The sequence below is a fragment of the Streptomyces sp. NPDC058279 genome, assembly GCF_042881255.1.
GTDB lineage: Bacteria > Actinomycetota > Actinomycetes > Streptomycetales > Streptomycetaceae > Streptomyces.
On record NZ_JBHVYA010000010.1, the window covers coordinates 107888 to 161892 of the forward strand.

General features: G+C 73.0%; 56 protein-coding genes, 1 pseudogene and 1 riboswitch (2 of these 58 running past the window's edge). Of the genes and pseudogenes, 29 read left to right on the forward strand and 28 right to left on the reverse strand.

The features are described from left to right. Window positions 1-820, reverse strand: the 5' portion of a protein-coding gene (locus tag ACFVXJ_RS20455; protein WP_389663439.1) for a sensor histidine kinase. The gene continues 461 nt to the left of window position 1, outside the view; 820 of the gene's 1281 nt are visible here — the first part of the coding sequence; its start codon is at window positions 818-820; its stop codon lies beyond the left edge, outside the window. Between the two features lie 194 nt (window positions 821-1014). Between ACFVXJ_RS20455 and ACFVXJ_RS20460 the strand changes: the two genes are divergently transcribed. Further along, window positions 1015-1578, forward strand: a complete 564-nt coding sequence (locus tag ACFVXJ_RS20460; RefSeq protein ID WP_389663441.1) for a heme-binding protein — start codon at window positions 1015-1017, stop codon at window positions 1576-1578. Window positions 1579-1690: 112 nt separating this feature from the next. Continuing rightward, window positions 1691-3103, forward strand: a complete 1413-nt coding sequence (locus ACFVXJ_RS20465) for a M1 family metallopeptidase (protein WP_389663442.1) — start codon at window positions 1691-1693, stop codon at window positions 3101-3103. 70 nt (window positions 3104-3173) lie between these two features. On the opposite strand, the gene ACFVXJ_RS20470 is transcribed toward ACFVXJ_RS20465, so the two are convergent. Continuing rightward, complete coding sequence (locus ACFVXJ_RS20470; protein WP_389663444.1) at window positions 3174-3749, reverse strand: TerD family protein; 576 nt, start codon at window positions 3747-3749, stop codon at window positions 3174-3176. A gap of 179 nt (window positions 3750-3928) precedes the next feature. Here ACFVXJ_RS20470 and arfB point away from each other — a divergent pair, with 179 nt between their 5' ends. Next, window positions 3929-4354, forward strand: coding sequence for an alternative ribosome rescue aminoacyl-tRNA hydrolase ArfB (arfB, locus tag ACFVXJ_RS20475; protein ID WP_361138197.1), 426 nt, complete (start codon window positions 3929-3931; stop codon window positions 4352-4354). Between the two features lie 152 nt (window positions 4355-4506). On the opposite strand, the gene ACFVXJ_RS20480 is transcribed toward arfB, so the two are convergent. Next, entirely contained in the window at window positions 4507-5112 is a 606-nt protein-coding gene (locus ACFVXJ_RS20480) for a flavin reductase family protein (protein ID WP_389663447.1), read from the reverse strand. A gap of 276 nt (window positions 5113-5388) precedes the next feature. Here ACFVXJ_RS20480 and cdgB point away from each other — a divergent pair, with 276 nt between their 5' ends. Next, window positions 5389-7110 (forward strand): diguanylate cyclase CdgB, encoded by a 1722-nt coding sequence (gene cdgB / locus ACFVXJ_RS20485; RefSeq protein ID WP_389663449.1) that lies wholly within the window; start codon window positions 5389-5391, stop codon window positions 7108-7110. A 68-nt stretch (window positions 7111-7178) separates the two neighbouring features. After that, window positions 7179-8216, forward strand: coding sequence for a CBM35 domain-containing protein (locus ACFVXJ_RS20490; RefSeq protein ID WP_389663450.1), 1038 nt, complete (start codon window positions 7179-7181; stop codon window positions 8214-8216). A 7-nt stretch (window positions 8217-8223) separates the two neighbouring features. Here the strand turns inward: ACFVXJ_RS20490 and ACFVXJ_RS20495 are convergent, their stop codons facing one another. From ACFVXJ_RS20495 to ACFVXJ_RS20505, 3 genes are all read right to left on the reverse strand, one after another. Next, entirely contained in the window at window positions 8224-9147 is a 924-nt protein-coding gene (locus tag ACFVXJ_RS20495; RefSeq protein WP_389663452.1) for a 1-phosphofructokinase family hexose kinase, read from the reverse strand. 101 nt (window positions 9148-9248) lie between these two features. Then, window positions 9249-10412: an N-acetylglucosamine-6-phosphate deacetylase gene (gene nagA / locus ACFVXJ_RS20500; RefSeq protein ID WP_389663453.1), complete on the reverse strand. Its 1164-nt coding sequence runs from the start codon at window positions 10410-10412 to the stop codon at window positions 9249-9251. Next, window positions 10412-11344, reverse strand: coding sequence for an ROK family protein (locus ACFVXJ_RS20505; RefSeq protein WP_389663611.1), 933 nt, complete (start codon window positions 11342-11344; stop codon window positions 10412-10414). Before ACFVXJ_RS20505 ends, nagA begins: the two co-directional genes overlap by 1 nt. Before the next feature lie 173 nt (window positions 11345-11517). Between ACFVXJ_RS20505 and ACFVXJ_RS20510 the strand changes: the two genes are divergently transcribed. From ACFVXJ_RS20510 to otsB, 3 genes are all read left to right on the forward strand, one after another. Further along, complete coding sequence (locus ACFVXJ_RS20510; RefSeq protein ID WP_389663455.1) at window positions 11518-12864, forward strand: extracellular solute-binding protein; 1347 nt, start codon at window positions 11518-11520, stop codon at window positions 12862-12864. Between the two features lie 70 nt (window positions 12865-12934). After that, entirely contained in the window at window positions 12935-13171 is a 237-nt protein-coding gene (locus tag ACFVXJ_RS20515) for a DUF3263 domain-containing protein (protein WP_389663457.1), read from the forward strand. Between the two features lie 33 nt (window positions 13172-13204). Continuing rightward, window positions 13205-14056, forward strand: a complete 852-nt coding sequence (otsB, locus tag ACFVXJ_RS20520) for a trehalose-phosphatase (protein WP_389663459.1) — start codon at window positions 13205-13207, stop codon at window positions 14054-14056. A 418-nt stretch (window positions 14057-14474) separates the two neighbouring features. Here otsB and ACFVXJ_RS20525 read toward each other — a convergent pair whose 3' ends face one another. Continuing rightward, window positions 14475-15911, reverse strand: a complete 1437-nt coding sequence (locus tag ACFVXJ_RS20525; protein WP_389663461.1) for a trehalose-6-phosphate synthase — start codon at window positions 15909-15911, stop codon at window positions 14475-14477. A 118-nt stretch (window positions 15912-16029) separates the two neighbouring features. Next, window positions 16030-16980, reverse strand: coding sequence for a glucosyl-3-phosphoglycerate synthase (locus tag ACFVXJ_RS20530; protein WP_389663463.1), 951 nt, complete (start codon window positions 16978-16980; stop codon window positions 16030-16032). Between the two features lie 218 nt (window positions 16981-17198). Then, a riboswitch (SAM riboswitch) is annotated at window positions 17199-17357 on the forward strand. Between the two features lie 17 nt (window positions 17358-17374). On the opposite strand from ACFVXJ_RS20530, the gene thrC reads away from it, so the two are divergent. The 4 genes from thrC to groL all read left to right on the forward strand — a co-directional run bounded on the left by thrC (window position 17375) and on the right by groL (window position 21542). Then, window positions 17375-18670 (forward strand): threonine synthase, encoded by a 1296-nt coding sequence (thrC, locus tag ACFVXJ_RS20535; protein WP_389663465.1) that lies wholly within the window; start codon window positions 17375-17377, stop codon window positions 18668-18670. 41 nt (window positions 18671-18711) lie between these two features. Then, window positions 18712-18990 carry a MoaD/ThiS family protein gene (locus ACFVXJ_RS20540; RefSeq protein ID WP_389663467.1) on the forward strand — a complete coding sequence of 93 codons (279 nt, stop codon included), beginning with the start codon at window positions 18712-18714 and terminating at the stop codon, window positions 18988-18990. A gap of 398 nt (window positions 18991-19388) precedes the next feature. Further along, a complete protein-coding gene (locus ACFVXJ_RS20545; protein ID WP_030009783.1) occupies window positions 19389-19595 on the forward strand; it encodes a cold-shock protein in 207 nt (68 codons plus the stop codon). Window positions 19596-19919: 324 nt separating this feature from the next. After that, complete coding sequence (gene groL / locus ACFVXJ_RS20550) at window positions 19920-21542, forward strand: chaperonin GroEL (RefSeq protein ID WP_389663469.1); 1623 nt, start codon at window positions 19920-19922, stop codon at window positions 21540-21542. A 95-nt stretch (window positions 21543-21637) separates the two neighbouring features. Here groL and ACFVXJ_RS20555 read toward each other — a convergent pair whose 3' ends face one another. After that, entirely contained in the window at window positions 21638-21973 is a 336-nt protein-coding gene (locus ACFVXJ_RS20555) for a helix-turn-helix domain-containing protein (RefSeq protein WP_389663471.1), read from the reverse strand. After that, window positions 21970-22278 (reverse strand): annotated as a pseudogene (locus ACFVXJ_RS20560) (type II toxin-antitoxin system RelE/ParE family toxin); the annotation flags it as partial. The pseudogene ACFVXJ_RS20560 and the gene ACFVXJ_RS20555, both read right to left, overlap by 4 nt. 113 nt (window positions 22279-22391) lie before the next feature. Between ACFVXJ_RS20560 and ACFVXJ_RS20565 the strand changes: the two are divergent. From ACFVXJ_RS20565 to ACFVXJ_RS20580, 4 genes are all read left to right on the forward strand, one after another. After that, complete coding sequence (locus ACFVXJ_RS20565; RefSeq protein ID WP_389663472.1) at window positions 22392-23027, forward strand: phosphoribosylanthranilate isomerase; 636 nt, start codon at window positions 22392-22394, stop codon at window positions 23025-23027. Between the two features lie 70 nt (window positions 23028-23097). Next, complete coding sequence (locus tag ACFVXJ_RS20570; protein ID WP_389663474.1) at window positions 23098-23841, forward strand: beta-glucanase; 744 nt, start codon at window positions 23098-23100, stop codon at window positions 23839-23841. Between the two features lie 182 nt (window positions 23842-24023). After that, window positions 24024-25598, forward strand: coding sequence for an alpha/beta hydrolase (locus ACFVXJ_RS20575; RefSeq protein ID WP_389663475.1), 1575 nt, complete (start codon window positions 24024-24026; stop codon window positions 25596-25598). Between the two features lie 12 nt (window positions 25599-25610). Continuing rightward, the gene (locus tag ACFVXJ_RS20580; RefSeq protein WP_389663477.1) at window positions 25611-27200 is read left to right on the forward strand and encodes an alpha/beta fold hydrolase; all 1590 of its coding nucleotides are present in this window, start codon (window positions 25611-25613) and stop codon (window positions 27198-27200) included. Window positions 27201-27219: 19 nt separating this feature from the next. On the opposite strand, the gene ACFVXJ_RS20585 is transcribed toward ACFVXJ_RS20580, so the two are convergent. Continuing rightward, window positions 27220-27690 carry a hypothetical protein gene (locus ACFVXJ_RS20585; RefSeq protein ID WP_389663478.1) on the reverse strand — a complete coding sequence of 157 codons (471 nt, stop codon included), beginning with the start codon at window positions 27688-27690 and terminating at the stop codon, window positions 27220-27222. 117 nt (window positions 27691-27807) lie between these two features. Between ACFVXJ_RS20585 and ACFVXJ_RS20590 the strand changes: the two genes are divergently transcribed. Then, window positions 27808-28218 carry a nuclear transport factor 2 family protein gene (locus ACFVXJ_RS20590; protein WP_389663479.1) on the forward strand — a complete coding sequence of 137 codons (411 nt, stop codon included), beginning with the start codon at window positions 27808-27810 and terminating at the stop codon, window positions 28216-28218. A gap of 31 nt (window positions 28219-28249) precedes the next feature. On the opposite strand, the gene ACFVXJ_RS20595 is transcribed toward ACFVXJ_RS20590, so the two are convergent. Continuing rightward, window positions 28250-28639, reverse strand: coding sequence for a protease inhibitor I9 family protein (locus ACFVXJ_RS20595; RefSeq protein WP_389663481.1), 390 nt, complete (start codon window positions 28637-28639; stop codon window positions 28250-28252). Window positions 28640-29021: 382 nt separating this feature from the next. Here ACFVXJ_RS20595 and ACFVXJ_RS20600 point away from each other — a divergent pair, with 382 nt between their 5' ends. Beyond that, entirely contained in the window at window positions 29022-30212 is a 1191-nt protein-coding gene (locus tag ACFVXJ_RS20600; protein ID WP_389663483.1) for a S8 family peptidase, read from the forward strand. Here ACFVXJ_RS20600 and ACFVXJ_RS20605 read toward each other — a convergent pair. Both ACFVXJ_RS20605 and ACFVXJ_RS20610 read right to left on the reverse strand, forming a co-directional pair. Continuing rightward, entirely contained in the window at window positions 30196-30468 is a 273-nt protein-coding gene (locus ACFVXJ_RS20605; RefSeq protein ID WP_389663485.1) for a DUF397 domain-containing protein, read from the reverse strand. The genes ACFVXJ_RS20600 and ACFVXJ_RS20605 overlap by 17 nt on opposite strands. Next, window positions 30452-31291 carry a helix-turn-helix domain-containing protein gene (locus ACFVXJ_RS20610; protein ID WP_389663487.1) on the reverse strand — a complete coding sequence of 280 codons (840 nt, stop codon included), beginning with the start codon at window positions 31289-31291 and terminating at the stop codon, window positions 30452-30454. Before ACFVXJ_RS20610 ends, ACFVXJ_RS20605 begins: the two co-directional genes overlap by 17 nt. 113 nt (window positions 31292-31404) lie before the next feature. Here ACFVXJ_RS20610 and ACFVXJ_RS20615 point away from each other — a divergent pair, with 113 nt between their 5' ends. After that, entirely contained in the window at window positions 31405-31623 is a 219-nt protein-coding gene (locus tag ACFVXJ_RS20615) for a hypothetical protein (protein WP_389663488.1), read from the forward strand. Window positions 31624-31655: 32 nt separating this feature from the next. Beyond that, window positions 31656-32330, forward strand: a complete 675-nt coding sequence (locus ACFVXJ_RS20620) for a hypothetical protein (RefSeq protein ID WP_389663490.1) — start codon at window positions 31656-31658, stop codon at window positions 32328-32330. Here ACFVXJ_RS20620 and ACFVXJ_RS20625 read toward each other — a convergent pair whose 3' ends face one another. The 5 genes from ACFVXJ_RS20625 to murQ all read right to left on the reverse strand — a co-directional run bounded on the left by ACFVXJ_RS20625 (window position 32331) and on the right by murQ (window position 36214). Continuing rightward, window positions 32331-32828, reverse strand: a complete 498-nt coding sequence (locus tag ACFVXJ_RS20625) for a GNAT family N-acetyltransferase (protein WP_389663491.1) — start codon at window positions 32826-32828, stop codon at window positions 32331-32333. A gap of 33 nt (window positions 32829-32861) precedes the next feature. Then, window positions 32862-33275 carry a DNA-binding protein gene (locus ACFVXJ_RS20630; RefSeq protein WP_389663493.1) on the reverse strand — a complete coding sequence of 138 codons (414 nt, stop codon included), beginning with the start codon at window positions 33273-33275 and terminating at the stop codon, window positions 32862-32864. After that, window positions 33272-33544, reverse strand: a complete 273-nt coding sequence (locus ACFVXJ_RS20635; protein ID WP_389663495.1) for a CopG family transcriptional regulator — start codon at window positions 33542-33544, stop codon at window positions 33272-33274. The genes ACFVXJ_RS20630 and ACFVXJ_RS20635 overlap by 4 nt, the downstream gene beginning before the upstream one ends. A 168-nt stretch (window positions 33545-33712) precedes the next feature. Continuing rightward, window positions 33713-35221 (reverse strand): PTS transporter subunit EIIC, encoded by a 1509-nt coding sequence (locus ACFVXJ_RS20640; RefSeq protein ID WP_389663496.1) that lies wholly within the window; start codon window positions 35219-35221, stop codon window positions 33713-33715. A 63-nt stretch (window positions 35222-35284) separates the two neighbouring features. After that, on the reverse strand, window positions 35285-36214 hold the full coding sequence (murQ, locus tag ACFVXJ_RS20645) for an N-acetylmuramic acid 6-phosphate etherase (protein WP_389663498.1): 930 nt from the start codon (window positions 36212-36214) through the stop codon (window positions 35285-35287). A gap of 216 nt (window positions 36215-36430) precedes the next feature. Between murQ and ACFVXJ_RS20650 the strand changes: the two genes are divergently transcribed. Together ACFVXJ_RS20650 and ACFVXJ_RS20655 are read left to right on the forward strand one after the other, a co-directional pair. Then, the gene (locus ACFVXJ_RS20650; RefSeq protein WP_361314680.1) at window positions 36431-36805 is read left to right on the forward strand and encodes a hypothetical protein; all 375 of its coding nucleotides are present in this window, start codon (window positions 36431-36433) and stop codon (window positions 36803-36805) included. A gap of 7 nt (window positions 36806-36812) precedes the next feature. Beyond that, complete coding sequence (locus tag ACFVXJ_RS20655) at window positions 36813-37079, forward strand: DUF4031 domain-containing protein (RefSeq protein WP_389663500.1); 267 nt, start codon at window positions 36813-36815, stop codon at window positions 37077-37079. Between the two features lie 779 nt (window positions 37080-37858). Here the strand turns inward: ACFVXJ_RS20655 and ACFVXJ_RS20660 are convergent. Continuing rightward, complete coding sequence (locus ACFVXJ_RS20660; RefSeq protein ID WP_389663613.1) at window positions 37859-39079, reverse strand: Cmx/CmrA family chloramphenicol efflux MFS transporter; 1221 nt, start codon at window positions 39077-39079, stop codon at window positions 37859-37861. A 96-nt stretch (window positions 39080-39175) separates the two neighbouring features. Beyond that, on the reverse strand, window positions 39176-39853 hold the full coding sequence (locus ACFVXJ_RS20665) for a hypothetical protein (protein ID WP_389663502.1): 678 nt from the start codon (window positions 39851-39853) through the stop codon (window positions 39176-39178). Window positions 39854-39959: 106 nt separating this feature from the next. On the opposite strand from ACFVXJ_RS20665, the gene ACFVXJ_RS20670 reads away from it, so the two are divergent. Beyond that, window positions 39960-40646: a copper homeostasis protein CutC gene (locus ACFVXJ_RS20670; protein WP_389663504.1), complete on the forward strand. Its 687-nt coding sequence runs from the start codon at window positions 39960-39962 to the stop codon at window positions 40644-40646. Window positions 40647-40742: 96 nt separating this feature from the next. On the opposite strand, the gene ACFVXJ_RS20675 is transcribed toward ACFVXJ_RS20670, so the two are convergent. Continuing rightward, window positions 40743-41258: a hypothetical protein gene (locus tag ACFVXJ_RS20675; RefSeq protein ID WP_389663506.1), complete on the reverse strand. Its 516-nt coding sequence runs from the start codon at window positions 41256-41258 to the stop codon at window positions 40743-40745. Between the two features lie 332 nt (window positions 41259-41590). Beyond that, complete coding sequence (locus ACFVXJ_RS20680; protein WP_389663507.1) at window positions 41591-43819, reverse strand: HelD family protein; 2229 nt, start codon at window positions 43817-43819, stop codon at window positions 41591-41593. Between the two features lie 326 nt (window positions 43820-44145). Here ACFVXJ_RS20680 and ACFVXJ_RS20685 point away from each other — a divergent pair, with 326 nt between their 5' ends. Together ACFVXJ_RS20685 and ACFVXJ_RS20690 are read left to right on the forward strand one after the other, a co-directional pair. After that, window positions 44146-44331: a hypothetical protein gene (locus ACFVXJ_RS20685; RefSeq protein WP_389663509.1), complete on the forward strand. Its 186-nt coding sequence runs from the start codon at window positions 44146-44148 to the stop codon at window positions 44329-44331. A gap of 140 nt (window positions 44332-44471) precedes the next feature. Then, window positions 44472-45317, forward strand: coding sequence for a glycosyltransferase family 87 protein (locus tag ACFVXJ_RS20690; protein ID WP_389663510.1), 846 nt, complete (start codon window positions 44472-44474; stop codon window positions 45315-45317). Here the strand turns inward: ACFVXJ_RS20690 and ACFVXJ_RS20695 are convergent. Then, complete coding sequence (locus tag ACFVXJ_RS20695; protein ID WP_361314698.1) at window positions 45283-46926, reverse strand: DNA repair helicase XPB; 1644 nt, start codon at window positions 46924-46926, stop codon at window positions 45283-45285. The genes ACFVXJ_RS20690 and ACFVXJ_RS20695 overlap by 35 nt on opposite strands. Window positions 46927-47037: 111 nt before the next feature. Next, window positions 47038-47628: a DUF4291 domain-containing protein gene (locus ACFVXJ_RS20700; RefSeq protein ID WP_389663513.1), complete on the reverse strand. Its 591-nt coding sequence runs from the start codon at window positions 47626-47628 to the stop codon at window positions 47038-47040. On the opposite strand from ACFVXJ_RS20700, the gene ACFVXJ_RS20705 reads away from it, so the two are divergent. Then, window positions 47582-48019, forward strand: coding sequence for a DUF6193 family natural product biosynthesis protein (locus tag ACFVXJ_RS20705; protein WP_389663515.1), 438 nt, complete (start codon window positions 47582-47584; stop codon window positions 48017-48019). The two genes, ACFVXJ_RS20700 and ACFVXJ_RS20705, sit on opposite strands and share 47 nt — an antisense overlap. Here the strand turns inward: ACFVXJ_RS20705 and ACFVXJ_RS20710 are convergent. Beyond that, window positions 47982-50459 (reverse strand): helicase C-terminal domain-containing protein, encoded by a 2478-nt coding sequence (locus ACFVXJ_RS20710; protein ID WP_389663517.1) that lies wholly within the window; start codon window positions 50457-50459, stop codon window positions 47982-47984. The two genes, ACFVXJ_RS20705 and ACFVXJ_RS20710, sit on opposite strands and share 38 nt — an antisense overlap. A 142-nt stretch (window positions 50460-50601) precedes the next feature. On the opposite strand from ACFVXJ_RS20710, the gene ACFVXJ_RS20715 reads away from it, so the two are divergent. Continuing rightward, window positions 50602-51642, forward strand: a complete 1041-nt coding sequence (locus tag ACFVXJ_RS20715; protein WP_389663519.1) for a hypothetical protein — start codon at window positions 50602-50604, stop codon at window positions 51640-51642. Between the two features lie 435 nt (window positions 51643-52077). Next, a complete protein-coding gene (locus ACFVXJ_RS20720; protein ID WP_389663521.1) occupies window positions 52078-52740 on the forward strand; it encodes an HAD family hydrolase in 663 nt (220 codons plus the stop codon). A gap of 2 nt (window positions 52741-52742) precedes the next feature. Here the strand turns inward: ACFVXJ_RS20720 and ACFVXJ_RS20725 are convergent, their stop codons facing one another. Further along, complete coding sequence (locus tag ACFVXJ_RS20725) at window positions 52743-53015, reverse strand: hypothetical protein (protein ID WP_389663522.1); 273 nt, start codon at window positions 53013-53015, stop codon at window positions 52743-52745. A gap of 175 nt (window positions 53016-53190) precedes the next feature. Between ACFVXJ_RS20725 and ACFVXJ_RS20730 the strand changes: the two genes are divergently transcribed. Then, the gene (locus ACFVXJ_RS20730) at window positions 53191-53574 is read left to right on the forward strand and encodes a cold-shock protein (RefSeq protein WP_030961842.1); all 384 of its coding nucleotides are present in this window, start codon (window positions 53191-53193) and stop codon (window positions 53572-53574) included. Window positions 53575-53663: 89 nt separating this feature from the next. Here ACFVXJ_RS20730 and ACFVXJ_RS20735 read toward each other — a convergent pair whose 3' ends face one another. Beyond that, window positions 53664-54005 carry the final stretch of a 1,4-dihydroxy-6-naphthoate synthase gene (locus ACFVXJ_RS20735; RefSeq protein ID WP_389663524.1) on the reverse strand. 558 nt of this gene lie beyond the right edge of the window, so the window shows 342 of its 900 coding nt (coding positions 559-900); the start codon falls outside the window, past its right edge; the stop codon is at window positions 53664-53666.

The following is a 54005-nucleotide window of genomic DNA, read 5'->3' on the forward strand; positions in this document are numbered from 1 at the left end:
GGGCTTCGGCGAGGCCGCGCGCGGCGATGTCGGTGGCGGTGCGGACGTGCGCGCGGGCGGTGGCGGGGTCGCTGTCCCAGGTGCGGTCGGCGGCCTGGAGCAGCATCTGCTGGCTGGACAGGTGCTGCGCCAGCGTGTCGTGGATCTCCATGGAGAGCCGTTGGCGTTCGGCGAGGGTGCCTTCGCGGCGCTCGGTGGCGGCCAGTTCCCGGCGGGTGCGGATGAGGTCGTCGATCAGGGTCCGCTGGGCCCGGGCCTGGCGCTCCATGTGGACGAAGACGGCGGTGGCGAGCGCGGCGACGGCGGGCGGGGCGAGGAGCAGGTTCGGGTCGAAGGAGGGGGAGAGCTTGAGTTGGGCGGCGACGACGAGGGCGGTGAGCAGGGCGACCAGGACGACCGCCGCGCGCGGGGGCAGGGTGCGCAGCGCGGTGTAGAAGAGCGGGACGGCGCACCAGGCGAAGCTGGGTGCGAGGAGGACGAGGACGACGTACGTGGTGACGACGACGCCGAGCCAGAGCAGTCGGCGCAGGGTGGGCGCGGCGCCGAGGGCGGGGCCGAGGACGTAGAGCAGGGCGAGGGCGGTGCCGAGGGCGACGACCCAGGGCGTTCGGGGGTCGCCGGGGTGGTGGAGCAGGAAGCGGGCCATGGAGGCGCCGAGGAGGAGGAAGAACGCCGTGTGGGTGACGGCGGCCAGCGTCCGTGTGCCGGTGTGGGTGTCGGCGGGCCCCGGCGGTGGTGCCTGGCTGCTCACGGGGTGCTCCTGGGGTGGGTGGTGCGTACGTCCATCCTGAGCCAAGCCCTCGACCCGCCGGGTCCGCATCGACCGATCGGATGACCCCGCCGTCATCCGGTGCGCTCGCCGTCGCGAGCCGGTACGGGGACGGCCGGCCCGGGGGTGCGGCGCGAGGCTGGTGCTGTGACCGGAAAGGTCCACAGCACCAAGAGCAGCGGCGGCCGTGGCAGCCGCCCGGGCCGCACGGGCCCTCCGCCCCGACGACCTCAGGAGCAGCAGGCATGAACATCCGCACCCGCGTCCTCACCGGTACCGCCCTCGCCGTCGCGCTCGGCGCCGGGGCCTTCGGCGCCGTCGGCGCGAGCGCCGCGCAGACCGAGTCCGCCCCGGCGGCCGTCGCCGTGCAGAGCGACACCCGGCAGGGCGGCGACGACAAGAACTTCACCACGACGACCCACCTGACCGTCGACGCCGCCACCCGCGCCGCGCAGGCCGCGCTCCAGGCCGCCGAGAAGGAGGGCCAGAAGGTGACGGTCGCCGTGGTGGACCGCAACGGCAACACCGTCGTCACGCTGCGCGGCGACGGCGCGGGCCCGCAGTCCTACGAGTCGGCGCAGCGCAAGGCGTTCACCGCCGTGTCCTGGAACGCCCCGACCTCGGTGCTCGCCGGCCGGCTCGCCCAGACCCCGAACCTGAAGGACATCCCCGGCACCCTCTTCCTGGCCGGCGGCACCCCGGTGCAGGCCAAGGGTGCTCCGGTCGCGGGCATCGGCGTGGCCGGCGCCCCGAGCGGTGACCTGGACGAGAAGTTCGCCAAGGCCGGGGTCGACGCGCTGGACAAGTAGGGTCGACGCCTCGACACGTAGCCCCCCTCGACACGTAAGGGCCGATGCCCCGGACGGCCGGGGCGGACCGCGGAACGGGCCGCCTTCCGCCCGCCCGCTTAGGATCGAACGCGTGGATCACCGCACGCTCGTCCGCCTCGCCGCCCCCGCGGTCGCCGTCCTCCTCGCCCTCACCGCGGGTTGTACGGGGACGACCGTGCAGGGGCGGCCGGGCGCGTCGGGGCTGCGGGACCCGTACTTCCCCAAGGCGGGCAACGGCGGTTACCAGGTCGACCACTACGCCCTGGACCTGGGCTACCGGCCCCCCGGCGGCCGGCTGACCGGCCGGGCCGTCATCACCGCCCGCGCGGAACAGACGTTGAGCGCCTTCAACCTCGACTTCAGCGGGCTGCGCGTCGACGCGGTCACCGTCGAGGGCGAGCCGGCCCGGTACAACCGGACGGGCCGGGAGCTGACCGTGCGCCCGCGCGAGGACGTCGCCAAGGGCGCGGTCTTCCGTACGGAGGTCCGCTACAGCGGCACGCCCCAGCCCCTCACCGACGCGGACGGTTCCCCGGAGGGCTGGATCACGACGGCGGACGGGGCCGTGGCGGTCGGCGAGCCGGTCGGGTCGATGACCTGGTTCCCCGGCAACCACCACCCGAGCGACAAGGCGTCCTACGACATCACCCTCACCGTCCCGCGGGGCTACGAGGCGGTCTCCAACGGCGAGTTGGGTTCCCGCAGGGACACCGGCGACGGGCGGACCGCCTTCGCCTGGCACAGCGCAGAGCCGATGGCGAGCTACCTGGCCACGGTGGCCATCGGGAAGTTCAAGGTGGCCACGGGCCGCACGGCGTCGGGCATCGGCGTCTACGACGCGGTCGCACCCGGGGAAGCGGCCGGGAGCGCGGCGGCGCTGCGGCGGTTGCCGGAGGTGGTGGAGTGGGGCGCGGGACGGTTCGGGCCGTACCCCTTCGCCACGGTGGGCACGATCGTGATGCCGGACGGGACGCTGCCCTACGCGTTGGAGACGCAGACCAAACCCGTCTACTCGGGGGCGCCTTCGGTGGAGCTCGTCGTGCACGAGCTCGCGCACCAGTGGTTCGGCGACTCGGTGTCGCCGAAGTCCTGGAAGGACATGTGGCTCAACGAGGGGTTCGCGACGTACGCGGAGTGGCTGTGGTCGGAGGACCACGGCGGGCCGAGCGCGCAGAAACGGTTCGACGCGCTGCTCGCCGGTGATACGTCCCTCGAAGGGACGCTCGCTTCCGGCTGGGACGCGTTCCCGCCCGCGGCCCCGCCCGGGCCCGCGGACATCTCGGAGGGGCCGGTGTACTACCGGGGCGCGATGGTGCTGCACCGCATCCGGCAGGAGGTCGGCGACGAGCGGTTCTTCGCCCTGCTGCGGGGCTGGGCCGCGGATCACCGGCACGGGAACGCGAGTACGGCCGACTTCACCGCCTACGCGGAGCAGAAGACGGGCCACGACCTGAAGAAGGTCTGGGACGTGTGGCTCTACGGCGCGGACAGCCCGAAGCCGTAGCGCCGATGCGCTGCGACGGGGCCCCTCCCGGATGGCGGGAGGGGGCCGCGTCGGCGGCTGTGCCGGGAGGTCAGACGTTGACGCCGAAGTCCTGGGCGATGCCGGTCAGGCCGGAGGCGTAGCCCTGGCCGACGGCGCGGAACTTCCACTCGGCGCCGTTGCGGTAGAGCTCGCCGAAGACCATGGCGGTCTCGGTCGCCGCGTCCTCGGAGAGGTCGTAGCGGGCGATCTCGGCGCCGCCGGCCTGGTTCACGACGCGGATGTACGCGTTGCGGACCTGGCCGAAGTTCTGGCCGCGGGACTCGGCGTCGTAGATGGACACCGGGAAGACGATCTTGTCGACATCGGCCGGGAGGCCGGCGAGGTTGACCTTGATGGACTCGTCGTCGCCGGAGCCCTCGCCGGTGCGGTTGTCACCGGTGTGGACGATGGTCTGGTCCGGGGTGGACTTGTTGTTGAAGAAGACGAAGTGACCGTCGGAGACGACCTTGCCCGTCGCGTTGACCGCGATGGCGGAGGCGTCGAGGTCGAAGTCGACACCGGTGGTGGTGCGGACGTCCCAGCCGAGGCCGACCGTGACGGCGCTGAGGCCGGGGGCCTCCTTGCTAAGCGAGACGTTGCCGCCCTTGGACAGGCTTACTGCCATTTTGACTGGTGTCCCTTCCTCAATCACATGACCGCCGAACGTGGTCAAGGTACCGCTGCCCTCCATAACGCGGGGAGGGGGTCGGTAGGTTCCACGGGGTCCGTCCGACGGGCGTACGGGGTCGGCCGGGGCGGGGAAATAGGGTGACGGGGCGCGGTGGCGGGGCGGATCATAGGGGCATGCCTGGTCCCTATGTCATCCGTGGTTCCGTCGTGCTGCCCGAGGGGGAGCTCGGCTGGCGGTTCTCGCGTTCCTCCGGGCCGGGGGGCCAGCACGTGAACACCTCCGACTCGCGGGTGGAGCTGCTGTTCGACCTCGGGGCGACGAAGGCGCTGCCGGAGGTGTGGAAGGAGCGGGCGCTGGAACGGCTCGCGTCCCGGCTGGTCGGCGGGGTGCTGACGGTCCGGGCGTCCGAGCACCGCTCGCAGCTTCGCAACCGGGAGATGGCGTTGGTGCGGTTGGCTTCGCTGCTGGCGGAGGCGACGGCGCCGCCGCCGAAGCAGCGGCGGGCGACGAAGATCCCGCGCGGGATCAACGAGCGGCGGCTGCGGGAGAAGAAGGCGCGGGCGGAGACGAAGCGGGGGCGGACGGGGCGGGACTGGTAGCGGGACGCTCCGCGGGTTGCTCCGGCGGGGCGGTGCTGGCCGGGTGCGGCGCCGCTGCGCTGCGCGGCCCCGGCTGCGCCGGGTTTTCGGGGCTCCGCCCCGGACCCCGCGCCTCAAACGCCGGCGGGGCTGGATCTGGCCGGGATGGCGGTTTAGCCGGACAAGTGGCGGTAGCGGCCGCGGAAGTAGGTGAGGGGTGGGGCGTCCGGGGTGGGGAGGGTGGCCGACAGGACGCGGCCGATGACCAGGGTGTGGTCGCCCGCCGGGACGCGGGATTCCGTACGGCATTCCAGCGTGGCCAGCGCCCCCGTCAGCAGCGGGGCCCCGGAGAGCGGGCCCCGCTCGTACGGCACGCCCTCGAACAGCAGCCGGTCGCTGATCCTGCCCTTCATCGCGAACCGGCCGGCGACCTGGAGCTGGCTGTCCGCGAGGATCGACACCGCCCACATCGGTTGCTCCGCCAGCAGGTCGTCCATCCGCGAGCCCTCGCGCAGGCTCACCAGCACCAGCGGCGGGTCCAGGGACACCGACATGAAGGCGGTCGCCGTCATGCCCACGTCCTCGCCCCGCGGGCCGTCGGACGTCAGGGCGGGCTCGTGGGCGGTGATCAGCGTTACGCCGGCCGCCAGTCGGGACATGGCGGCCCGGAATTCTTCCTCGGTCACCCCCTCAGGATGCGGGGTGTCGGCTGCGGCAGCGGGTTCCAGGGTCGTCTTCGGCACGCCTGGAACGCTAGTCTCGCTCTCCCGCGCGCACATCGGGCCCTGGTCCGAAGCGCGTACGGGCCCCCGGTCCTAGGACCGCGCGTATCGTTTGCCCGCGGAAAGGGGAGGGAGCGCTCCCAGTGGTGGCGGAGGCTCTCGTGCCTTTTCAGGACACGTTCTTCATCTCATGTGACTTGAGTCACAGACGGCAAGATTTGTTGACCCTGTGTACCTGCCGCACAGCTCACTGTGATTCAGTGGACGGGACACCGCAACGAACCGCCGATGACACACCTGGAGTTGCTGTCGAGGTCTCGGGGAGAGCGAACAATGGAGACCGAGTCGGAGCCGTACGTCCGTCTTGCGACCCTGCGGCAGCTGCACCGGGTGGTGGCCGACCTCAATACGGCCCGTAGCCTGGCGGACACTCTGCAGACCGTCGTGGACGGCATCGTCGCGGGCCTCGGTTACGAACTCGCCTGCGTCAACCTCGTACGCCCTGACGGGGATCTGGTCGTGGCCGCCTTCGCAGGTGACCCGGCCGCCGAGGCCCTGATCACCGGCCGCGTCGGCTCCCGCCTGTCCTGGGAACGGCGGCTGACGATGGGTGAGAACTGGGACGGCCTCCGCTTCATCCCGCACACCGAGGGCTGGGTCCTGCTGGAGGACGACGTGCCCCAGTGGCACACCGAGGGTCCCGATCCCCGCTTCGCGGACGAGTGGCATCCCGAAGACCGGCTCTACGCCCCCATGTATGCGTCCGGCGGGGAACTTCTGGGTGTCATTTCGGTGGACAGACCGCGCAACGGCCGCCGGCCGGGCGCGTGGGGGCGCGAGGCGCTCCAGATGTACGCCTTCCAGGCGGCGATTGCGATCAGTAACGCGCGGCTGCGCGCCAACATGCAACGGGCCCTGGTCCGGCTGGAGCGGGAGCAACAGGCGTTGCGCGCCAGCGAGGAGTCGTTCCGTCAGGCTTTCGAGTACGCGCCCAGCGGTATGGCCATCGCCGAGATGGGCGGTGACCAGCACGGCCGGCTGCTGCGGACCAACGACGCGCTGTGCCGGCTGCTGGGCCGGCCGGCCTCCGTACTGCGCCGGTACTCCTTCTCCGACCTGGTCCACCCCGAGGACATCGGCACGCTGCTGCGCACCTCGGCCGAGGGCGGCCGGGCCGAGCTGCGGCTGGGCCGGCGCGACGGGACGTACGTGTGGGTCTCGCTGCGCAACTCCGTGGTCGCGGACGCCGCCGACGGGCCGCGGTTCCTGCTCACCCACGTCGAGGACATCGAGGAGCGCAAGCGGCACGAGCTCCAGCTCGCGCACCGGGCCAGCCACGACGCGCTGACCGGCCTGCCCAACAGCGCCGAGCTGCGCTCGCGGCTCGGGGCGCGGCTGTGCCGCCGGCCACAGTCGGTGCGGGCGACGGCCGTGGAGGCGCTGGACGCGGCCTTCGAGGGGCGTCCGGAGGCGGGAGGTGGTGCCGCCGAGCACGGCTTTCCCCCCGACGGGTACGGCGGCGCCCCCTTCGAAGGGGGCGTGGGGCAGCAAGTGGGGCCGGTCGCGGGCGCGGGACCGGGGACGGGACCGGGGGAGGTGGGCCCGTACGACCACCATGTGCACACCGTCGCACCCGCCACCGACATCGACGACGGGACGAAGGGGCTCGCGGTGCTCTTCTGCGACCTCGACGGCTTCAAGTCGATCAACGACCGGTTCGGTCACCACACGGGCGACGCGGTGCTGATCGAGGTCGCCCGGCGGCTGACGACGGGCGTGCGCGACGGTGACACGGTCGCCCGGCTCGGCGGTGACGAGTTCGTCGTCCTCGCCGACGGGCTGGGCGCGGCCGACGCCGCCGACCTGGCCGTCCGGCTGCGGAACGCGATCATCCCGCCGATCCGGGTGGACGGCCGCGCGGTCCGCGTCGGGGCGAGTTTCGGCATCGGTTGGGCCAGCTGCGGCATGTCCGCGGACGAGGTGCTGCGCTCCGCCGACCAGCGGATGTACATCGAGAAGAGGTCTCGCTCCAAGGCCCACCGCCGGGCCGGCTGAGCCGATCGGCCGCCCGTGGGCGCACGTGTTCGGGGTAGGCTCCCGTGGGTCGAAAGGAGTGACCTGCGATGACGACGCCCGCGAACAGCGGTCCGCACGGCGGGGCGAACCAGCCCGAGGACGAAGATCCGTTCGGCTACCTCTACGCGGACGGCCAGGCCGCCGGTGCCACCCCGCCCGGTTCCCCCGGCGGGTACGGATACCCCGGGCCCGCGGCCGGGGGGCAGGGCGGAGCGCAGCCCGGTGTCCCCCGTACCTCGTACAACCAGGTGCGCACGGTCGGCGACCGGCGCGGCCAGCGCGGTGCCGTCCCGTACCAGCAGGGGCCGGCGCAGCCGGGCCCGCAGGGCTACCAGGCCCAGTACCAGGCTCCCGAGGCGCTCCAGGCCGGTGGCTACGGCGTTCCGCAGCAGCAGACGCAGTCCCAGCCGCTCCCCGGCGACGACGGCCACGGTGGTCACGGCGGGCGCGGCGGTGGCGGCGGGTCGAGTCGGCGCGGGCTGCTCATCGCGGCGGTCGCGGTGGTCGCCGCCGTGGCGATCGGCATCGGCGCGGCCCTGGCCTTCGGCGACAAGGGCAAGGACAAGGACAAGAACCAGGCGAACGGCCAGAACCAGCAGTCGGCCGCCCCGCAGAACTCCGGGAGTCCGAAGGCGAGCGGTTCCCCGCAGCCGTCGGAGGGCCCGCTGCCCAAGGCGGACGCCTCGGGTGCGGGCATGACCCTGACGGGCGGCGCGGCGCTGACGAGCACGGTGCCCGGTGCGAAGAGCACGGGCGGCCAGTACGTCGGCAACTTCAACCAGCCCGGCGCGGCGCTGACCTGGACCCTGGACGTGGCCAAGGCGGACACGTACGCGGCCTACATCAGTTACTCCGTTCCCGGCAATGACGCGAACACCACGCTCACCGTCAACGGCGAGAAGCAGAGCCGGCCGATAAACATGAAGAACTTCGCCAAGGCCAAGCCGGGCGAGTGGGACAAGTGGACGTACACGTACTCGCTGGTGGACCTGAAGAAGGGTCCGAACACCATCAAGATGTCGTGCGAGACGGGCAACCAGTGCGAGATCATCATCGACCAGCTCTGGCTCCAGAAGCCGCCGTAGCGGCTCCTCACGCCTGAGCGTGCGTGACCGTCACCGACCCCCGTACCTGTTCGTAGGTGCGGGGGTCGAACTCTCCCGCCGCCGGGGCATGGACGGTGGCCGCCGAGAGGGCGACGGCGCGGGTCAGGCGGGCGGGCCAGTCCAGGCCCTCGGTGAGTGCCGAGAGCAGGCCCGCGACGGCGGAGTCGCCGGCGCCGGTGGGGTTGCCGGCCAGCGGGCGGGGCGGCGCGGCCTGCCAGGTGCCGTCGGCGGTGGCGGCGAGCAGCCCCGCCGGGCCGAGGGAGGTGACCACCGCGTGGGCGCCGCGCCGGCGGGCGTCGCGGGTGGCGGGCAGCGGGTCGCGGGAGCCGGTCAGTTCGGCCAGCTCGGCCGCGTTCGGTTTGATCATCTCGGGGCGGGCGGCGACACCGCGGCGCAGCGCCTCGCCGCTGGTGTCGAGGAGTACGGGGACCCCGGCCGCGCGGGCGGTGCGGACGAGCACGGCGTACGCGCCCACCGGTACGCCCGGCGGCAGGCTGCCGCAGAGGGCGACCGCGCGGGCCCCGTCCAGGAGTTCCTCGTAGCGGGACTGGAAGCGCGCCCATTCCGCGGGAGTGATCTGCGGGCCCGGTTCGTTGAACTGCGTGGTGTCGCCGGAGGCTTCGTCGACCACCGCGAGCGTGCGCCGGGTCGCGCCGGCGCAGGGCAGCAGGGCGTCCGTCACGCCGGCGTCGGCGGCCAACAGTTCCCGTACGACCGCGCCCACCGCGCCGCCCGCGAAGCCGGTCGCCGTGACCTTGTGGCCGAGGGCGGCGAGTACCCGGGCGACGTTGACGCCCTTGCCGCCGGGGCGTTCGGTCGCGCCGGTGACCCGGTGCGAGGTGTGCGGGAGCAGTCGCGGCACCCGGTAGGTGACGTCGAGCGCGGTGTTGAGGGTCACGGTGAGGATCATGGTCAGCCCCGGTCTTGGTGTGTGCCGGGATCATGCCAAACCGCGGGCCGTCCGCCCAGTCCGGCGGGCGACGGCCCGTTGCCCGCCGGCCGATCGGCCGCTCAGCGGCCGGGGCCGCCACCGGGGTTGACGATCCATTCGCCGCGCCGCATGACGCCCCGCAGCGCGAACTCGGCGTCCAGGACCACGAGGTCGGCGTACTTGCCGGGCTCCAGCGAGCCGACCCGGTCGTACAGGCCGATCAGTTTGGCCGGATTGGCGGAGATCGCCTGGACCACCGACTCGACGGGCAGCTTGTCGACGGTCACCGCGCGCTTGAAGGCGGTGTCCAGGGTCAGCGTGGAGCCGGCGATGGAGCCGCCTTCCACGAGGCGGGCGACGCCGTCCTTGACCTCGACCTCCAGCGGCCCGAGGTGGTAGGTGCCGTCGCCGAAGCCGGCCGCGTCCATCGCGTCGGTGATCAGCGCGACGCGGTGGGCGCCCGCGTGGTGGAAGGCCAGTTCCAGCATCGCCGGGTGCAGGTGCGTGCCGTCGTTGATCAGCTCGACGGTGACCCGTTCGTCCTCCAGGAGCGCGGCGATCGGGCCGGGGGCGCGGTGTTCGAGGCGGGGCATCGCGTTGTAGAGGTGGGTGGCGACGGTGGCGCCCGCGTCGATGGCGCGGCGGGTCTGGTCGTAGGTGGCGTCGGTGTGGCCGATCGCGGCGATGACCCCGTGCTCGGCCAGCAGGCGTACGGAGTCCAGGCCGCCGGGGAGCTCGGTGGCGAGGGTGACCATCCGGGCGGCGCCGTGCGCGGCGTCGACCAGTTTGCGGACCTCGGCCGGGTCGGGGTCGCGCAGCAGTTCCGCCTTGTGGGCGCCCTTGCGGCAGGCGTTGATGAAGGGTCCCTCGAAGTGGATGCCCGCGATCTCGCCCTGCTGGGTCAGTTCGGCCAGCAGCCCGGCGCGGCGGGCGAGTTCGTCGAGTTCGCCGGTGACGGTGGAGGCGACGAGGGTGGTGGTGCCGTGCTCGCGGTGGGTGCGTACGCCCTTGAGGACCTCCTCGGCGGTGCCGGAGGTGAACGAGGCGCCGCCGCCGCCGTGGTTGTGCATGTCCACGAAGCCGGGGACGATCCAGTGCCCGGCCAGGTCGGTGACCGGGGTGTCGGGGGAGGCGCTGCCGGCGATCCGCTCGCCGTCGACGATGACCCGGCCGCCCGCCACGGTCCCGGTGGGCAGCACCACCTTGGCACCGGACAGAACAGTGCTCTGTGTGCTTGCGGCCATCAGGCAGGTACCTCCGTGGCGAGTAGGTCCCAGGCGAGCAGCCCTGCGCCCAGGCATCCGGCGGTGTCCCCGAGGGCGGCCGGAACGATCTCGGGCAGTCGCTGGAACGTCACGCGTTCCTCCACGGCCGTCCGAAGTGGTGTGAACAAGGTTTCCCCCGCCTCCGCGAGGCCGCCACCGATGATCACCGTGCGCGGGTCCAGCAGGGTGATCGCGGTGACCAGCCCGTCGGCGAGGGCGCCGATGGCGGTGAGCCACACCTCCCGGGCGCGGGTGTCGCCGGACTCGACGGCCTTGGCGCAGTGCGCGGCGTCCGCGTCGGGGTCGCCGGAGGCGGCGGCCCAGGCGCGGCTGACGGCGGAGGCGGAGGCGAGGGTCTCCAGGCAGCCGTGTTGGCCGCAGCCGCAGGCCGGTCCGCCGGGGCGGACCACGATGTGGCCGATCTCGCCCGCGTAGCCGTGGGCGCCGGCCTCGATGCGGCCGGCCAGGCCGATGGCGCCGGCGATGCCGGTGCCGAGCGGAACGAACAGGAACCGGTCGGCACCGCGTCCCGCGCCGATGCGGCCTTCGGCGAGGCCGCCCGTGCGCACGTCGTGCCCGAGGGCCACCGGGATGCCGCCGAGGCGGGCGCCGAGCAGGTCCCGCATCGGTACGTCGCGCCAGCCCAGGTTCGCCGCGTAGACGGCGGTCCCGCGTTCGGCGTCGACGATGCCCGGCACCGCGACACCGGCGGCCGAGGCGGCCCGGCCGAGGTGTGCGCGGCCGTGGGCGAGGAGGTCGGCGGCGAAGTCGAGGATCGTCTCGACGACGGCCCCGGGGCCCCGCTCGCGGCCGGTGGCGCGGCGCGCCTCGTGCAGCAGGGTGCCGTCCTCGGCGATGAGGGCGGCCTTCATCCCGGTGCCGCCCACATCGAGGGCGATGACGTGTTTCACGGGTTTCACAGAGGACAGTCTCGCGTGCTGGGGAGGCAAAGGTCTAGTCCATTGGGGGGAATGTTGAGCCGCCATACAAATCCGGGGGCGCGCTCCGGCAACGGTCCGGACACGGTCCGGGCGAGCGGCGCGTTCCGGATGTGAAGCAGCCGGAAAGTGGTGTAGACCTTACGATGAATAGTAGGTACGACAAGGGGTGGATCAGAACTGTGAAGGGCCGTTACCTGAGCCTGGCCGCGACCGGGGCCGCGCTCTGCCTGACCGCCGTGACGCTGACGGGCTGCGGAGCCCTCGGCCTCACCGGGAACAACGAGGTGACCCTCCGGGTCGTGGCGGCCGACTACGGCGACAATCCGCAGAACTCCTCCGCCGCCTACTGGAAACAGCTCGGGGACTCCTTCGAGAAGACCCACCCCGGGATCAACGTCGAGGTCAGCGTCTACTCCTGGACCGAGGTCGACGCCAAGGTCGCCGAGATGGTCAAGGCCCACAAGGCCCCCGACATCGCGCAGATCGGCGCCTACGCCGACTACGCGGAAGCCGGGAAGCTCTACTCCGCCGAGGAACTGCTCTCCGTGCAGACCGAGGCCGACTTCCTCGGCCCGCTCGCCGACGCCGGCAAGGTCAAGCACACCCAGTACGGCATGCCCTTCGTGGCCAGCACCCGGCTGCTCTTCTACAACGAGAAGCTGCTCAGCGACGCCGGCGTCATACCCAAGGACGGCAAGGCCGGCTGGCAGCCCAAGAGTTGGGCGGACCTGGAGGCGGCCGCCAAGAAGCTCAAGGCCGCCGGCGTCCCGACCCCCTTCGCGCTGCCGCTCGGCCGCGAAGAGGCCCAGGCCGAGTCGATGATGTGGATGCTGTCGGGCGGTGGCGGCTACACCGACAACGAGGACAGCTACGAGATCGACTCGCCCGAGAACGTCAAGACCTTCGAGTTCCTGCGCGACAGGATGGTCGGCCAAGGCCTCACCGGCCCCGTGGAGCCCGGCAAGCTCGACCGCCAGGCCGCCTTCGACGCCTTCGCGCGCGGCGAGGTCGGCATGCTCAACGGCCACCCGACGCTGCTCAAGCAGGCCGGCGAGAAGGGGATCAAGTTCGGCATGGTGCCCATGCCGACGGCCGACGGCACCGACCACCCGACGATGGGCGTCGCCGACTGGGTCATGGCCTTCAAGAACGGCCACAAGGCGCAGACGGGCAAGTTCCTCGACTACCTCTACGAGGCGAAGAACGTGACGGCCTTCACCAACAAGTACGACCTGCTGCCCGTGACCACCAGCGGCTACCGGGCCATGGAGGCGGCGGCGGCCGGCGGCGGCGGCTCCGCGCCGCAGCTCAAGACCTTCCTGACGGCGCTGCCGACCGCGCGGCTGTACCCCGTCGGCAAGAAGTCGTGGGCCGGGGTGAGCGAGGACGTCAAGCAGAACATCGGCAAGGTGGTCCAACCGGGCGGTCAGCCGGAGAAGGTGCTCGGGGACATCGCCGACGCGGCGCGCAAGGCGGACGGCAACCGCTGAGCGGGCCGGGCCCCCGGTTCGCCGCCGGTCCGCCCGCGGGCGTGTCGGTGGGCGGCGTTAATCTGGCGGTATGACGGACGACGGGCGCTTGACGGCCACCGAGGCCGCCGTGCTCGCGTACGAGGGACGCACCTGGTCGGGGCCCGGAGCCAAGGAACGGGCCATCCGCGAAGGGCTGGGGATGACCCCGGTCCGCTACTACCAGCTGCTCAACGCCCTGATGGACGACCCGCGGGCACTGGAGCACGCGCCGGGCACGGTCAACCGGCTCCGGCGCATCCGCGCGGCACAGCGGGCCCGGCGATAGCAGTCGTACGACTGGACCGTTAGGGTCTTCCCCATGGGGAGCCATGCGCACGAAACGCCGATGCCCGTGCCCGCCACCGCCGCCGGACGGGAGGGACTCGAAGCCCTCCTCCGCGCGCCGCGCCGATCCGTCGTAGCCCTCGACTTCGACGGCACCCTCGCCGACATCGTTCCCGACCCCGACCAGGCGCGCGCCCACCCGGACGCCGTACCGGCGCTGGCCGCGCTCGCGCCGCAGGTGCTGGCCGTGGCCGTCGTCACCGGCCGGCCGGCCGGGGTCGCCGTCCGCAAGGGGGGCTTCGCGGAGGTTCCCGGCCTGGAACACCTCGTCGTCCTCGGGCACTACGGGGCCGAGCGGTGGGACGCCGTCAGCGGGCTCGTCCACGCGCCCGCCGAGCACCCGGGGGTGGCGGCCGTACGGGCCGAGCTGCCGGGGTTCCTGGAGTCGATCGGGGCCTGGCGCGGGACCTGGATCGAGGAGAAGGGCCGGGCGCTGGCCGTCCACACCCGGCGCGCCGAGGACCCGGAGGCGGCCTTCGAAGCCCTGCGGGAGCCGCTGGCGGAGCTGGCGGCGCGGCACGGGCTGATGGTGGAGCCGGGGCGGGCCGTGCTGGAGCTGCGGCCGCCGGGGATGGACAAGGGCGTCGCCCTGACGGAGTACCTGGAGGAGGTCGGCGCGGAGGCGGTGCTGTACGCGGGGGACGACCTGGGGGACCTCGCGGCGTACGCCGCCGTCGAGAAGCGGCGGGCGGAGGGGGTGCCGGGGCTGCTGGTGTGCAGCTCCTCGGAGGTCCCGGAGCTGGCCTCCCGGGCGGACCTGGTCCTGCCGGGGCCGGCGGAGGTCGCGGCGTTCCTGGCGGCCTTGGCGGTGGCCCTGCGGGGCTGAGCGGGGCCCTGCGGGGCTGCCCGGGCGGGGTGCCGAGGTGCCGCTGCGCGGAGCCGTCCCGCCGGGCGGGGTCCCGGGGTGCCGCTGCGCGGAGCCGTCCCCTACCCGCCCTTCCACCGTTCCCTGGGCCCTGCCCAGACCCGCGCCTCAAACGCCGGCGGGGCTGAAAGCAACGCCGGCCGGGGCCGAGAGGCCCGGCTCCGCCTGGGAAGCGAGCGTCGGGGTTGCATTTTCAGCCTCGCCGGCGTTTGAGGCGCGGGGTGCGGGGCGGAGCCCCGCCAGACCCGGGCGGAGCCCGGGGGCGCTTGCGCGGCGGCGCCGCAGACGATCAGGCCCGGCCCGGGTCCGGGCACGGTCAAGGGCCCCGCCCGGGCAAGGGCATGGTCAGGAGCGCGGCCCCGCCCGGGGAAGGGCGGCGTCAGGCCTCGCGGAGGGCCGAGAGCTGGGCCGTGAACCAGGCCGTCGGCGGCAGCGACGTGGCCGCCGCGGCCAGGCGCTTCGTGCGTTCCGCCCGCTCCGCCTCCGGCATCGACAGCGCCGCGTGCAACGCCGCCGCCGTCTCCGAGACGTCGTACGGGTTCACCGTCAGCGCGTCCGAGCGGAGCTCCTCGTACGCCCCCGCCCCCGTCGACAGCACCAGCGCGCACCCCGCCTCCGACACCACCGGGATCTCCTTCGCCACCAGGTTCATGCCGTCCCGCACCGGGTTCACCAGCGCCACGTCCGCCATCCGGTACGCCGCCAGCGACCGCGCGAAGTCGTCCTCCACCGACACCAGCACCGGCTGCCAGTCCGCCGTCCCCAGCTCCGCGTTGATCTCCGCCGCCAGGTCCCGCACCGCCGCCGTGTACTCCCGGTACACCGCCAGGTCCTGCCGCGAGGGGTACGCCGAGGCCATGTGCACCACCCGCTCGCGCCACTGCGGGTACGTCGTCAGCAGCTCCCGGTACGCCAGCAGGCCGCGCAGGATGTTCTTGGACAGCTCCGTCCGGTCCACCCGGACGATCGTCTTGAGGTCCCCGACCTCCGCCCGCAGCCCCGCCAGCTTGTCGTCGACCTCCGGCCGGTGCGCCAGCGCCCGCAGGTCGTCGCCGTCCACGCCCAGCGGGAACGCGCGCACCTCGGTCGTGCGTCGTGCCCACACCGACTCCCGCCGGTGCTCCACGGTCCCCTCCCGGACCTCCTCCGCGCTGCCCTCCGCCCCGTCGAACGGCATCGCCGACAGGAACGCCCGCGCCCATTCCCCGGTGTGGAAGCCCAGCAGGTCCGCCCCGAGCATCCCCCAGGTCAGCTCCTCCACCACGTACCGCGGCAGCATCCGCAGCACGTCCGGCGAGGCCCACGGGGTGTGCGTGAAGTGCGCGATCCTCAGGTCGGGCCGCAGCACGCGCAGCATGCCCGGCACCAGCGCCAATTGGTAGTCCTGCACCAGCACGGCCGCGCCCTCGTCGGCCTCCGCCGCCAGCGCGTCCGCGAAGGCCCGGTTGTAGAGGACGTACGCGTCCCAGCGCCGCCGGAACTCCGCGTCGAAGACCGGCTCGCGCGGGATGTCGTACAGGTGGTGGTGGGTGAACCACAGCACCGAGTTCGCGATGCCGTTGTACGCGGCGTCGTACACGGCGGGATCGATGTCCAGCATCCGGACGCCGGGTTCCGAGACCCCGCGCCGCACCGCTTCCCGGTCGCCCTCCGACAGCGCCGCGCAGATCCACACCGCGTCCGGCTGCTCCGCGAGCGCCGCGGAGAGTCCGGAGACCAGACCGCCCCCGCCGCGCCGGGCGCCGAGGGTGCCGTCGGGGGCGTGGGCGTACGAGAGGGGGCCGCGGTTCGCGGCGACGAGTACCTGGGAAGCCATGCCGCGAACCTAACCCCGGCGCAGGCGCCTCAAACCCGTCGCCACGCCACTGCGCGTCACACGCCGAGCCGCGCCGCGTCCCGCCGCGCCGCGTCCCGCCGCGCCCCGCGACGCCGCGTCAGGCCACGCGACGGACCGCGTACTCCTCGACCTCCAGCATCGGCGGCCGTTCCTCGGTGTCCACGGCGTGCGTGCGCGGCACGAAGCCCTCCGGGCCCCGCTCGAACTGGGTCAGCGCGGGGCGGACCAGGTGCCCGCGCGAGAGCCGCAGCTGCGCCGTGCGGTAGATCGCCGCGGCCATCCGGCCGAGCGCCTGCCCGTCCTGGTGGCGGTGCAGCCGTACGCCGACGTCGACCTGCGCCAGCGCGTCCAGTCCGACCGTGTGCAGCGCGTCGACCAGCAGCCCCAGCTCCACGCCGTAGCCGACCGGGAAGGGGAGACGTTCCAGCAGGGAGCGCCGTACGGCGTACTCGCCGCCCAGCGGCTGGACGAAGCCGGCCAGCTGTGGCCAGTGCAGGTTCAGCAGGGGCCGGGCCACCAGCTCGGTGACGCGGCCGCCCTGTCCGGGCGCGTCGCCGAGCGGCCGGTCGTACATCGCCTTGACGAAGTGCACGTCCGGCTCGGTCAGCAGCGGCCCGAGGATGCCGGACACGAAGACGGAGGAGAAGTCCCGCAGGTCGGCGTCCACGAAGCAGACGATGTCGCCGGTGGTCGCGAGCAGCGAGCGCCACAGCACCTCGCCCTTGCCGGGCACCGCCGGGAGCCGCGGCAGGATCTCGTCGCGGTGCACCACCCGCGCGCCGGCCTTCGCGGCGACCTCGGCCGTACGGTCGCCCGACCCGGAATCGACCACGACCAGCTCGTCCACCAAGGGGACCGGCAGCCCCTCGATCAGATCGCGGCGGATCACCTCGACGATCGCGCCGACCGTGGCCTCCTCGTCGAGCGCGGGCAGCACCACGCTGACCGTCGCTCCCGACGCGCGCTTGCGGTCGAGCAGCTGGTCGAGCGGTCGGTCGGCGGCGGACCAGGAGCGGTCGGCCAGCCAGCGCTCCACCTCTTCCAGCACTTGGGGACTCCAGGGGATCGGTGACGGGACGGTGATCGGGCGGGTGGATCGGCAGGCGGTTTTCGGGCGAAATGTGATCCATCTCGCCGTTCGGACAGCTGTCTCAACCACCCGGGCCTTCGGTTACAGTCTTGAACAACGCGAAGGACCACGGCATGCCGGGGTCCTCGTGCACAAACGCCCGGACGCGCCATAGAGCGCGCGGCCCGGTGCCATACCGCTCATCCAGAGGGGCAGAGGGACACGGCCCGTTGAAGCCCCGGCAACCCTCCAGTCGGTTCTCGCGATCGCTCATCACGGCGACGTCAGCGAGGTCCCCGGCTAGGGAAGGTGCCAATTCCGTCTCATGGCGAAGTGCGCCATGGGGAAGATGAGGAGAAAGGGCCTCGCCATCATGGCTGCACAGACTGTCGCCACCTCTGCCGAATCCACCGGCACCTCTGTCGATCTCGGACCCGCCACCGGCCTTTCGTGTCGTGAGTGCGGTACCCGCTTCGAGCTCGGCCCGATCTTCGCCTGCGTCGAGTGTTTCGGACCGCTGGAAGTCGCCTACGACCTGCCCGCCGGTGACCCCGAGGCCCTGCGCGCCGCGATCGAGGCCGGTCCCGACAACATCTGGCGGTACGCCCCGCTGCTGCCCGTCCCCGCGGACGTGGCCGCCAAGCCGAACCTGAACCCGGGCTTCACGAAGCTCGTGGACGCGGCCAACCTGGCCAAGGAGCTCGGCGTCACCGGCAAGCTCTACGTCAAGGACGACTCCGGCAACCCGACGCACTCCTTCAAGGACCGTGTCGTGGCCATCGCCGTCGAGGCCGCCCGCGCCTTCGGCTACACCACCCTCTCCTGCTCCTCCACGGGCAACCTGGCCGGCGCCGTCGGCGCCGCGGCCGCCCGCGCCGGCTTCCGGTCCTGCGTGTTCATCCCGCACGACCTGGAGCAGGGCAAGGTCGTGATGGCCGGTGTCTACGGTGGCGACCTCGTCGGCATCGAGGGCAACTACGACGACGTCAACCGCTTCTGCTCCGAGCTCATCGGCGACCCGCTGGGCGAGGGCTGGGGCTTCGTCAACGTCAACCTGCGTCCGTACTACGGCGAGGGTTCCAAGACGCTCGCGTACGAGATCTGCGAGCAGCTCGGCTGGCGGCTGCCGGACCAGATCGTGATCCCCATCGCGTCCGGCTCGCAGCTGACGAAGATCGACAAGGGGCTCCAGGAGCTGATCAAGCTCGGCCTGGTCGAGGACAAGCCGTACAAGATCTTCGGCGCGCAGGCCGAGGGCTGCTCGCCCGTGTCGACCGCCTTCAAGGCCGGTCACGACGTGGTGCGCCCGCAGAAGCCGAACACGATCGCCAAGTCGCTGGCGATCGGCAACCCGGCGGACGGCCCGTACGTCCTGGACATCGCGCGCCGCACCGGCGGTTACGTCGAGGACGTCAACGACGAGCAGGTCGTCGAGGCCATCAAGATCCTCGCGCGGGCCGAGGGCATCTTCGCCGAGACCGCCGGCGGTGTGACCGTCGGCGTGACGAAGAAGCTCATCGAGAACGGGCAGCTCGACCCCTCGCTGACCACGGTCGTCCTCAACACCGGTGACGGCCTCAAGACCCTGGAGGCGGTGGCCTCGGACAGCGGCCAGACCGCCACCATCCGCCCCAGCCTGGACGCGTTCCGCGCCGCCGGCCTGGCCTGAGGCCCGACCCACCCCCCTGTTCCCGGAAAGGCAGTAGCGCCATGAGCGTCAACGTCCGCATCCCCACCATCCTGCGCACCTACACCGGCGGCCAGGCCGAGGTCCCCGCCGAGGGCACGACCCTCTCCGAGGTCATCGAGTCCCTGGAGAAGAACCACCCGGGCATCTCCGCCCGCGTCCTGGACGACCAGGGCAAGCTGCGCCGCTTCGTGAACGTCTACGTCAACGACGACGACGTGCGCTTCGAGGGCGGCCTGCAGACGGCGACGCCGGACGGCGCGGGAGTCTCGATCATCCCCGCCGTGGCGGGCGGCTGCTGACCACCGGACCGGCGATACCAGACGTCACAGAATTGCCCCCTCCGCTAAAAGCGGAGGGGGCAATTCTGGTTGATTGGGCGCGGTAGGGTTGGGGAAGTCCCCTCCGCTGTTCTTGCCCGCCGCATATGAGCGGGCCACCGGATGGTTGACATTGAGTCAACATGCGAGCCTGGTATGGGCCTTTGGTGCCGGATGTCGGGCCCGAGTTGCCCGGGAATATGCCTAAATTTCGCTTGATTTCCCCATTCCTTCTTGTCCGGAATTCTCGTCGGAATGACCTGTTGCAGACAGCACCGGTGCGGATACATTCAGCCGCGGTCGAGGCGTTCCGGCGCAAGTTCTGACCCGGGTCCGCGAAGTGCGGTCCTGCGCAAGGGCCAGTAATAGGGGAGTTAGGCATGGCTCAGGGCACCGTCAAGTGGTTCAACGCGGAGAAGGGCTACGGCTTCATCGCGGTCGACGGTGGTGCGGATGTGTTCGTCCACTACAGCGCCATCCAGATGGACGGGTACCGCACCCTTGAAGAGGGTCAGCGGGTCGAGTTCGAGATCTCGCAGGGCCAGAAGGGTCCTCAGGCGGACATGGTCAAGCTCGCACTCGGCTGACCCGGCGCGATCGACCACCGACGCAACAGGTCTCAGGACCACACACGCACGAGGGGCCCACATCCCGGACACGGGATGTGGGCCCCTCGTGCGTCCCCGACCGGGGACTTCGCCCGGCGTTGCCCGAAGCCGCTTGCACTCGACGGGGTCGAGTGCTAATCATTGGCGTTAGCACTCTCCAGTCGAGAGTGCTACTGAAACGAGGACCGGGTCGGTGAGGCCCGAGGGTCCGGCGGGAAGGAACCGTCGGGCTCGCAGGCCGTCCGTCGCGGGCGCGGGCGCGGTCCAGGAGCAATCCACCCCAGTCCTGGAGGACCACTTCAGATGGCCAAGATCATTTCGTTCAACGAGGAGGCCCGGCGCGGTCTCGAGCGTGGCATGAACCAGCTCGCCGACGCCGTCAAGGTCACCCTTGGCCCCAAGGGTCGCAACGTCGTCCTTGAGAAGAAGTGGGGCGCCCCCACGATCACCAACGATGGTGTCTCCATCGCCAAGGAGATCGAGCTCGAGGACCCGTACGAGAAGATCGGCGCCGAGCTGGTCAAGGAAGTCGCCAAGAAGACGGACGACGTCGCGGGCGACGGTACGACCACCGCCACCGTGCTGGCCCAGGCGCTGGTCCGCGAGGGCCTGCGCAACGTGGCCGCCGGCGCCAACCCGATGGCCCTCAAGCGTGGTATCGAGAAGGCCGTCGAGGCCGTCTCCGCCGCCCTGCTCGCGCAGGCCAAGGATGTCGAGACCAAGGAGCAGATCGCTTCGACGGCCTCCATCTCCGCCGCCGACACCCAGATCGGCGAGCTCATCGCCGAGGCCATGGACAAGGTCGGCAAGGAAGGCGTCATCACCGTCGAGGAGTCCCAGACCTTCGGTCTGGAGCTTGAGCTCACCGAGGGTATGCGCTTCGACAAGGGCTACATCTCGGCGTACTTCGCCACCGACATGGAGCGTATGGAGGCGTCGCTCGACGACCCGTACATCCTGATCGTCAACTCCAAGATCGGCTCGGTCAAGGACCTGCTGCCGCTCCTGGAGAAGGTCATGCAGTCCGGCAAGCCGCTGCTGATCATCGCCGAGGACGTCGAGGGCGAGGCCCTGTCGACCCTGGTCGTCAACAAGATCCGCGGCACCTTCAAGTCCGTCGCCGTCAAGGCCCCGGGCTTCGGCGACCGCCGCAAGGCCATGCTCGGTGACATCGCCATCCTCACGGGCGGCACCGTCATCTCCGAGGAGGTCGGCCTCAAGCTCGAGAACGCCGGTCTCGACCTGCTCGGCCGCGCCCGCAAGGTCGTCATCACCAAGGACGAGACGACCATCGTCGACGGCTCCGGTGACAGCGACCAGGTCCAGGGCCGCGTCAACCAGATCCGCGCCGAGATCGAGAACTCCGACTCGGACTACGACCGCGAGAAGCTCCAGGAGCGCCTCGCGAAGCTGGCCGGCGGCGTGGCCGTCATCAAGGCCGGTGCCGCGACCGAGGTCGAGCTCAAGGAGCGCAAGCACCGCATCGAGGACGCCGTTCGCAACGCGAAGGCGGCCGTCGAAGAGGGCATCGTCGCCGGTGGTGGCGTGGCCCTGCTCCAGGCATCCTCGGTCTTCGAGAAGCTGGAGCTCACCGGTGACGAGGCGACCGGCGCCAACGCCGTGAAGCTCGCCCTGGAGGCCCCGCTCAAGCAGATCGCCGTCAACGGTGGCCTGGAGGGTGGCGTCGTCGTCGAGAAGGTGCGCAACCTCCCGATCGGCCACGGCCTGAACGCCGCGACCGGCGAGTACGTCGACATGATCGCCGAGGGCATCATCGACCCGGCGAAGGTCACGCGCTCCGCGCTGCAGAACGCCGCGTCGATCGCCGCGCTGTTCCTGACCACCGAGGCCGTCATCGCCGACAAGCCCGAGAAGGCCGGCGCCGGTGCGCCGGGCGGCATGCCGGGCGGTGACATGGACTTCTGATCGGCCCCGGCTGATCGGCTGTTCATCACGCTTCACGTTCGAGGGCGGCACCCCCACCGGGGGTGCCGCCCTCGGGCGTTTGCGCGGCGCGCCGCTCAAGCGGCCGGCCGCGCGACGAACCTGACCTCTTCCTGGTCCTCGCCGAGGGCGATGTTCAGCGAGGCGTCCAGGGCCCGCGCGAGGCGCAGCAGCAAGGGCAACGTGGGCACCGCGTCGGCGCCCTCCACCCGGGAGATCTTCGCCTGCGTCAGACCGGCCCGCTCGGCCAACTGCGCCTGCGACAGCCCGAGCACCTTGCGCCGGTCGTACACGGCCTTGGCGAAGGCCATGGCCAACCGGATCTCCGCCCGCTCGCCCTCCACCTCGGCCGTCTCGGTGTACCCCGCCACGGCCTTCTTCTCGCGGGCCGGTTTCCACCGGGCATGGTTCATGGCGCGTTCCCTTCCTCGCCGCGGCTGTAGGTCGCATGGGCCGGGCCGTGCTCCGTTTCGCACACGATACGGGCGGCCACGGCCCGGCTCACTTGTCCCGCCTCGTGTAAGCGGGTCTTACGGAAGACGGTGAGCAACACGATCCTGCGCCCCGGGGCGAACCAGTAGGTGGTCCGGGTTGCCACGCCGTCAAGCGTGGGTCGAAGCTCGTACACCCCGCCTGCGAGTGGCCGGGCGAAGGGCATGGGGGTACGGACTCCGAGGGCAGCGAGCAGCTCCGCGTACTCCTCGAACTTGCGGTACTGCTTGGGCGGTGTATTTGACCTCTTACCGGTGGTGGTGCCGCCGGCGGTTGACGCGCTGACCGGTACTCGGGACGGGGATACGTTCGGCGGAACGGTCTGGTTGACTCGGGGGCATGAGCGAGAGCAGCGGAGCCGGCAGGGCCTTCGTCAAGATCTGTGGGCTGAGGACCGCGCACGACGTCGACGTGGCCGTGGCGGCCGGGGCCGATGCCGTCGGGTTCGTGTTCGCCCCGGGCAGCCCGCGGACCGTGGACGCCGCCACCGCGCGGGAGCTGGCCGCGCGGGTGCCCGCCGGGGTGCTCACCGTCGGGGTGTTCCGCGGGCAGTCCGTGGAAGAGGTCCGGCGGCTGACGGGGGAGAGCGGGGTGCGCTCCGCACAGCTCCACGGCGACGAGGGCCCCGCCTACTACGAGGCCCTGCGCGCCCCCGGCCGTACGCTCATCCGCGCCACCGCCGGCGCCGTCGCCGCGGCCGGGGAGTACGGCGAGGACCTGCTGCTGATCGACGCCCCCGACCCCGGCTCCGGCAAGCCGTGGAACTGGGGCTCGGAGGAGTTCACCGCGCCCCTGGGCCGCTGGCTGCTGGCCGGCGGCCTCGACCCCGCCAACGTGCGCGCGGCCCTGTGGGCGACCGGCGCCTGGGGCGTGGACGTCTCCAGCGGCGTGGAGCGGGAGCGCGGGGTGAAGTCGCCCGAACTCATCCGCGCCTTCCTCGCGGCGGCGCGCGCCACCCACGACCGCGATAGCTGAACGCAACCGCCCGATCACCCAGTGCGATAAAACCGGCATGGCCCGCTCCGCTGCCGGGCAGACACCCTGCATGGAAACGGACCTGCTCGGCTGGCTGGGACGCCTGACGTCCCGCCTCGCCCCGGGGGGCGGTGGCGGAGCGGCGGTGCCCGCACCCCGCCGCGCCCCCGTCTTCACCGCCGACTTCACCTCCCCCACCCAATGGATCGCCGGCCGCTCCTGGGCCTATCCCGACGGCGGCCCCGTCAACCCGGGCGACAACAAGCTCGACTACCTGGTGACGGACCCCACCTACAGCCGAGGCGGCGTCTTCCGCGCCACCCGCCGCCCGGACGGCAACTGGGACACCGGACTGCTCACCACCGAGGGCAGCGACGAGGGCTTCATGGTGCGCACCGGCGACGTCCTGGAGGCGCGGGTGCGGCTCCCCGTCGAGGAGGGCGCCTGGCCCGCGATCTGGACCTGGCGGGACGGCGGCCAGGAGATCGACGTCTTCGAGTACCACCCCGACAACCCCGACCTGCTGGAACTCTCCAACCACGTCCGCGAGGCGCACCGCTACCACCGCGACCCCTCGGTCCGGCCCGGTGCGTGGGTGGACCTGAGGGTGGAGTTCGGGCGGAACTCGGTCGTCTGGTGGGTCAACGGCGCCCGCGTCTTCTCCGACCGCCGGGGCGTGGGCCGCGGCTGGCACGCGTACCTCATCGTCAACCTGTCGGTGTGCGCCGGCAGCTACCACCCGGCCCCCGAGCCGGATGTCACGGAGATGTCCTACGAGGTCTCCGACCTGCGCGTGTACCGGGACGGGGGGTAGCGCCGCAGCTCGGAGGGTGTGTGGGCGGGCCGGGGCCAAGGGGGCGTGAGCACTCCCCGCGCACCCCAACGCTTCAGCCGGTAGCGTCGAAAGCGCGCGCATTCCGGCCAAAACGTTCCCGATGAACCACCGCGGCCCGGTCCCTCAGCGGCGGCCACCGATCGGCGAAGGAACGAGACCACATGCCAAAGCACACCATCCACGTGGTGACCGCCGCGGCCGCTCTGGCCTGCCTGACAGCGTTCGGCCCCACACCGATCAGCGCCTCGGCGGCAGCCGCCCGAGCCGTTGGGCCCGGCCCGACGCCCGGCTCGACGCCCGGACCGGCGGCCCCCCGGTTCGTGCCGGGGGCCTGTCCCAAGCCGCCCGAGCCCATCGAGGCGCTGAGCAAGGCGCGGTGCGGTTTCCTGGAGGTGCCCGAGAACCGCTCCCGCCCCGGCGGCCGGACCATCAAGCTGGCCGTGGCGCGCATTCCGGCGGCCGAACCGGCCAAGCCGGCACAGGAGCCCGTGGTGTTCATGGCGGGCGGCCCCGGCGCCGATACCTTCGACGACATCCCCTTCCTCATCGACTCCGGCCTCAACAAGGACCGCGAGCTCATCGTCATGGCCCAGCGCGGCAACCTCTACGACCGGCCGAACCTCGCCTGCCCGGAGGTCGACCGGTTCAACGCGCAGGCCGTGGGCCTGGGCTACGACTCGCAGCGGGCGGAGCAGCTCATGCTGAAGGCGGTGAAGGACTGCCGGGCCCGCCTGACGGCCGACGGCGTCGACCTGAGCGCTTACAACAGCACCGAGAACGCGGCGGACTTCGCCGACCTGCGCACGGCGCTGGCCATCCCCCGGTGGAACGTCTACGGGTACTCCTACGGCAGCAACCTGGCCCTCACCTACCTGCGCCTGCACCCCGAGGGCATCCGCGCGGTGGCGATCGACTCGGTCGCGCCTCCCCAATTCGTGACCCTGCCGTGGACGTGGGGCAGCACCGCCGAGGGCATCCACAACATCTTCGAGGCGTGCGCGGCACAGCCCGCCTGCAAGGACCGGTACCCGGACCTCCCCCGCACGCTGACGGAGCAGGTGCGCAAGCTGGAGGCCCACCCCCTGACCGTGAACGTCACCCCGCCGAACGGCGGCAAGCCGGTCAAGACCGTCCTCGACGGGGGCGCGCTGCTGAACCTGATCGTCGCCTTCACCCCCCGCCCCAAGGACATTCCGGCGGCGCTCGACGAGCTCAGCCGCGGAAACCCGGAGCGTTTCGCCAAGGCCCGCGCGGCCGGCTCGGTCCAGCACGTCGGCATGTTCGCGCACGGCCTGACGAACTCGATAGCGTGCGGTGAATGGGCGCCGGGCCACTCGGAACGCGACGTGCTCGACGCGGGCCGCAAGGCGTTCCCCGGGTGGCCCGACACGGTCCTGGCGCAGGCGCCGCAACTGCCCTTCCAGTACCCGGTGTGCGGGATCTGGGACGTTCCGGACCGCGCGAACATCCAGCGGGTACCCACGGTCAGCTCGGTCCCGGCGCTCGTCGTCTCCGGCACGTTCGACGTGAAGACCGGGGCGAGCTGGGCGAAGGGCGTGGCCCGCGACCTGTCCCGCTCGACCGCCGTACAGGTCCCCGGGATCGGCCACTGGGTGGTCGCGCAGTCGCCCTGCGCGCAGCGCGTGCTGGCCTCGTTCTTCGCTCGCCCGACCGCTCCCGACACCTCGTGCGTGGACGGTCTCGAACCCGAACCGTTCACGATCATCCCGAAGTAACCGGGAGGGCAGATGACCCGTCGTCACACGCCTCGTCGGAGCACCGTGGGCATAGCGACCGGTCTCCTCGTCAGCGGCCTGCTCGCAGTGCCCGCCCAGGCCCGGTCCCGCACCGACACCAGCCCCGGCCCGAGCCCCGGGACGCCGATCGGCACGGCCGCCCGCACCGTGGGCGACGCCCGCTACGCGCCGGGCCCCTGCCCCAGGACGCCGGAACCGATCGAGGCGCTCAAGGGGGCCCGCTGCGGAACCCTCACCGTCCCCGAGAACCGCGCCGAGCCGAACGGCAAAACGATCAGGCTCGGGGTCGCGATCGTGCCCGCCGAGTCGACGACACCGAAACCCGACCCCATCGTGTGGCTGGCGGGCGGACCCGGCGACGACGCGGTCGGCGAGGCGAAGATGGCGATCGACGGCGGCCTGAACCGCGACCGCGACGTGATCTTCATGTCCCAGCGCGGTACGTACTCGGCCGAGCCGAACCTCCTGTGCCCCAACATCGACGAGTTCAACGCGCAAGCCGTCGGCCTCGTCTACGACGCGCCGTCCACCGGGCGCCTGCACGTCGCGGCCACGAAGGCATGCCGCGACCGGCTGGCGGCCCGCGGCATCGACCTCGGTGCCTACAACGACACCGAGAGCGCCGCCGACTACGACGACCTGCGCACCGCGCTCGGCGTCAAGCAGTGGAACCTGTACGGCATCTCCTACGGCACCCACCTGGCACTGGTCTACATGCGCCTGCACCCGGCCGGGCTCCGCTCGGTCGGCATCGACGGCATACTCCCGCCGTCCAAGGGCGGCTCGGCCCTGACCTGGAGCAGCGCCCGACAGGGCATCGCCGGGCTGTTCAAGGCATGTGCCGACCAGCCCGCCTGCGACAAGCGCTATCCGCACCTGTCGGCCACCTTCGACAAGCTCGTCCGCGACCTCGAAGCCAAGCCGGTCACGACCACCGTCACGCTCCCCGGGAGCGACAAGCCGGTGAAGGTCGTACTGGACGGCGGGGCGCTGGTGAACTGGATGACCTCGGCCACCCACGTGGCGCCCCAGGTCCCCATCGCCCTGGACGAGCTGGCGCACGGCAAGCCCCGACGGATCGCCGAGCAGTGGGCCGGCGGCAAGCTCAGCCCGGCGGCCATGGGCAGGGTCGCGCACGGTCTCGTCTACGGCGTCTTCTGCAGCGAGTGGACACCGTACGAGAGCCGGGAACAGGCGCTGCGCGGCGGGCAGGAGGCGTTCCCGTCCTTCCCCCGCTCGGTGCAGGCCCAGGCCCCGCAGCTCACGTTCCTGCGTCCGGACTGCGACGCCTGGAACGTCCCCGCGGCGGCGCCCTCGATCCGGGACGTCACACGCGGCGACATCCCCACCCTCGCCCTGTCGGGGAGTTTCGACGCCCAGACCGGCGCGGACAACGGGCCGTACGTCGCCCGTACGCTGACCAAGGCGAAGGTCGTCACGATCCCCTACGAGCCGCACGTGGTGTTCGCGACCTCGAAGTGCGCCCAGGAGATCGCCGTCTCCTTCTTCGACGACCCGGCCGCACCGAAGACGGCATGCCTCAAGAGCCTGGAACCACCCGGGTTCGAGATCGGTTCCTGAGCCGCGGGCCACGGGTACGTCAGCGCGGCAGGGAGTTCACGAGCGCGGCGCCCCGGTCGGCGTCGTCGACGCTGACCGCGAAGTCGCGGCCGCCGGAGCGGATCACCAGGCAGGGGCCCCCTCGGATCATCACCGTCGTACCGAGCCTGCTGAGGCGGTACCCCCAGCCGCCGACCTGCGAGGGCCGGCGGTCCTCCACGCGCGCCGGGGCCTCGATGTCCTCGGGGGTCCAGCGGCGCACGGGCCGCCCGACGGGACCGTAGGCCACTTCCAGCCCGCCGCCGGTGAGCCGCACGGTCACCGAGGCGAACACCAGGAGCAGCAGCGCCGACAGGAACAGCACCACGGCCGGCGCCCACATCATGCCCCTCGGGCCGACCGTCCCGGCGACCGCCAGCCCGACCGCGATCAACCCGAGGAGGACGCCCGTCGCCTGCATCCACCGGTTCGACGCGTGCGAGCGCCACAGGACCTGTTCGGCGGCTGCCATGACGCCTCCCAGCGCGTGAGCCCGTCCCCGAGCACCCTCTCCGTCCAGTTTCCCCCCGAAGGGCGCCGGCAGCACCGGCGTACCGTGGGAGGGGGCGCGAGCCGCGGGAGGCCGACGATGGGCGACGAACGTGCAGCGTTCCTCGACTGGGCACGGACCCGGCTGCGGGACGCCGAGATCGCCCTGCACAACGGGGACGCCGGGCCGCGCTTCGCGATCTGGTCCCGGCGCGAGCCGGTCTCGGTGACCGGCGCCTGGATGTCGGCCGTCGGATACGAGGAGGTCGCCGCGCTCTTCCACAAGTTGGCGGAGCAGTTCTCGGACTGCACCTCGTACGCGCACGAGATCGTCGCGGTGGACGTCGTCGGCGACATGGCCTACACGGTCGGCTACGAGCGCACGCACGCGTCGGTCAACGGCGAGCCGCGCCGGTACGTCCTGCGCGCGACCCAGGTCTACCGCCGTGAGGGCGGCGAGTGGAAGGTCGCCCACCGCCACGCGGACACGCTGGAGACCGACCGGACGTAGCCGGCGCCGCGCGCCCGCCCGGCCGGTCGGTTCAGGCCGGGACGCCGAACGGGGAGCCGACGCCGTCCTCCTCGATGGACTCCACCAGGGGGTTCGCCCGCAGGGCGGCGACCTGCGCGGGGGAGAGCGGGGCGGCGAAGCCGTTCATCGCGGTGCGGAAGACGTGGACCGGCGCGATCCCGTGGTGGCCGGCCACGAGCGCCGGGTCCATACCCCGTCGCACGGTCACCAGATACGTCGGCCGGTGAGCCGGCTCCGGCGCCGGAACCGGAGCCGCCACGGCCGCGGGATCGGGCGCGGTGTCGGGCACGGGATGCGACGCGGTGACGGCGGAGGCGGCGGTGAGGGGGAGGGCGGCCACGGCGGCGAGGGCGGTGACGGCGACGGCCGCACGGCGGGTCCAACTCGGTCGAGTGCGCATGGGGGCGAGGCCATCACGCGGGGGTGTCCCGGTCAACGACGTGCGGCGGCGTGGCCCCGGCCGCCGGTGGTGAACGCCGAATGCGCCCCCGGCGCGCGCCGCCACGGGCTGGGCCGTACGGGGGAACTTCCGTGGGGCGGGCGGATCGTCGGCATCCTGCGGGCAGGCGGGAGGGCCGGGCGCGGCAAGGAGGCCGATCGCTTCCGCGGCTTGTGCGATGGACGGCCGCGCCCCTCTGCGGGCTGTCGGCCAACCGGGGGCGTGGGCCTCAAGTCGCGCCGGTGGCCGCCCGATGCAGGGGAGGCCGCGCTCAGCTCCGAGACGTCAGGTCGGTGAAGTGGCGGGGCATCCACCCTTCCGCCGGCTCCTTGGAGTTGCCCCCATGCGCCTGCTCGCCCGTGTGACGATCGCCGCGCTGCTCACGATGACCCCGGCCTTCGCCGGAACCGCGTCCGCCGCCGCCCCCGAGCCGACCCCGGCCCCGCTGATCGCCTCGGCGAACGCGGTACCCGGCCAGTACATCGTGACCCTGGAGAAGGGGGTCGACCCGGCCGCGCTGACGAAGAAGCTGGGGCTGAAGGCCCGCTTCCTCTACAGCCACGCCATGAACGGCTTCGCGGTGTCGATGACCCCGCTCCAACTGCGGATCGCCCGGGTGGCCCTCGGGGTGAAGTCGGTCGAGGAGGACACGAAGGTGCGGGCCGTGTCGACCGTCTCGGACCAGGACGACGGCCGGGCGCTGAGCGCCCCGACCTCGCTCTGGGGCCTGGACCGGATCGACCAGAAGGTCCTGCCGCTCGACGACACCTTCACCACCAGGGGCAACGGCGCGGGGGTGACCGCGTACATCCTCGACACCGGCATCGACTACGAACACGACGAGTTCGGCGGTCGCGCGACCTTCGGCTTCGACGCCATGGACGACGGCAAGCAGGGCATGGACTGCCAGGGCCACGGCACGCACGTCGCGGGAACGGTCGCCGGGGCGACGTACGGCGTGGCGCGCAAGGCCGACCTGGTGTCCGTCCGGGTCCTGGGATGCGACGGCACGGGCACGTACTCGGGCATCATCGCCGGCATGGACTGGGTGGCCGAGAACGCCAAGCAGCCCGCCGTCCTGAACGCCTCCCTGGGCGGTCCCAGGTCGGCGTCGGTCAACGCCGCCGCCACCGCCCTCTCCGACGCGGGCGTCCTGCCGGTCGTCGCGGCGGGCAACGAAGCGCAGGACGCGTGCAACGTCTCGCCCGCGTCGGCGTCGCGCGTGGTGGTGGCAGGCGCGAGCAACAGGTACGACGAGGAAACGAGCTTCTCCAACTACGGCACCTGCGTCAGCCTTTACGCCCCCGGGCAGGACATCACCTCCGCGAAGCTCGGCGGCGGCAGCGTGGCCCTGAACGGTACGTCCATGGCCTCGCCGCACGTCGCCGGCGTCGCGGTGCTCTACTTGCAGGCGCACCCGGCCGCGACCCCGGCGGAAATCGCCGAGTTCCTCGGCACCGGCTCCAGCAAGGACGTGCTGACCAGCGTCAGCAAGGGCAGCCCCAACGAACTGCTCTTCACGAACGGTCTCTGAGCGACCCCACGAAGTCGGCCCAGGCCCGTGCGCGGAACACCACGTGCGGGCCTTCGGGTCGCTTGGAGTCCCGGACGGGAACGATGTGGGGGTGGCCGTCGGCGACTTCGAGGCAGTTGCCGCCGTCGCCGTCGCCGCCGCTGTGGGTGGACTTCCGCCAGGTGGCCATTTCCAGGCAGTCACCACCCGTGCCGTCGCTGTAGCTGGACTTGTGCCACATGGCTGCCGACAGGTCGTATTCAGGCGTGCTCGTCATGCGCGTACCCCTCCGCCATGGATTCGATCAATGCCAGCGACTGCGTGGCTGACAGCGCGCTGGCCGTGAGGAGATCGTAGGTCAGGGAGTGGCGAGTAACTGTGGCTGGATCGTCCAGCAGGACTCCTATCGCGTTCCCCTGGACGTAGGCGAGTGGAGCAGCGTCCTCGAAGGTCATCAGCTTGAGCGTGCCACCCATGGATGAATGGGCTCCCGCGCTGAACGGGAGTACCTGGACGATGATCCGGCAGGTGCGGATGAGGGCTGCGATGTGACGCAAGGCGTCCGCCATGATTCTCGGACTGCCGACCACTCGGCGCAGGGCGGCCTCGTCAAGCACGCACCACAACAGCGGTGTTGTTGGATCGGCAAGCAGCCTGGCCCGATGCAACCTGTTCTTGACCAGCTCGTCGATGACTTCCTCGGTCGCCGTCGGCTGGTAGGCGCGGAAGACCTCCCGTGCGTACGGCTCCACTTGGAGCATCCCTGGAAGTGCCAAGGGCGCGTACTCGCGGATCGTCTTCGCCGCCGCTTCTGCTTCGGCTGCTTCAGCGAAGTGGTTGGGGTACTTGGACTTCGCCGCCGCCCCGCAGTTGCGGGCGAAGAAGCCGCCCGTCTGGAGGACCTCGTCAATCTGGCGGGCGATGTCGGAGCGCATGCGACGCGTACCCGCTTCGAGCTGGCCGATGAACGAGCCGCTGACGAAAAGCCGTTCGGCCAGTTCGGCCTGGGTGAGGCCCGCGCGTTCGCGTGCGACGCGGAGTTCGGCGCCCAGGAGGGCACGGGGCGAGGAGGAGGGGTCGAGGTGTTTTGGTCCTGGCATGGCAACTCCTGGTCCAACAAGTGCGTTTGTGCGCGGCCCGACGTTGAAAGGCTAGCTACCGAGTAGCCACGCTGTGTGCGGAACGCGATTACTCAGAGCGAAAGGGATGTGTCATGGTGCTCTCGCCCAAGGAACGGTTGTTGGCGGCCGAGGAGGCTGTGGGGCAGTTGAAGGAGGCCCTCGGGGACGTGGGTGTGGTGTTTCCCTCGCTCGGTGTGGACGGGGTGTCGGCGGCCGGGACGTACGGGCTCCCGCTGGTCGACCTCGGGCGCTGCAACCTGGACACCGCGCTGCGGCTGGCCGCCGTGCTGCACGAGCGGGCCCATCCGTGACGGGTGACGAACGCGCACGCTGCGATGCCGTCTTGAGGGGGTTGGCGGAGGCGGCGCGCGGGTGGGAGTTCGAGCTGGCGTGGAAGCTGTGCTGGCTGGAGAAGGGGATGGTCAGGGTCGGGTGGAAGCGTGTGGGTATGGGTCTGTCGGTGCGGGTCGCGCGGGACGAGCGCAGCGGATTGTGGACCGCCGTCGGGGACGACGGGAAACGGAGAGTCAGCGAGACGGCCGATACGGCGGACGAGGCGACGGCCTTGGTGCAGGAGGCGTTCGGTCTCACGGCGTGGCGTCCGCAGCCGCCTCCGCCGCCCGGTTGGCAGCGGTTCTCGCTGGTCCACAGCCCGGCCGACGAGTTCCCGCCGTTCGATGACCCGCGCTACGACGCCATCAAGGCCCGGCCGCCGGTCGGGTGCGTGGTCGAGGACTTCGGCGGTTGCTTCGGGCTGCGCTGTGAGCGGCCGGGGGCGCGGTTGCTCGACGCGGTGGCCCCGCTGTGCGGGGAGATCCGGGTCCGGCACGGGTTGCAGATGTCGGGTCTCGGGATCGAGCGGCTGTGGGAGTGGTCGCGGGACGGCACGGACGGGTGGGGTGCCGAGATCGTGGGCCAGCTCCTGCTGATGGCGGCCGAGCGCGGGCCGAAGCTGGGGTACTCGACGGACGACCTGGTGGCCTACCTGCGCACCGCCGCCGGGGCGCGCGGCGCGTGATCAGCGGGGGCGGACGTACTCGACCTGGGAGAGGGGGGTTCCGTCGCCGAAGTCGTGGGTGCGTGTGACGCCGGATTCGGTGAAGCCGGACTTCGTGTAGAAGCGGCGGGAGCGCGGGGTGTCGCGCAGGGTCCAGAGGTGGGCGCCGTCGTACCCGTCGTCGTACAGGCGGTCCAGGGTCGCCGTCATCAGCGCGGGGGTGATGCCGGTGCCCCAGGCGTCGGGGTGGGCGAAGAAGGTGCGGATCTCGGCGAGGCCCGGCCGGTCCGGGGACGGGACGGTATGCGAGAGCGCCAGCGGGTGGCCGTCGAGTGCGGCGAGCAGGATCGTGCCGGTGGGGTCGGCGACACGGGCGTGCCAGCGGGTGCGTCGGGCGGCGACCTCGCGGGCGGCGAACTCGGGGTCGAAGAAGGGGGCGTACGCCGCCTCCCAGGAGGTGGCGTGGATCTCCCCGAGTGCGTCCCCGTCGGACGGGGACGCGCGACGAATCTCGATCATCCGATCACCATACGTGCGGCGGGCGTTGGTGGATCAGACCTTGACCGCGAGGAGTCGTTTTCCGCAGAGGGCGGTCAGGTCTTCGGGGTCCGAGGTGAGGACGGTGACGGGTCCTGGCGCCGCGAGCGCCGTGGCGGCGAGCATGGCGTCGATGGCGTGCTTGTGGCCGTGGAGACGGGCCGCGCGCAGGAGGTTCGTGGCCTGATGGGCGATGGCTTCGGTGACCGGCTCGACCACCACGCGGGACAGCGTCCACTTGAGCGCCGACATGTTGATCGCGGGGTGCACGACCTCCACGAGCGTGGCCGAACTGGTGATCACCCGCATGTCGTCGACGCGGGCGAGGGTCAGCCATCGAGTGACGAGGCGGTCTCGCATGACGGCCTTGGAAAGCCCCTCGCAGTCGAGCACGAGGGTGCCGCCCGGCGTGGCCGGCTGTGGCGTCATACGACGCTCCTGTGGTCCGTGCCCTCGCCGGACTGCTCTTCGCGGGCGCGGGTGAGGAGCTCTCGGGTCTCCCGGATCTCCTCGTCGGTGATGGGTCCGTGTTCCGCTTCGGCCACGGCGATCAGCTCGTTCAGGTTGTCCCGTTCGATCTGGCGGGCCACGGCGGCGGTGACGTAGGCGGACAGGCCCGAAGGGCCGCTGCGGGCGCGAGCGGCCTCTGCGATGTCGCGGGGCATCGAGATCGAGTACTTCTGGGTCGGCTCGCTCATGCTACCCATGCTACTTCTGATGCCACCGCCGTAGGCAGTTTATGCGGCGGATTCGACGTAGGGGGAGGAGACGTACATGGGCACAGGCTGCTGGCATATGCGCGACCCGGGGGCGGCTTCCGTCCCCGTTAGCCCGATCGTGTGACGGACGGGCGAGGGGGACGCCGGTCAGGCCAGTGCCGGTTCCTGGGCCGGTTCGGCGGCGGGGGGAGTGTCCGGGCCCGGGTCCGTGTCGAGGTCGGCCAGCATCTGCGGGGTGAAGCCGAAGAAGTAGGTGGCGGCGAAGCCCACCGCGTAGCCGACCGCCAGGCCGCCCGCGTAGACGGCGACGGCCGTGCCCAGCCCCGAGGGGCCGGCCAGCAGCGGGAACAGGGCCCAGCCGGAGGGTCCGATGGCCGTCGAGCCGAAACCCGCGCCCAGTTGGTTGAAGAGGCCGACGAACGCGCCGCCCGCCGCCCCGCCGACGCAGGCGGTGACGAAGGGGCGGCCCAGCGGCAGGGAGACCCCGTAGATCAGCGGTTCCCCGACGCCCAGGAAACCGGCCGGGAGCGCCGACTTGATGGTGGTGCGCAGGGAACGGTTGCGGGGGAGGCGGAAGTAGACGGCGATGGCCGCGCCGACCTGGCCCGCGCCCGCCATGGCGAGGATCGGCAGCAGCACGGTGTAGCCGGAGTGCTCGATGAGGGTGGTGTGGATCGGGATCAGGGCCTGGTGCAGGCCGAGCATGACCAGCGGCAGGAAGAGGCCGCCCAGCACCAGTCCGGCGAACGCGCCGCCGGTGGCCAGGAGCCGGTCGGCGAACCAGCCGATGCCCTGGGCGACTTCGCCGGCGACGTACATCAGGCCGAAGAGGGTGACCAGGCCGGGGAGGAGGACGGTGAGGGTGGGCGTGACCAGGTTGTCCACGGCCTGCGGGACCCAGGTGCGGCACCACTTCTCCACGTATACGGCGAGCAGCGCGGCGGCGAGCGCGCCGAGCACGCCGCCTTGGCCGGGGGCGAGGTGGTGGCCGAACGCCTCGATCTTCGCGACGCCCGGGAAGACGATGATCGCGGCGACGGCGCCGCCGAGAACGGGCGTCCCGCCGAACTCCTTGGCCGTGTTGTAGCCGACGAACACGGCGATCAGGGACATGAAGCCGGACGCGATCGCGGCGAGGGCGGGGACGACGGCGGGCAGCAGGCCGGAGTTGGTGAGCAGGCCGTTCAGCCCGGCGATGATGCCGCAGCCGATGAGGGCCGGGATGAGCGGGACGAAGATGTTCGCGATGCGGCGCAGGAGCAGTTTGACGGGGGTGGAGTTGCGCGCCGTACGGGCTTCCTTCAGCGCTGTCCCGCGCGTCCGCAGATCCTCGGCGGTGGCCGCGGTGGCCGCGGTGGCCGCGGTGGCCGCGGTGGTGGCCTGGGCGCCGGTGGGGCCCGCTTCGCGCACCAGCGCCTCGAAGGCGGGGGTCACGCGGGCCACGGCGCCCGGGCCGAGCACGATCTGGTAGGTGTCGTCGTCCACGACGCCGAGGACCGCCGGGAGGGCCTTGAGCGCCTCGTCCCGGACGAGGGAGCGGTCGCGCAGGCCGATGCGCAGCCGGGTCATGCAGTGCGCGATCGAGGTGACGTTGTCCGGGCCGCCGACCAGGGGGAGGATCGCGGCGGCGGTGGCGCGGTGCGTGTCGGGGGCCATCGTGGTGGTTCGCCTCGCTGCTGGTCGGTGGGGCGCGGTGGGCGGTGGGCGGCGCGGGGACGGTCAGCGGGCCAGGGTCCGGGTGAGGGCCGCGCGCAGGTGGCCGTCGGCTTCGGTGAGGAGGTGGGCGGCGGTGGCGGCGTCGACTCCGCCGAGGATGACGAGCACGGCGTTCTTGACCTCGCCGTCGGTGGCGGCGAGCGCGGCCTCGATCTCTTCGTCGGGGGCGCCGGTGGCGAGGGCGACGATGCGGCGCGAGCGGGCCCGCAGCTTCTCGTTGGTGGCGCGGACGTCGACCATCAGGTTCCCGTACGTCTTGCCGAGCCGGATCATGGTGACGGTCGAGATGAGGTTCAGGACGAGCTTCTGCGCGGTGCCGGCCTTCAACCGGGTGGAGCCGGTGAGGAATTCGGGCCCGACGACGACCTCGATGCCGTGTTCGGCGGCGGCGGCGAGGGCGGAGCCGGCGTTGCACGACAGGCCGACGGTGAGCGCGCCGCGCGTACGGGCGAACTCGACGGCGCCGATCGCGTACGGGGTGCGGCCGGAGGCGGAGACGCCGACGACGGTGTCGGTGGCGGTGAGGTCGAGCGCGGTGAGGTCGTCGGCGGCGAGATCGGCGGAGTCCTCGGCGCCCTCGACCGCTTTGACCATGGCGGTGGGGCCGCCCGCGATCAGGCCGACGACCTGGTGGGGGTCGGTGTTGAAGGTCGGCGGGCATTCACTGGCGTCGAGCACCCCCATGCGGCCGGCGGTGCCGGCGCCGACGTAGAGGAGCCGGCCGCCGCGGGCCATGCGGGCGGCGATCGCGTCGACGGCCGCGGCGATCTGCGGGAGTCGGGCGGCGACGGCGGCCGGGACGGTGGCGTCCTCGGCGTGCATGAGGCGGACGATGTCGAGGGTGGGCAGCCGGTCGATCTCGGCGAGGTCGGGACGGAAGGCTTCGGTGGTGAGGGCGTCGAGCTGGGCACGCAGTTCCGCGTGGGCGGTCATGGGCGGGTCCTCGCGCTGGGGGCGGCGTCGTCGCGTCGTGGGTGGTGGCGTCGTGTTCGTCGCGGCGTGGCTTCGTGTTGGCGGCTGAGGTCGGCACCGTAATTTCGTCCGGGGTGGGGGTCAAGGCGCCATGCCCGGGCGGGCGCCGGTCGGGGAATCGGGCCTCGGTCCAGGCCGTCTTGTTCGTACTCGCCCGTACGGGGTCACAATGGGCCCATGGACCACGCGACCCCCATTGAGCAGGCACTCCATGCCGCCCGTGCCCTTGTACTCGCCGATCTCGTCGCGGGCGAGGTCGCCGAGGCCGATGTCGTGTCCCTCGTCGAGGACGCGGTCACGCACCGCCGGTGGTGGGTGGAGCAGTGGCCGGAGGGGGTCGGCTACCTCGCCGGACTCGTCGCGCAGGACGTCCAGGACGCGCTGCTGGAGAAGTACGGGCGGTGGCCGCTGTGCCCGGTGTGCGCGCACGGGGAACCGCACGCGCTGGACGTGGAGCCGGAGCTCGGGCCGGACCCGCACTGGGTGTGCTCGGAGGCGGGTGTGCGGGTGGCGGTGGTCGGCGGGCTCGGCCCGGTCTTCGGCCGGCGGTGAGCGACGGGTGACGGTGTACATAGACCCGCCGACCTGGCCGGGGCACGGCCGGATGTGGTCGCACCTGGTCAGCGATGTCTCGTACGAGGAACTGCACGCCTTCGCGGCGTCGATCGGCTGCCCGCCGCGGGCGTTCGAGCGGGACCACTACGACGTGCCGTCGTACCGGTACGCGGACGCGGTGGCGGCGGGGGCGGTGGAGATCGGCAGCAAGGAACTGGTCCGCCGCCTCACCCAGGCGGGGCTGCGGCGCCCCAAGGGCCGTACGGCCTGAGCGGTGCCCTGCGGGGCGGTGTCCTGGGGGCGGGGCCCGGCCGGGTGCGGGGCGCGGAGCCCCAGGGGCCGGTCCACGGCAGCGGTGGCGCGCCCGGCGTGCCGAGGCCGGCCCGGCGGGGCCGTGTCTTACGGGCGGGGCTGCCGGCGTCGGCCCGGCCGGGTTCGGGGCCGGGCCCTGCGGGGCTGTCCCCTACCCGCCCTTCCACCGTTCCCCGGGGCCTTCGCCCCGGACCCCCGCCGGGCTTCGCCCGGACCGGCGCCTCAATCGCCGGCGGGGCTGGGACGGCGGGCTTCGGCCGGACCCGCGCCTCAATCGCCGGCGGGGCTGGGACTCTCGGGCTCGGCCCGGGCCCCGCCCGAGGGCTGAGGTGCCGGAGGGTGCCCCGGCCGGGGCCTCAATTGCCGGTGGGCCTGAGGCCCGGACCTCCAGCGCCGGTGGGGCTGACGTACCGGGCTCCGCTCGCCCGGGGTTCCGGGCCTCATGCGCCGCCCGGACTGAAGGCCCCGGCTTTGCTCAGGCCCCGCCGGCGGGGCTGAGACCCGGGGTCCCGAGCCTCATGCACCGGCGGGCTGAGACTCTCGGGCTGCGCCCGGCGGCGCTGACGTACCGGGCCCCGCCCAGGCGCGGGTCCGCGCCTCCAGGACCCGGCGGGGTGGGGAATCCCGGGCTGCGGTGCGGACTCCGCCGGCTACTCAGCCCCGCCGGCGATTGAGGCGCGGGGCGGGACCCTGCGAGGGGCGGCGGGTGTCCCGGGCTCCTGAGGGCGCGTACGCCGGCTACCGGCCGGCCAAGGCCTCGTCGGTGGAGGTGGCGGCGGAGGCGGGGACGGAGGCGGCCACCAGGCGGGAGCGGGCGGGGCGGTCGAGGCGGAGCGCCAGGACCGTCAGGGCGAGGGCGGGGACCGTCATCGCCGCCCCCGCCCAAGCGGTGGCGGCGAAGCCGAAGTCGGCGTCGATGACGGTGCCGCCGAGCCACGGGCCGCCGGTGTTGCCGAGGTTGAACGCGGCCGTGGTCGTGGCACCGGCCAGGGTGGGGGCGGCGCCGGCGACGTTGAACAGCCGGGCGTTGAGCGCGGGGGCGGTGAAGAAGGCGGAGACGCCGATCAGGAACGACAGGGCGACCGCCGCCACCGCGAAGGAGGCCAGCAGGGCCAGCGCGACGAGGAACACCGTCGAGGCGGCGATGCCCCACAGCAGCACCCCGAACAGGTGCGCGTCCGCGACCCGCCCGCCGACGGTCGTACCGACCAGCGCACCGACCCCGAACAGGCCCAGGACCCACGGCACCCAGCCGGCGTCCAGCCCGGCCACGTCCGTGAGCAGCGGCGACAGGTAGCTGAACGAGCAGAAGACGCCGCCGGCGGCGAGCGAGGTGACGCCGACCGACAGCCACACCTGGCGGTCCCGGTAGATCCGCAGCTCACCGCGCAACCGCGGCTTCTCGGCGGGCAGCGGGATGCGCGGGATCAGGGCCAGGATGCCGACGAGGGCGACGGCGGAGGCGGCGCCGACCGCCCAGAACGCCGAGCGCCAGCCGAGCTGCTCGCCGAGGAAGGCGCCGGCGGGCACGCCGAGGACGTTGGCGATCGACAGCCCGCCGATCATGACGGACATCGCCCGGGCCCGCTGGTCCTTGTCGACCATGGCGATCGCGACGGCCGCGCCGACCGCCCAGAACCCGGCGCAGGCGAGCGCGGAGACCACGCGGGAGGCGAAGAGCAGTTCGTACGTGGGCGCGAGCGCGCCCGCGACCTGGCCGAGGCCGAAGAGGGAGATGAGGCCCACGAGGGTGGTGCGGCGCGGTAGGCGCAGGGTGGCGACGGCCAGCAGTGGCGCCCCGACCACCATGCCGATCGCGAAGGCGGATATCAGCAGGCCGGCCTGCGGGATGGTGACGCCCATGTCGTCGGCGATGGGCGGCAGGAGCCCGGACAGCATGAATTCGCTGGTGCCGAGCGCGAAGACGGACAGGCCGAGGATGTAGACGGCGACGGGCATGCGGGAGCGTACGGAGGCTGCGGGCATGTTCCGTACAAACCAGCCGGAACGGTGGCGCATTCCCGCCCCCCCGCCGCGTCCGTCAGGTCCGTCCGTTCAGGTACGCCCGTGAGGTTCATCCGCAGGTCCGTCCGTCAGGGTGGCCAGCTCGGCGGCCAGGTTGCGCCGGGCCGGCTCCTCCCAGTGGGTGCTGCCGTGCGGGGTGCGGAAGAGTCGGGGCAGGTCGAGCAACTGGCGCAGCACGGCGGCGCGGCCGGCGCGGAAGGCGTCGTCGGGGACGAAGCCGTACTCGGCGCGGACCGCGGCGACGTAGCCGGCGTACGCGTCGGGGGCGCCGGCGAGGACGGCGAGGTCGGCGTCGCACAGCACCTCGCCGTTGGTGTCGCCGGGGGCGGGGTCGTGGGTGACGGTGAGGCGGACCAGGCGGGCCACCTCGGCGGTGCGGGCGGCGTCGATGCCCAGCTCGGGCAGGGCGCGCTCGGCGAGGGCGGCGCTGCGCTCCTCGTTCTCCGACCGGTCGGGGCGGTAGACGGCGTCGTGGAACCAGGCCGCGAGCTCGACGGCGGCGGGGTCCTGCGCGTGCGGGGCGAGTACGTCGATCCGCGCGAGTACGTCGGCCAGGTGCGCGGTGGTGTGGTAGCGGCGCTGTGGCTCCGCCCAGGCGGCGAGGAGGCGGTCGGCGTGGGGGGCGGGGTCGAGGTCGGGGTCGGCGCCCGCGCCGGTGGTGGTGGCGCGCCAGCGGTCGCGGAGGTCGGTGGTCCGGTCGGAGGTCATGCGGACATTGTGGGGGTGGCGTGTTTGTGTTGGTGGTGCACGGGCGTGGACCCGTACCCTGGATATTGGACTAGACCTATTTTCGGTATCCGAAGGATGGCATCGAATGAGCAACCAAGCGCTGCTGGAGGTGATCGCCCTCGACGCACGGGACGCGGTCGCGGCCCAGGCCGGCGGGGCGGACCGGCTGGAGCTGGTCACCGACATGGCCGCCGACGGGCTCACCCCGGCGCGCGAGACCTTCGCGGCGATCCGGGCCGCGGTCGACATCCCGCTGCGCGTGATGCTCCGCCGGACGGACGGGTTCGCCGCCGGCCCCGTCGACCTCCTCGTCGCGCAGGCGCGGGAGCTGCGGGCGGAGGGGGCGCGGGAGTTCGTCCTCGGGTTCCTGACCCCCGACGGCAGTCCCGATCTGGCCGCGGTGGAGGCGGTCGTGGCGGAGCTGGACGGCTGCCCGTGGACCTTCCACCGGGCGCTGGACCGCGCGGCCGACCGCGACCAGGCGCGCAAGGCCCTGGCCGGGCTGCCGGGGCTCGACACCTACCTGACGGCCGGGTCCGCGGCGGGTGTGGACGCGGGGTTGGCGGTCCTGGCGGCGGAGGCGGCCCGACAGGGCGAACCGGGGTACGGGGCGCGCATCCTGGTCGGCGGCGGCCTGGCCCTGCACCACCTCCCGGAGCTGCGGGAGGCGGGCATCGACGCCTTCCACATCGGCGGCGCCGCCCGGCCGTCGGGGTGGGGTGCCCCGGTGTCGGCGGCGGCCGTCGCCGAGTGGCGCACTGCCCTCGGCTGACCGGACGCCCGTCGTGGAGGGGCGGGGCGTACGGCCCTCCACGTACGGACACGCGCCAGGTGCGGTCCTATGTCCCGTACCGGAGTTGACGGTGCGTCAACAGAACTTGCTTTCCAGTGCGGCCTTCGCGCCCGCGTTGAAGCCCTTCTCGAAGTTCGGGTCGATCTGGGTGAGTCCCTGCGGCGGGGCCGCCGCCTTGCAGTTGGCCTTGGTCTCGTCGAAGCCCTTCTTGAAGCCCGCGGAGTACTGGGCGCGGGCGTCTTGCTGTTCGGCTTCCTTGACCGTGCCGCACGTGATCTTCGAGCCGCCCTGCTCGGCGGTGACGGCGCCGACCGGGATGAAGCCGCTGGTGGAGGCCACACCGCTGTCGTTGGCCAGGCTGGTGGAGGTGAATCGGTTGTTGCTGGTGCCACCCGTGAAGGTCACCTGGACTCCTGGCTGACCACCGGTGAGGGTGACGTCGAACTTGCCCGCGGTGGCACTCTGCTTCACGCTGCACGCCAAGGAAGGCGCCGCCGCCTGTGCGGAGCCTCCCAGGAGCGACGCCGACCCGAAGGCCAGCGTGGACACCACCACCGGCGTCAGTACGGCCAGTCGCATACGTCGGTTCACTGTTCGTCCTTCCCTTGAAGGGATCACGGCCGAGCGGGGACCACAGGGGAAACGCAAGGATCGAAGGATCGGACGCAACGCGTCCGTCTCCGGCCGGAGATGCCGGGCGGGCACGTACCGGGCTCTCCGGAACGGGCTCTCGGAACCGGCATCCTCCGGAACCGGGGCCGCAAGCACCCGAGCGGTGGCCGGTCGTGGGCCCCACCCCCTCGCGGGGCCCCGCCCGCCAGGGCGGGCCGGGGCACCTTCACGAAGTCCCTTCCATCGTCCGGCCGTCCACCCCCCGTGTCCACCGGAGCCGAGACCGCAGTCGCGACCGCAGCCGCAGGGGCCTATCCGAGGGCCTCCGGGAGGGGTGCCGCGTGCAGGACGTGGAGGCCCGAGACGGCTCGGGTGAGGCAGACGTAGAGGCGGCGCAGGCCCGTGCGCTCGTCCGGCTCGCCCGAGACGACGGCCGCCGGCTCGTCCAGTACGACGTAGTCGTACTCCAGGCCCTTCGCCAGCGAGGCCGGCACCAGTGTCAGCCGGGCCAGCTCCGTGGTCTCCTCGCCCGGGGCCAGGTACGGCAGCCCCGCCGCCCGCAACGCCTGCGCCAATTCCGGAACGCGGGCGTCGGCCGCGATCAGGCCGATCGAGCCCTCGTACCGCAGGGACTCACGGCACGCCGTGACCACGGCGGCCGTCAACTCCGCGGCCGTCGGCTCCGCGGTCGAGAGCGCCGCGACCGCCGAGACGACCAGCGAGCCCGGCGTCTCGCGGACCGAGGACACCGCCGCCAGCCCCGGGGAGATCGCCGGCAGCAGCCGGGACGCGTACGCGATCACCTCGCGCGGCACGCGGAAGCCGGCCGTCAGCTCCTCCAACACCGCCTCCGGCTTGCCCAGGTGGGTGAGCGCCTCGTCCCAACTGCGCGTCGCCCAAGGGGTGGTGCCCTGCGCGAGGTCGCCCAGCACGGTCGCCGAACCCGTCGTGCAGCGCCGCCCCACCGCCCGGTACTGCATCGGCGAGAGGTCCTGCGCCTCGTCGAGCACCACGTGGCCCAGCGAATGCGTGCGCTCCACCAGGTCCTGCGCCTCGTCGATCAGCACCAGGTCGGCGGCCGTCCACTTCGCCGACTTCACGCTGCGGAACGGCTTCGGCCACAGCAGCAGTTTCTGCTCGTCGTCCGTCAGGATCCCGTTCGCGTGGGTGGCGAGGAACTCCGGATCCGAGAGCAGCCGCAGCACCAGCTTCGCCGGCTCCACCGGCGGCCAGATCTCCCGTACGGCCGCCTTGACCGCGGGGTTGCGGGCCACCGCGTCCTGCACGCGGTCGTCGGGCGCCTCGCCCGCCTGTTCCATGCGGACGAGGACGGTGTGCGCGATCCGCTGCGGCAGCGCGTCGCGGGCGGCGCCGTAGCGGATGTCCCGGGCGAGGAGTTCCGAGACGATCTCCTCCAGCTCGTACGCGGGGACCCGCCAGCGGCGCGACCCGCGCACCACCATCAGCGGCTCGACCGGCGCGCTGACGTGCGAGCGGACGGCGCGGCGCAGCACCTCGGCCATCCGGGCGTCGCCCTTGACCACGGCGGTTTCAGCGGCGTCCGTGGCGCGTACCTCCAGACCCTCGCGGGCGACGAGGTCGTCGACGGTGGCCTGCTTGACCTCCAACTCGCCCAGGGCCGGCAGGACCTGCTCGATGTAGTGGAGGAAGGAACGGTTCGGCCCGATCACGAGGGTGCCGGTGCGGGCGAGGCGCTCGCGGTGCGCGTACAGCAGGTACGCGACACGGTGCAGGCCGACGGCCGTCTTCCCGGTGCCGGGGCCGCCCTGGACGCAGACCGAGCCGGACAGGCCGGAGCGGACGATCTCGTCCTGCTCGGGCTGGATCGTCGCGACGATGTCACGCATGGGGCCGACGCGCGGGCGCTCGATCTCCCGCTGGAGGAGCTTGCTGACGACGGCGCTCTCGGTGGGGTCGCCGAGGTGTTCGTCCTCGTACGCGGTGAGTTCGCCGCCGGTGTAGCCGAAGCGGCGGCGCAGGGCGACGTCCTGCGGGTCGGCCTTGGAGGCGCGGTAGAAGGGCTGGGAGACGGGGGCGCGCCAGTCGATGACCATGGGGTCGCCGTCGGCGTCGTGGACGTGGCGGCGGCCGATGTAGAACTGCTCGCCGCCGGCGCCTTCGGCGAGGTCGGCGCCCGGCGCGTGCAGGTAGTCGAGGCGGCCGAAGAAGAGGGGGGTGTGGGAGAGGTCGGCGAGGGCCTTGATGCGGTCGTCGATCTGGCCTTGGAGGACCACCGCGTTGACCCAGTTCGCGGTGACGTCGCGGATGTCGAGGGACTCGACGTCTTCGCGCATCGCGCGGAGCGCGGCGCGGGAGGCGGTGAGGTGGGCCTGCTCGCGGGCGAGGGGGTGGGCCGCGTCGGTGTCGGCGGCGGCGCCGGTGCCGGTGCGGGTGCCTCGGCCGGCGGCGGCGCCGGGTCCGGGGCCGGGTCCGGGGATGGCGGCGGGGGCTGTGGCGGAGGGCGCGGCGGGGGCTTCGGCGCGGGTGGGGCCGGCGGGCTCGGGGGCGTGCGCGGGCACGGAATGCCTCCAACGGCTGGTCTGCGGGAGCCCGCTCCGGGGGAGCGGTGCGGTACGGACACGTGCCCGCCGGTACCGGCCGGCGGGCGCTCTCCCGGTGGGGCGGAGGGAGGCGGCAAGAGCGGCGAGTGTAGCCGGCGGGCGGCCGGTGCGCGAATGGATTACGGACCCACCGCCCGGTCCCCCGTGTGGGTGTCATACGGGGGAGTGTCAGACCTGAGGCAGGGACCTAGGGGCCGGTATGCGCCCGGAGGAGGAGACGGGATGCCCCGCGATTCCATCCACAGGGCGATGTGACATCCCCGGAGAAAACGCACCATGGGTACATGAGCACCGCAACCTTCACCCCGATCCAGGGCGGCCGCCCTAGCGGCGCCACCGCCACCTCCGACCACCGTCCCCGCCACCTCGCCGGCAGCGTCCTGCACGCGGCGAAGGTCTTCGCCGCGACCGCCGTGAGCGTCGTCGTCCTGGGGGAGTTCTCCGAGGAGACGGGCCTCATACGCCGCTGACCAAGGCGTGACCCGGACGCGCACGCGGCGCGCCCCCGGTCGCGTACCGGCGTGCTCCGGCGGGTCGCCGTGGTCGGCGCGCGCGGCGAGCCGGCGCGATCCCGGCGGTGGGGGGTCACTGATCCACTAGGGTCACGCGCGTGACCCCGAGCCCCGAGCCCCGCCGCTCGCCGTCGCCCCTGTACCGCCTGCTGATCACCGGCTCGCTGCTCGCGCTGGGGGTGCTCTGCATCGTCCCGCGCGTCCCGATGGCCGACGCCCTGGTGCACGGCTTCTCCGCGGCCGAGTGGCGCCCGCCCACCGCCTATCCGCCGTTCGCCGCGATCCTGTTCACGCCGGCCGCCTGGCTGCCGGCCGGGGTGCTCAAGGCCGTGCTCGTCCTGGGGAGCGCGGGCCTGCTCGCCCTGCTGATCCTGTCGTCCTGCCGGCTCGCGGGACTACGGGCCCGGCCCGGGCACGTCCTGACGGCCACCGTCGCCGGGCTGTGGGTGGAGCCGCTGTTCCAGAGCCCGCTGCCCGGTCAGATCAACCTGGCGTTGGCCTGCGTCGCCGTGTGGGACCTGGGTCGGCCGCACGCGGCGCTCGGCAAGGGGTTCGCGCTGGGTACCGCCGCCGGGATCGCCCTGACCCCGGCGATCCTCATCCCGTACCTGCTGCTGACGGGCCGGATCCGGACCGGCCTGACCGCACTGGGCGCCTTCGTCGGCACCGGCCTGCTGGGCCTGCTCGTCCTCCCGCAGGCATCCGCCGACTACTGGACCCGCCACCTCGCCTCCGGTGGCCGGGCCCTGCTGCCGGAGCTGCCGCACCTGTGGGTCTGGTGCGTGCCGCTGTTGGCGTTCCTGACGCGCGCGGTGGGCCGCCGTCGGGAGCCGGCCGCGCGGGTGCCCTCGCCGAGGTCACCCGTCGCGGAAGAGGACGGCCGCGCCGGGGCTGCCCGCCGGGGTCGGGTCAGTCGCTCGCCAGGAGCTCGTCGGCGTCCATGATCCGGTAGGCGTAGCCCTGCTCCGCCAGGAAGCGCTGGCGGTGCGCGGCGAAGTCCTGGTCGATCGTGTCGCGCGCGACGACCGAGTAGAACCGCGCCTCGTGCCCGTCCGCCTTCGGCCGCAGCACCCGGCCGAGGCGCTGGGCCTCCTCCTGGCGCGAGCCGAAGGTGCCGGACACCTGGATCGCGACGGTGGCCTCGGGCAGGTCGATGGAGAAGTTCGCGACCTTCGAGACGACCAGCACGCTGATCTCGCCCTCCCGGAAGGCGTTGAAGAGCTTCTCGCGCTGCGCGTTGGAGGTCTCGCCCTTGATGACGGGCGCGTCGAGGTGCTCGCCCAGTTCGTCGAGCTGGTCGATGTACTGCCCGATGACCAGGGTCTGCTCGCCCTGGTGCTTGCGCACCAGCGCCTCGGTGACCTTCCGCTTCGTCGCGGTCGTCGCGCAGTAGCGGTACTTCTCCTCCGTCTCGGCGGTCGCGTACGCGAGCCGCTCCGAGTCGGTGAGGTTCACCCGGACCTCGACGCAGTCCGCCGGCGCGATGTAGCCCTGCGCCTCGATCTCCTTCCACGGCGCGTCGAACCGCTTGGGGCCGATCAGGGAGAACACGTCCGACTCGCGACCGTCCTCCCGGACCAGGGTCGCGGTCAGGCCGAGCCGTCGCCGGGCCTGGAGGTCGGCGGTGAACTTGAAGACGGGCGCGGGCAGCAGGTGCACCTCGTCGTAGAGGATCAGGCCCCAGTCGCGGGAGTCGAACAGCTCCAGGTGCGGGTAGACGCCCTTCCGCTTGGTCGTCAGGACCTGGTAGGTGGCGATGGTGACGGGCCGGATCTCCTTGCGGGTGCCGGAGTACTCGCCGATCTCCTCCTCCGTCAGCGAGGTCCGCTTGACCAGTTCGTGCTTCCACTGCCGGGCCGAGACGGTGTTCGTGACGAGGATCAGCGTGGTCGCCTTGGCCATCGCCATGGCACCCGCACCGACCAGCGTCTTGCCGGCGCCGCAGGGCAGCACGACGACACCGGAGCCGCCGTGCCAGAACCCCTCGACGGCCTGCTGCTGGTACGGCCGCAGCGCCCAGCCGTCCTCGACCAGGTCGATGGCGTGCGCCTCGCCGTCGACGTACCCGGCGAGGTCCTCGGCCGGCCAGCCGAGCTTGAGCAGGGTCTGCTTGATCTGGCCGCGCTCCGAGGGGTGCACGGCCACGGTGTCCGGGTCGAGGCGGGCCCCGACCAGCGGGATGATCCGCTTGGACCGCAGGATCTCCTCCAGCACCGGCCGGTCGGTGCTGGTCAGCACCAGTCCGTGGACGGGGTGCTTGGACAGGGTCAGCCGCCCGTACCGGGCCATGGTCTCGGCGACGTCGACGAGCAGGGCGTGCGGCACGGGGTAGCGCGAGAACTCGACGAGCGCGTCGACGACCTGCTCGGCGTCGTGTCCGGCGGCGCGGGCGTTCCACAGCCCCAGCGGGGTGATCCGGTAGGTGTGGATGTGCTCGGGGGCGCGCTCCAGCTCGGCGAAGGGGGCGATGGCGCGGCGCGCGGCTCCGGCCAGCTCGTGGTCGACCTCCAGGAGGAGGGTTTTGTCGCTCTGGACGATGAGAGGCCCGTTCACACGCGTCCCTTTCCTGCGTGGGGTGGGCCGCCCGGACGCGGACGGCCAAACCTCCAGTCTGCCGTATCGCCGCGCGGTCGGGGCGGTTCCCGGGTTGCCGGGTCGGTCCCTCTACGCGCCCAGGTGGGGGAGGGGGCCGGTCGGGTACGGGGGCTCCGCCGGGAGCAGGGCGCGCGCGGCGTCGGTCCGGCCGGACCGGAGCAGGTCGTGGATCTCCCGCGCGAGCGGGGTGACGTCACGGATGGAGACCGTCCAGGAGTCGGCGTAGGCGCGGGACGCCGGGCCGGACAGGCCGAGCTGGAGGGAGCGGTACGGCAGCGGGTTCAGGTGCAGGTCCCGCTCCGGGTCCCACTGCACGCGGGCGGCGGAGCGGGACAGCGCGTCCCGCCACGCCGCGCGGTCGGTGTGGGTGCCGGGCTCGAAGTGGGACAGGCAGGCCCCGGCCAGGGCCCCGTCGAAGCCCTCGCGGGTGATCTCGACGGCCAGCACGGTCTCCTGGTCGGCCTTGGTGGCCCAGCCGCAGCGGTACATCATCCACAGGAACGAGGGCTTGACCCAGGTCATCCGGTCCCGCTTCCAGGCGGTCGGGAACCGCCCGTCGCGGGCCGCCGGCAGCCCCAGGGCGGGCGCGTACGCCTGGTAGACGGTGACGGTGGTGGCGGTATGGGCGGCGCGCACCGCGCGACCGGGCTGTGCGTTCACGGCCCCAGGGTGCGGCCCGCCCGGCCGGCGGGGCCAACGCTTTTCCGCCCGGCCCGCCCGGCCCGCCCGGCCCGCCCGGCCCGCCCGGCCCGGCCGACCGCCACGACCGGGACACGCCGGGCCGCGACTGCGCCCGCTCTTTCCCTGGGGCGGCACGGGGGAGCTGCACTTCAGCCGCCGCACCGACACCCTGACCTGGGACGTCCCTACATCGGCCCAACGGCGGCCGGCCGGGACCACCCGGGGTCGTACTACGGCGAAGGGCGCCACCGCGAGCAAAGGATCGGTGGGGCCGCCCGCCACGGCGCGGGAGGCGGTGGCGAGGGGCGTCGGGGGCCGGCGGCGGAGGGCGGCTAGACCTGGTCCTCCGCCAGTTCCGCCACGCCCGTGATGCGGTGCAGGGCGAAGGTGCGGACTTCGTCCGCCGTGTGGTCGTAGCCGGTGACGAAGCCGCCTTCCACCCGGACCGGGGCAATGACCCGCTGGCTCGCCGCGCCCTCCGCGTTCACGTAGCCGATCCAGACCGCCGAGCCGGTCAGCGCCGCCGCCTGCACCGTCGCCAGGGTCTCCGCCGCGCTGGTGCGCGGAAGTTCGCCCGGGGCGGCGCCCGAGGGGGTGGCGGCAGGCTCCTTGCGGACCGCCGTCGCCGCCAGGTCGCCCGCGCGGATCGCCCGTACGGCCGCCCCGAGCAGGGTCGCGTCCGGGACCGGCGGGCCGTCCGGCACCGGGGCGGGCGCCGTGCGCGCCGGGGCGCGGTGCGCGTCGGCCCGGGCCACCAGCACGTCGCCGGTACGGGACTCCGCCGCCGGGGCGTAGCCCATCGCCCGCAAGCCGTCGAGCAGGGCCTTCGGTTCGGCCTGTGCGGCCAGCACCGTCGGCGCGAGCCGCCGCAGCCCCAGCCCGACGGAGCGCTTGTCGGCCAGGATCTCGTTCAGCATGCCGTCGTCGTCGCAGCGCAGGTACGAGGAGGCGGCGCCGACCCGCAGGTGCCCGTGGCGCCGGGCCACGTCGTCGATGAGGTACGACAGCGGCTGCGGGACGGGGGTACGGCTGTGCTCGGCGAGGAACGCGTGCAGGTCGACGGCGGTGTGCCCGGCGTCCAGGGCCCGGCGGACCGAGCCCGGCGTGAAGCGGTACACCGTCGCGCCGCCCTTGGACTCCACCTCCGCGAGCACCGCCAGGGTGTCCCCGAGCGGTCGCCGCAGCGGGCCCGGGGCCACGGCCGTCAGGTCCGCCTGGAGCAGGACGTGGTCCACCGGCTCCGGGAGCTGCGGGGCGAGCTCCGGCGCCGGGTCGCGGCCCTCCAGCAGGGCGCGGCCGAACGCGCTGAGCGCGCCCCGGCCGGTGACGCCGAGTACCTCGGCGTCGGTCAGCGTCCACCGCGCGAGGCGGGCGCGCAGGTCGCTCGCGCCGCGCGGCGGGCGCTCCCACGCGAGCCGGGCGAGCAGTGCCTCCGGGTCGGGGGAGGCGCCCTCGGGCAGCTCGGCGAGGAGGCCGAGGACCCGGTGGCGGACCTCCGGCGCGGCGGAACGGTCCAGCTCGGGGCCGAGCGCCGACAACGTACGCCCCTTGCTGTCCTGTTCGCCGACCAGCCCGGCCGTGCGGGTCGCCGGCAGCCAGGCCCGGGCCAGCGTCGACCAGCGCTCGGCGGGCGGCAGTTCGAGCCATCCGTCGAAGGCGGGGGTGGGCGCGTACCGCTCGTCCGCCTCCGCGTCACCGGCCACCAGCCCGGCGGCGTAGGCGAGTTCCGCCCAGAACGCCGCCGACTGCTCGGTGGTGTCCAGCGTCGCCGCCGTCCGCTTGAGGTCCCGTACGGACAGACCGCCGGCCCGCAGCACGGGAGGACCGGACTGCTCCCAGGACTTCGCCAGCTCTTCCACGGTCGACAGCGCCGCCAGCGCCTGACCCGCCGCGTTCGCGTCCACAAGCTGTGGACGGTGCTCGCGGTGGACCCGTACGGCCGGCGCGACCGGCTCCGTCACCCGGTGCGCGAGTCCGCCGCGCAGGTACAGGGCGACCTCGCGGGGCAGTACGACGGTGCGCGCCGAGGCGGGCAGCAGCAGGCCCCGGTCGCGCAGCCAGCGCACCGGCGGCGTCGGGTCGGGGGTCACCTCCCCGTACGGCGGCCCCCACACGAGCCGCCCCAGCACCTGGTGGGCCTCCGCCGGGGCCTCGTCCAGCAGCGCCGACATCCGCTTCGGGTCGGTGAACAGGGCGGTCAGCGCGGACACGGCGGAGACGGGGTCGTGGGTGGCGGGCAGCCCGGCGGTCGCCACGATCTCCTGGATCCGGGTCGGCGACATCCCGGAGGTGGCTTCGGCGACGGTCGGACCCAGGCCGGTGGGGGAGGGGCGGGTCGGGGACGGCGCGAGCAGCTCCCGGGCGGTGCGGACCAGGCGGATACGGTCGTCGTCGCCCCACACCAGGGCCTGGTCGCGCAGGGTGCCCAGCGCCCGGGGGAGGGCGGCGCGGGCGCCGTTGTCCTCGCCGGTGCTCCCGGTGTCACCGGTCAGCAGCGACTCCAGCACCGGGTAGGGGCAGGGGTCCGGGGCGACGGCGAGGGCCTCCGCCGTCTGGAGGGCGAACCGGTCGAGGCGGTCCAGGGCGCGGACCACGGAGGCGCGGGTCCCGGCGCGGGTGGCGAGCTGGGTGACGTCGCCGGGCACCGGGGTCAGCAGGTCCGGGCGGGCGTGCAGCAGCGCGGCGAGGGCCACGTCGTCGCGGGCGCGGAGCGCCTCGGCGAGGGAGCGCGGGGCGGAGGCCGCGGTGGTGCGGGCGTCCGCGGTGCGGGCCTCGGCGGTGCTTGGCTCCGCGGTGCTTGGGTCGGGCACGGTCGCCTCCTGGTCGCGTCGGCCGGTCCGTCGGCCGGTCCCCATCCGGTCAACGGTATCCGCTGCGGTCTCCGTTGCGCCGCCAGCGGCTCCACGGCGTACGCGCTACCTTCGGGTCAGGCGGGACGGGAGGAGGCGGGGCGTGGGGATCGAGAGCGACCAGTTGGTCTACGAATACCTGAGCAGGATCGGGGACTTGGCGCAGCGGCGGCAGCTGTCGTCGGGAGACCGGATGCGGCTGGTGGCGGGGCTGCGGGACGAGATCGACCGGCGGCGCGCCAAGTACGAACCGGAGACCCCGGCGGCGGTGCGGCGCATCCTGGAGCGGATCGGTACGCCGGAGGAGGTGCTGTCCGCGCTGCCCGGCGCCGCGGGGGAGGCGACGACCGGGGCGGCGGGGGCGGCGGGGGCGGCGGCGACCGTGGTTCCGGCGGTCCCGGAGCAGCGGGGCGCCGGCGGCGGTGGCCGTGGGGGCCTGCGCGGGCTGCGGAAGCAGGTGCCGGAGCCGCGACCGGCGGAGAACGTGCCGCCGCACCTGGCCGGGCTGGACGAGCTGGGCGACGGCGACGGCGGCGAGCCGGACTGGTGGCGGCTCGGGCCGGGCGGGTACGGGGCCGGGCCGCAGGTGGAGGGCTTCGCCGGGGGCATCGAGCTGCCGGACCGGTTCGGGGAGGACGAGGACGAGCACCAGAAGGGGCCGAAGCCCCCGGCCGTCGCGGAGCCCCCGGTTCCGTCGTCCCGCGTGCGGGTGGTCGTACGGGCCCTGCGGGAGCGGCGCAAGGCGGTGGCGGCGGGGCCGCTGGTGGCGGGTCCGGCGGCGGTCGGTGACGTGGTGGTGGCGCCGGTCCGGCCGAAGCCGAACGTGTTCCTGCTGCTGGCGGCGGTGGTCCTGGTCGCCGGGGCGGTGGCGGGGTACTGGCTGGTCCTGGCGGCCGGCTTCCTGCTGGTGTACGTGTCGCGGGTGCTCGGGCCGGCGGAGCGCAAGGCGGTGGTGTTCGGGGTGCCGGGCGCCGTCTTCGCGGGGGCGGTGGTGTGGCTGTGGGGGCGGCACACCGGGCGGTGGGGGGAGGCGTTGGGGGATCAGCAGCTGGGGGCGGTGTTCCAGGACATGTGGCCGTGGCTGGCGCGGGGGACCGGGGTGCTGGCCGCGGTGTACGTGGCGTGGCGGGCGCGGCGGGTCTGAACCGTCGGTTCGCTCCGCGGGCTTTGCGGCCCCCCCCGCCTCGATGGCCGGCGGGCCGGCTGTCCTGCGGGGCCGCGGGTGCGGTGCCGTCGCGCGAGGCGGCCCAGGCTGCGCCGGGCTTTCGGGGCTCCGCCCCGCACCCCGCGCCTCAAACGCCGGCGAGGCCGGTTTGGTCCCCACCTCAAACGCCGGCGAGGCTGGGTTTGGGCCGGCGGGGGGTCGCCGGGTCTGGTGCGTGCGGCTTCGGGGGATGATTTCGGACTTAACGGCCGGGAAGTGGGGGTGGGGTTTCCGGTTAGTTCGACAGGGCGTCATGGATCGCTTGAGGCGGCCTATGGCGACAGGGGGGTTTGGGGGCGGTAAATCGGCATATTCCGCCCCCCGATCGGTCGGGCGCAAGACTGCGTACCCACCGGTCCGGCCCCCCTCGGCACAATGACTGGCATGAGTCCCGAGACGCCCCCCACCGCACCCCCCGTCGCGCCGTTGACGGTCGGTTTCGACCTCGACATGACCCTCATCGACTCCCGGCCCGGCATCCGGGCCAACTACCTGGCGCTCTCCGCCGAGACGGGCACCTTCATAGACGCCGACGAGGCCGTCACCCGGCTCGGCCCGCCGTTGGAGGAGGAGATCGCCCGGTGGTTCCCCGAGGAGGTGATCCCGGCGATGGTCGACCGGTACCGGGAGATCTACGCCACCCACGCCATCCACACCACGCCCGCGATGCCCGGCGCCCGTGAGGCGATCAAGGCCGTGCAGGGGCTCGGCGGGCGGGCGATCGTCGTGACCGCGAAGAACGAGCCCAACGCCCGGATGCACCTGGAGCACCTCGGCATCGAGCCCGACGCCGTCGTCGGCTGGCTGTGGGCAGAGGCGAAGGCGGAGGCGCTGCGCGAGTACGGCGCCCAGGTCTACGTCGGCGACCACGTCGGCGACGTACGCGGGGCGCGCGCCGCCGGCGCCGTGTCGGTGTCCGTGCCGACCGGCCCCTGCGCGGAGCCGGAGCTGCGCGCGGCCGGTGCCGACGTCGTACTGCCGGACCTGACCGCACTGCCGGATTGGCTGGCGGAGTACGCCCGCACCCGCGAGGTCTGACCTCAGCCGGCGGCGGCCTGGGACGCCCGGGCCGCCCTGCGCTGGGCGGAGACGGAACGCACCACGCCGGCCGCCGAGACGGCGAACCCGACGCCCATGAGCATGCACACCGCCCACGCGTACGACGGGAACGGCTCGATGTCGAGGAACAGGGGTGCCATCGTCACGAGCGTGGCGACGGCTCCGACGATGAACAGGATGCCGCCGGCCCTGATCAGTCCGTCGCCCGGCCGGGGCGCGTCGTCGTCGTGATCGGGATGAGGAGTAGCAGTCACCTCACCAGGGTAGTTCCCTGGCCGAAGCGGCAGTGCCGGAAGGACCGGGTAACGACTTGTCACCCGTTTCCGGAGCATTAGCCTGGAGGTGGCGGGTCAGGGGACCCGCTGCACTGCTGTCCGGAGCCGTCACACGGCCCTCCGGACCCGACACGCACAAGAACAGAGGACGGACGTGCCTACCGGCAAGGTCAAGTGGTTCAACAGTGAGAAGGGCTTCGGCTTCCTCTCCCGCGACGACGGCGGCGACGTCTTCGTCCACTCGTCGGTACTCCCCGCCGGGGTGGACGCCCTCAAGCCCGGCCAGCGCGTGGAGTTCGGCGTGGTCGCCGGGCAGCGTGGTGACCAGGCGCTTTCGGTGACGGTGCTGGATCCGGCGCCCTCCGTCGCGGCCGCCCAGCGCCGTAAGCCGGACGAGCTCGCCTCCATCGTGCAGGACCTGACGACCCTGCTGGAGAACATCACCCCGATGCTGGAGCGGGGCCGCTACCCCGACAAGACGCACGGTACGAAGATCGCCGGACTGCTGAGGGCGGTCGCCGACCAGCTCGACGTCTGACGCGACGCACGACGTCATGTGACGCACGACGTGATGTGACGCCGGTGCCCCGCTCCCTCCCGTGGGGGGCGGGGCACCGGCGTCCCCGGTTACGGGAAGCGCAGCGCGTCGGGCGCGATGGCCGGAACCAGACCCTCAGCGGCGGCCCGGGTCAGCAGTCCGCGCACGGCCGCGTACCCGTCGTCGCCGAGGTCCGCGGTGAACTCGTTGACGTACAGCCCGATGTGCTGGTCGGCGACGGACGGGTCCAGCTCCTGCGCGTGCGCGCGCACGTACGGGCGGGACGCCTCGGGGTCGTCCCAGGCCATCCGCACCGACGCACGTGCCGCGTCGGCCAGCGCACGCAGCGCGTCCGCCCCCAGCGAGCGCTTGGCGATGATCGCGCCGAGCGGGATGGGCAGGCCGGTGGTGGATTCCCAGTGCTCGCCCAT

Bases quoted from the DNA above. Each gene is read 5' to 3' on its own strand.
- ACFVXJ_RS20460 (WP_389663441.1), top strand. From the start codon at position 1,015: ATGAACATCCGCACCCGCGTCCTCACCGGTACCGCCCTCGCCGTCGCG.
- ACFVXJ_RS20470 (WP_389663444.1), bottom strand. From the start codon at position 3,749: ATGGCAGTAAGCCTGTCCAAGGGCGGCAACGTCTCGCTTAGCAAGGAG.
- arfB (WP_361138197.1), top strand. From the start codon at position 3,929: ATGCCTGGTCCCTATGTCATCCGTGGTTCCGTCGTGCTGCCCGAGGGG.
- ACFVXJ_RS20480 (WP_389663447.1), bottom strand. From the start codon at position 5,112: ATGTGCGCGCGGGAGAGCGAGACTAGCGTTCCAGGCGTGCCGAAGACG.
- cdgB (WP_389663449.1), top strand. From the start codon at position 5,389: ATGGAGACCGAGTCGGAGCCGTACGTCCGTCTTGCGACCCTGCGGCAG.
- ACFVXJ_RS20490 (WP_389663450.1), top strand. From the start codon at position 7,179: ATGACGACGCCCGCGAACAGCGGTCCGCACGGCGGGGCGAACCAGCCC.
- ACFVXJ_RS20495 (WP_389663452.1), bottom strand. From the start codon at position 9,147: ATGATCCTCACCGTGACCCTCAACACCGCGCTCGACGTCACCTACCGG.
- nagA (WP_389663453.1), bottom strand. From the start codon at position 10,412: ATGGCCGCAAGCACACAGAGCACTGTTCTGTCCGGTGCCAAGGTGGTG.
- ACFVXJ_RS20510 (WP_389663455.1), top strand. From the start codon at position 11,518: ATGAATAGTAGGTACGACAAGGGGTGGATCAGAACTGTGAAGGGCCGT.
- ACFVXJ_RS20515 (WP_389663457.1), top strand. From the start codon at position 12,935: ATGACGGACGACGGGCGCTTGACGGCCACCGAGGCCGCCGTGCTCGCG.
- otsB (WP_389663459.1), top strand. From the start codon at position 13,205: ATGGGGAGCCATGCGCACGAAACGCCGATGCCCGTGCCCGCCACCGCC.
- ACFVXJ_RS20525 (WP_389663461.1), bottom strand. From the start codon at position 15,911: ATGGCTTCCCAGGTACTCGTCGCCGCGAACCGCGGCCCCCTCTCGTAC.
- thrC (WP_389663465.1), top strand. From the start codon at position 17,375: ATGGCTGCACAGACTGTCGCCACCTCTGCCGAATCCACCGGCACCTCT.
- ACFVXJ_RS20540 (WP_389663467.1), top strand. From the start codon at position 18,712: ATGAGCGTCAACGTCCGCATCCCCACCATCCTGCGCACCTACACCGGC.
- ACFVXJ_RS20545 (WP_030009783.1), top strand. From the start codon at position 19,389: ATGGCTCAGGGCACCGTCAAGTGGTTCAACGCGGAGAAGGGCTACGGC.
- groL (WP_389663469.1), top strand. From the start codon at position 19,920: ATGGCCAAGATCATTTCGTTCAACGAGGAGGCCCGGCGCGGTCTCGAG.
- ACFVXJ_RS20555 (WP_389663471.1), bottom strand. From the start codon at position 21,973: ATGAACCATGCCCGGTGGAAACCGGCCCGCGAGAAGAAGGCCGTGGCG.
- ACFVXJ_RS20565 (WP_389663472.1), top strand. From the start codon at position 22,392: ATGAGCGAGAGCAGCGGAGCCGGCAGGGCCTTCGTCAAGATCTGTGGG.
- ACFVXJ_RS20570 (WP_389663474.1), top strand. From the start codon at position 23,098: ATGGAAACGGACCTGCTCGGCTGGCTGGGACGCCTGACGTCCCGCCTC.
- ACFVXJ_RS20575 (WP_389663475.1), top strand. From the start codon at position 24,024: ATGCCAAAGCACACCATCCACGTGGTGACCGCCGCGGCCGCTCTGGCC.
- ACFVXJ_RS20580 (WP_389663477.1), top strand. From the start codon at position 25,611: ATGACCCGTCGTCACACGCCTCGTCGGAGCACCGTGGGCATAGCGACC.
- ACFVXJ_RS20585 (WP_389663478.1), bottom strand. From the start codon at position 27,690: ATGGCAGCCGCCGAACAGGTCCTGTGGCGCTCGCACGCGTCGAACCGG.
- ACFVXJ_RS20590 (WP_389663479.1), top strand. From the start codon at position 27,808: ATGGGCGACGAACGTGCAGCGTTCCTCGACTGGGCACGGACCCGGCTG.
- ACFVXJ_RS20595 (WP_389663481.1), bottom strand. From the start codon at position 28,639: ATGCGCACTCGACCGAGTTGGACCCGCCGTGCGGCCGTCGCCGTCACC.
- ACFVXJ_RS20600 (WP_389663483.1), top strand. From the start codon at position 29,022: ATGCGCCTGCTCGCCCGTGTGACGATCGCCGCGCTGCTCACGATGACC.
- ACFVXJ_RS20605 (WP_389663485.1), bottom strand. From the start codon at position 30,468: ATGACGAGCACGCCTGAATACGACCTGTCGGCAGCCATGTGGCACAAG.
- ACFVXJ_RS20610 (WP_389663487.1), bottom strand. From the start codon at position 31,291: ATGCCAGGACCAAAACACCTCGACCCCTCCTCCTCGCCCCGTGCCCTC.
- ACFVXJ_RS20615 (WP_389663488.1), top strand. From the start codon at position 31,405: ATGGTGCTCTCGCCCAAGGAACGGTTGTTGGCGGCCGAGGAGGCTGTG.
- ACFVXJ_RS20625 (WP_389663491.1), bottom strand. From the start codon at position 32,828: ATGATCGAGATTCGTCGCGCGTCCCCGTCCGACGGGGACGCACTCGGG.
- ACFVXJ_RS20630 (WP_389663493.1), bottom strand. From the start codon at position 33,275: ATGACGCCACAGCCGGCCACGCCGGGCGGCACCCTCGTGCTCGACTGC.
- ACFVXJ_RS20635 (WP_389663495.1), bottom strand. From the start codon at position 33,544: ATGAGCGAGCCGACCCAGAAGTACTCGATCTCGATGCCCCGCGACATC.
- ACFVXJ_RS20640 (WP_389663496.1), bottom strand. From the start codon at position 35,221: ATGGCCCCCGACACGCACCGCGCCACCGCCGCCGCGATCCTCCCCCTG.
- murQ (WP_389663498.1), bottom strand. From the start codon at position 36,214: ATGACCGCCCACGCGGAACTGCGTGCCCAGCTCGACGCCCTCACCACC.
- ACFVXJ_RS20650 (WP_361314680.1), top strand. From the start codon at position 36,431: ATGGACCACGCGACCCCCATTGAGCAGGCACTCCATGCCGCCCGTGCC.
- ACFVXJ_RS20660 (WP_389663613.1), bottom strand. From the start codon at position 39,079: ATGCCCGTCGCCGTCTACATCCTCGGCCTGTCCGTCTTCGCGCTCGGC.
- ACFVXJ_RS20665 (WP_389663502.1), bottom strand. From the start codon at position 39,853: ATGACCTCCGACCGGACCACCGACCTCCGCGACCGCTGGCGCGCCACC.
- ACFVXJ_RS20670 (WP_389663504.1), top strand. From the start codon at position 39,960: ATGAGCAACCAAGCGCTGCTGGAGGTGATCGCCCTCGACGCACGGGAC.
- ACFVXJ_RS20685 (WP_389663509.1), top strand. From the start codon at position 44,146: ATGAGCACCGCAACCTTCACCCCGATCCAGGGCGGCCGCCCTAGCGGC.
- ACFVXJ_RS20720 (WP_389663521.1), top strand. From the start codon at position 52,078: ATGACTGGCATGAGTCCCGAGACGCCCCCCACCGCACCCCCCGTCGCG.